Origin of the sequence: Prauserella muralis, from assembly GCF_003202285.1 — a bacterium.
Classification (GTDB): Bacteria; Actinomycetota; Actinomycetes; order Mycobacteriales; family Pseudonocardiaceae; genus Prauserella_B; species Prauserella_B muralis.
In genome coordinates this window covers 611,791-667,523 of the sequence record NZ_MASW01000006.1, presented here as the reverse complement: position 1 = coordinate 667,523, position 55,733 = coordinate 611,791, and the positions used below count along the sequence as shown (strand labels likewise).

General features: G+C 70.9%; 56 protein-coding genes (2 of these 56 only partly in view). 28 read left to right on the top strand and 28 right to left on the bottom strand.

Features of this window, described 5'->3' with window-relative positions; genetic code table 11:
• The 4 genes from BAY60_RS28695 to BAY60_RS28680 all read left to right on the top strand — a co-directional run.
• Window positions 1-340, top strand: the final stretch of a protein-coding gene (locus BAY60_RS28695) for a cystathionine beta-synthase (RefSeq protein ID WP_112284467.1). It extends 1,031 nt beyond the left edge of the window; 340 of the gene's 1,371 nt are visible here — the last part of the coding sequence; its start codon lies off the left edge, out of view; it ends in the stop codon at window positions 338-340.
• A gap of 239 nt (window positions 341-579) precedes the next feature.
• Window positions 580-1,965, top strand: coding sequence for a hypothetical protein (locus tag BAY60_RS37380; RefSeq protein ID WP_112284466.1), 1,386 nt, complete (start codon window positions 580-582; stop codon window positions 1,963-1,965).
• A gap of 66 nt (window positions 1,966-2,031) precedes the next feature.
• Complete coding sequence (locus BAY60_RS28685; protein WP_112284465.1) at window positions 2,032-2,511, top strand: hypothetical protein; 480 nt, start codon at window positions 2,032-2,034, stop codon at window positions 2,509-2,511.
• A 21-nt stretch (window positions 2,512-2,532) separates the two neighbouring features.
• The gene (locus tag BAY60_RS28680) at window positions 2,533-3,690 is read left to right on the top strand and encodes a cystathionine gamma-synthase (protein WP_112284464.1); all 1,158 of its coding nucleotides are present in this window, start codon (window positions 2,533-2,535) and stop codon (window positions 3,688-3,690) included.
• An 8-nt stretch (window positions 3,691-3,698) separates the two neighbouring features.
• Here the strand turns inward: BAY60_RS28680 and BAY60_RS28675 are convergent, their stop codons facing one another.
• A complete protein-coding gene (locus BAY60_RS28675; RefSeq protein ID WP_112284463.1) occupies window positions 3,699-3,965 on the bottom strand; it encodes a hypothetical protein in 267 nt (88 codons plus the stop codon).
• A 110-nt stretch (window positions 3,966-4,075) separates the two neighbouring features.
• On the opposite strand from BAY60_RS28675, the gene ilvA reads away from it, so the two are divergent.
• Entirely contained in the window at window positions 4,076-5,281 is a 1,206-nt protein-coding gene (gene ilvA, locus BAY60_RS28670; protein ID WP_112284675.1) for a threonine ammonia-lyase, read from the top strand.
• Window positions 5,282-5,341: 60 nt separating this feature from the next.
• Here ilvA and hppD read toward each other — a convergent pair whose 3' ends face one another.
• Entirely contained in the window at window positions 5,342-6,526 is a 1,185-nt protein-coding gene (hppD, locus tag BAY60_RS28665; protein WP_112284462.1) for a 4-hydroxyphenylpyruvate dioxygenase, read from the bottom strand.
• A 120-nt stretch (window positions 6,527-6,646) separates the two neighbouring features.
• Between hppD and BAY60_RS28660 the strand changes: the two genes are divergently transcribed.
• Window positions 6,647-7,126, top strand: a complete 480-nt coding sequence (locus tag BAY60_RS28660; protein WP_112284461.1) for an Lrp/AsnC family transcriptional regulator — start codon at window positions 6,647-6,649, stop codon at window positions 7,124-7,126.
• Between the two features lie 74 nt (window positions 7,127-7,200).
• Here the strand turns inward: BAY60_RS28660 and BAY60_RS28655 are convergent, their stop codons facing one another.
• From BAY60_RS28655 to BAY60_RS28640, 4 genes are all read right to left on the bottom strand, one after another.
• Window positions 7,201-8,445 (bottom strand): IS30 family transposase, encoded by a 1,245-nt coding sequence (locus tag BAY60_RS28655; RefSeq protein ID WP_112284674.1) that lies wholly within the window; start codon window positions 8,443-8,445, stop codon window positions 7,201-7,203.
• Window positions 8,446-8,547: 102 nt separating this feature from the next.
• Window positions 8,548-9,360 carry an MBL fold metallo-hydrolase gene (locus BAY60_RS28650; RefSeq protein ID WP_112284460.1) on the bottom strand — a complete coding sequence of 271 codons (813 nt, stop codon included), beginning with the start codon at window positions 9,358-9,360 and terminating at the stop codon, window positions 8,548-8,550.
• A 26-nt stretch (window positions 9,361-9,386) separates the two neighbouring features.
• Window positions 9,387-9,881 carry a transcription elongation factor GreA gene (gene greA / locus BAY60_RS28645; protein WP_112284673.1) on the bottom strand — a complete coding sequence of 165 codons (495 nt, stop codon included), beginning with the start codon at window positions 9,879-9,881 and terminating at the stop codon, window positions 9,387-9,389.
• A gap of 187 nt (window positions 9,882-10,068) precedes the next feature.
• Complete coding sequence (locus BAY60_RS28640) at window positions 10,069-10,587, bottom strand: DUF4307 domain-containing protein (protein ID WP_112284459.1); 519 nt, start codon at window positions 10,585-10,587, stop codon at window positions 10,069-10,071.
• A gap of 96 nt (window positions 10,588-10,683) precedes the next feature.
• Between BAY60_RS28640 and mca the strand changes: the two genes are divergently transcribed.
• Both mca and BAY60_RS28630 read left to right on the top strand, forming a co-directional pair.
• A complete protein-coding gene (gene mca / locus BAY60_RS28635; RefSeq protein ID WP_112284458.1) occupies window positions 10,684-11,595 on the top strand; it encodes a mycothiol conjugate amidase Mca in 912 nt (303 codons plus the stop codon).
• Complete coding sequence (locus BAY60_RS28630; protein WP_245992842.1) at window positions 11,592-11,948, top strand: hypothetical protein; 357 nt, start codon at window positions 11,592-11,594, stop codon at window positions 11,946-11,948. Before mca ends, BAY60_RS28630 begins: the two co-directional genes overlap by 4 nt.
• Here the strand turns inward: BAY60_RS28630 and BAY60_RS28625 are convergent.
• Window positions 11,893-12,720, bottom strand: a complete 828-nt coding sequence (locus tag BAY60_RS28625; RefSeq protein WP_112284457.1) for an ABC transporter permease — start codon at window positions 12,718-12,720, stop codon at window positions 11,893-11,895. The two genes, BAY60_RS28630 and BAY60_RS28625, sit on opposite strands and share 56 nt — an antisense overlap.
• The gene (locus BAY60_RS28620) at window positions 12,717-13,676 is read right to left on the bottom strand and encodes an ATP-binding cassette domain-containing protein (RefSeq protein WP_112284456.1); all 960 of its coding nucleotides are present in this window, start codon (window positions 13,674-13,676) and stop codon (window positions 12,717-12,719) included. The genes BAY60_RS28625 and BAY60_RS28620 overlap by 4 nt, the downstream gene beginning before the upstream one ends.
• A 94-nt stretch (window positions 13,677-13,770) precedes the next feature.
• Between BAY60_RS28620 and BAY60_RS28615 the strand changes: the two genes are divergently transcribed.
• The 9 genes from BAY60_RS28615 (at window position 13,771) to BAY60_RS28575 (ending at window position 24,071) form a co-directional block, all read left to right on the top strand.
• A complete protein-coding gene (locus tag BAY60_RS28615; RefSeq protein WP_245992841.1) occupies window positions 13,771-14,547 on the top strand; it encodes a TetR/AcrR family transcriptional regulator C-terminal domain-containing protein in 777 nt (258 codons plus the stop codon).
• A gap of 27 nt (window positions 14,548-14,574) precedes the next feature.
• Complete coding sequence (locus BAY60_RS28610) at window positions 14,575-16,587, top strand: thioredoxin domain-containing protein (protein ID WP_112284454.1); 2,013 nt, start codon at window positions 14,575-14,577, stop codon at window positions 16,585-16,587.
• Between the two features lie 96 nt (window positions 16,588-16,683).
• The gene (locus BAY60_RS28605) at window positions 16,684-17,241 is read left to right on the top strand and encodes a hypothetical protein (RefSeq protein ID WP_112284672.1); all 558 of its coding nucleotides are present in this window, start codon (window positions 16,684-16,686) and stop codon (window positions 17,239-17,241) included.
• 43 nt (window positions 17,242-17,284) lie between these two features.
• Window positions 17,285-19,174, top strand: a complete 1,890-nt coding sequence (locus tag BAY60_RS28600) for an acyl-CoA dehydrogenase family protein (RefSeq protein WP_112284453.1) — start codon at window positions 17,285-17,287, stop codon at window positions 19,172-19,174.
• Window positions 19,175-19,281: 107 nt separating this feature from the next.
• Window positions 19,282-19,845, top strand: a complete 564-nt coding sequence (locus BAY60_RS28595) for a hypothetical protein (protein WP_112284452.1) — start codon at window positions 19,282-19,284, stop codon at window positions 19,843-19,845.
• A gap of 90 nt (window positions 19,846-19,935) precedes the next feature.
• Window positions 19,936-20,550, top strand: coding sequence for a TetR/AcrR family transcriptional regulator (locus BAY60_RS28590; RefSeq protein ID WP_112284451.1), 615 nt, complete (start codon window positions 19,936-19,938; stop codon window positions 20,548-20,550).
• A gap of 6 nt (window positions 20,551-20,556) precedes the next feature.
• Window positions 20,557-21,729 (top strand): FAD-dependent monooxygenase, encoded by a 1,173-nt coding sequence (locus BAY60_RS28585; protein WP_112284450.1) that lies wholly within the window; start codon window positions 20,557-20,559, stop codon window positions 21,727-21,729.
• A 391-nt stretch (window positions 21,730-22,120) separates the two neighbouring features.
• On the top strand, window positions 22,121-22,360 hold the full coding sequence (locus BAY60_RS28580) for a DUF2188 domain-containing protein (RefSeq protein WP_112284449.1): 240 nt from the start codon (window positions 22,121-22,123) through the stop codon (window positions 22,358-22,360).
• A 784-nt stretch (window positions 22,361-23,144) separates the two neighbouring features.
• Window positions 23,145-24,071 carry a Kiwa anti-phage protein KwaB-like domain-containing protein gene (locus tag BAY60_RS28575; RefSeq protein ID WP_112284448.1) on the top strand — a complete coding sequence of 309 codons (927 nt, stop codon included), beginning with the start codon at window positions 23,145-23,147 and terminating at the stop codon, window positions 24,069-24,071.
• A 246-nt stretch (window positions 24,072-24,317) separates the two neighbouring features.
• On the opposite strand, the gene BAY60_RS28570 is transcribed toward BAY60_RS28575, so the two are convergent.
• The gene (locus BAY60_RS28570; RefSeq protein ID WP_112284447.1) at window positions 24,318-25,499 is read right to left on the bottom strand and encodes a helix-turn-helix domain-containing protein; all 1,182 of its coding nucleotides are present in this window, start codon (window positions 25,497-25,499) and stop codon (window positions 24,318-24,320) included.
• 181 nt (window positions 25,500-25,680) lie between these two features.
• Between BAY60_RS28570 and BAY60_RS28565 the strand changes: the two genes are divergently transcribed.
• Both BAY60_RS28565 and BAY60_RS28560 read left to right on the top strand, forming a co-directional pair.
• Window positions 25,681-25,929, top strand: coding sequence for a hypothetical protein (locus tag BAY60_RS28565; protein WP_112284671.1), 249 nt, complete (start codon window positions 25,681-25,683; stop codon window positions 25,927-25,929).
• A gap of 140 nt (window positions 25,930-26,069) precedes the next feature.
• Window positions 26,070-26,255, top strand: coding sequence for a hypothetical protein (locus BAY60_RS28560; RefSeq protein WP_112284446.1), 186 nt, complete (start codon window positions 26,070-26,072; stop codon window positions 26,253-26,255).
• A 4-nt stretch (window positions 26,256-26,259) separates the two neighbouring features.
• On the opposite strand, the gene trhA is transcribed toward BAY60_RS28560, so the two are convergent.
• Window positions 26,260-26,946 carry a PAQR family membrane homeostasis protein TrhA gene (gene trhA / locus BAY60_RS28555; RefSeq protein ID WP_112284445.1) on the bottom strand — a complete coding sequence of 229 codons (687 nt, stop codon included), beginning with the start codon at window positions 26,944-26,946 and terminating at the stop codon, window positions 26,260-26,262.
• Window positions 26,947-27,040: 94 nt separating this feature from the next.
• On the opposite strand from trhA, the gene BAY60_RS28550 reads away from it, so the two are divergent.
• Window positions 27,041-27,820, top strand: coding sequence for an isoprenyl transferase (locus tag BAY60_RS28550; protein WP_112284444.1), 780 nt, complete (start codon window positions 27,041-27,043; stop codon window positions 27,818-27,820).
• 66 nt (window positions 27,821-27,886) lie between these two features.
• Here the strand turns inward: BAY60_RS28550 and BAY60_RS28545 are convergent, their stop codons facing one another.
• Entirely contained in the window at window positions 27,887-28,117 is a 231-nt protein-coding gene (locus BAY60_RS28545) for a hypothetical protein (RefSeq protein ID WP_245992840.1), read from the bottom strand.
• A 641-nt stretch (window positions 28,118-28,758) separates the two neighbouring features.
• On the opposite strand from BAY60_RS28545, the gene phoH2 reads away from it, so the two are divergent.
• Window positions 28,759-30,150, top strand: a complete 1,392-nt coding sequence (gene phoH2 / locus BAY60_RS28540) for an RNA 5'-3' helicase PhoH2 (RefSeq protein WP_112284442.1) — start codon at window positions 28,759-28,761, stop codon at window positions 30,148-30,150.
• Between the two features lie 70 nt (window positions 30,151-30,220).
• On the opposite strand, the gene guaB1 is transcribed toward phoH2, so the two are convergent.
• From guaB1 to BAY60_RS28520, 4 genes are all read right to left on the bottom strand, one after another.
• A complete protein-coding gene (gene guaB1 / locus BAY60_RS28535) occupies window positions 30,221-31,660 on the bottom strand; it encodes a GMP reductase (RefSeq protein WP_112284441.1) in 1,440 nt (479 codons plus the stop codon).
• A 124-nt stretch (window positions 31,661-31,784) separates the two neighbouring features.
• Window positions 31,785-32,408 (bottom strand): MBL fold metallo-hydrolase, encoded by a 624-nt coding sequence (locus BAY60_RS28530; RefSeq protein WP_112284440.1) that lies wholly within the window; start codon window positions 32,406-32,408, stop codon window positions 31,785-31,787.
• Window positions 32,409-32,448: 40 nt separating this feature from the next.
• Entirely contained in the window at window positions 32,449-33,960 is a 1,512-nt protein-coding gene (locus tag BAY60_RS28525; protein WP_112284439.1) for an ATP-dependent DNA ligase, read from the bottom strand.
• Window positions 33,870-34,847: a DMT family transporter gene (locus BAY60_RS28520; RefSeq protein WP_112284438.1), complete on the bottom strand. Its 978-nt coding sequence runs from the start codon at window positions 34,845-34,847 to the stop codon at window positions 33,870-33,872. Before BAY60_RS28520 ends, BAY60_RS28525 begins: the two co-directional genes overlap by 91 nt.
• Window positions 34,848-34,916: 69 nt before the next feature.
• On the opposite strand from BAY60_RS28520, the gene BAY60_RS28515 reads away from it, so the two are divergent.
• Window positions 34,917-35,492, top strand: coding sequence for a TetR/AcrR family transcriptional regulator (locus BAY60_RS28515; RefSeq protein ID WP_112284437.1), 576 nt, complete (start codon window positions 34,917-34,919; stop codon window positions 35,490-35,492).
• Here BAY60_RS28515 and BAY60_RS28510 read toward each other — a convergent pair.
• A complete protein-coding gene (locus BAY60_RS28510) occupies window positions 35,476-36,021 on the bottom strand; it encodes a sigma-70 family RNA polymerase sigma factor (protein WP_211330487.1) in 546 nt (181 codons plus the stop codon). The two genes, BAY60_RS28515 and BAY60_RS28510, sit on opposite strands and share 17 nt — an antisense overlap.
• A gap of 68 nt (window positions 36,022-36,089) precedes the next feature.
• Here BAY60_RS28510 and BAY60_RS28505 point away from each other — a divergent pair, with 68 nt between their 5' ends.
• Complete coding sequence (locus tag BAY60_RS28505) at window positions 36,090-36,797, top strand: zf-HC2 domain-containing protein (protein WP_112284435.1); 708 nt, start codon at window positions 36,090-36,092, stop codon at window positions 36,795-36,797.
• Window positions 36,798-36,818: 21 nt separating this feature from the next.
• On the opposite strand, the gene BAY60_RS28500 is transcribed toward BAY60_RS28505, so the two are convergent.
• Complete coding sequence (locus BAY60_RS28500; protein WP_112284670.1) at window positions 36,819-38,216, bottom strand: class II fumarate hydratase; 1,398 nt, start codon at window positions 38,214-38,216, stop codon at window positions 36,819-36,821.
• A 101-nt stretch (window positions 38,217-38,317) separates the two neighbouring features.
• Between BAY60_RS28500 and BAY60_RS28495 the strand changes: the two genes are divergently transcribed.
• Window positions 38,318-39,310, top strand: coding sequence for an NAD(P)/FAD-dependent oxidoreductase (locus BAY60_RS28495; RefSeq protein ID WP_112284434.1), 993 nt, complete (start codon window positions 38,318-38,320; stop codon window positions 39,308-39,310).
• 85 nt (window positions 39,311-39,395) lie between these two features.
• Here the strand turns inward: BAY60_RS28495 and BAY60_RS28490 are convergent, their stop codons facing one another.
• Genes BAY60_RS28490 through BAY60_RS28465 form a run of 6 tightly spaced genes read right to left on the bottom strand, consistent with a single transcriptional unit; the run spans window position 39,396 to window position 44,093 of the window.
• Window positions 39,396-40,280 (bottom strand): S1 family peptidase, encoded by an 885-nt coding sequence (locus BAY60_RS28490; RefSeq protein WP_112284433.1) that lies wholly within the window; start codon window positions 40,278-40,280, stop codon window positions 39,396-39,398.
• Entirely contained in the window at window positions 40,280-41,338 is a 1,059-nt protein-coding gene (glpX, locus tag BAY60_RS28485) for a class II fructose-bisphosphatase (RefSeq protein WP_112284432.1), read from the bottom strand. The genes BAY60_RS28490 and glpX overlap by 1 nt, the downstream gene beginning before the upstream one ends.
• A gap of 40 nt (window positions 41,339-41,378) precedes the next feature.
• Complete coding sequence (locus BAY60_RS28480; protein WP_112284669.1) at window positions 41,379-41,651, bottom strand: exodeoxyribonuclease VII small subunit; 273 nt, start codon at window positions 41,649-41,651, stop codon at window positions 41,379-41,381.
• Between the two features lie 5 nt (window positions 41,652-41,656).
• The gene (locus BAY60_RS28475) at window positions 41,657-42,091 is read right to left on the bottom strand and encodes a hypothetical protein (protein WP_112284431.1); all 435 of its coding nucleotides are present in this window, start codon (window positions 42,089-42,091) and stop codon (window positions 41,657-41,659) included.
• Between the two features lie 5 nt (window positions 42,092-42,096).
• Entirely contained in the window at window positions 42,097-43,359 is a 1,263-nt protein-coding gene (xseA, locus tag BAY60_RS28470; protein WP_112284430.1) for an exodeoxyribonuclease VII large subunit, read from the bottom strand.
• Complete coding sequence (locus tag BAY60_RS28465; RefSeq protein WP_112284429.1) at window positions 43,356-44,093, bottom strand: lipid droplet-associated protein; 738 nt, start codon at window positions 44,091-44,093, stop codon at window positions 43,356-43,358. Before BAY60_RS28465 ends, xseA begins: the two co-directional genes overlap by 4 nt.
• A gap of 118 nt (window positions 44,094-44,211) precedes the next feature.
• On the opposite strand from BAY60_RS28465, the gene BAY60_RS28460 reads away from it, so the two are divergent.
• Window positions 44,212-45,249, top strand: a complete 1,038-nt coding sequence (locus tag BAY60_RS28460) for a 4-hydroxy-3-methylbut-2-enyl diphosphate reductase (RefSeq protein WP_211330486.1) — start codon at window positions 44,212-44,214, stop codon at window positions 45,247-45,249.
• A gap of 112 nt (window positions 45,250-45,361) precedes the next feature.
• On the opposite strand, the gene BAY60_RS28455 is transcribed toward BAY60_RS28460, so the two are convergent.
• The gene (locus tag BAY60_RS28455; protein WP_146771099.1) at window positions 45,362-46,444 is read right to left on the bottom strand and encodes a DUF6542 domain-containing protein; all 1,083 of its coding nucleotides are present in this window, start codon (window positions 46,442-46,444) and stop codon (window positions 45,362-45,364) included.
• Window positions 46,445-46,634: 190 nt separating this feature from the next.
• On the bottom strand, window positions 46,635-47,615 hold the full coding sequence (locus BAY60_RS28445) for a DNA recombination protein RmuC (protein WP_112284667.1): 981 nt from the start codon (window positions 47,613-47,615) through the stop codon (window positions 46,635-46,637).
• Between the two features lie 114 nt (window positions 47,616-47,729).
• Between BAY60_RS28445 and BAY60_RS28440 the strand changes: the two genes are divergently transcribed.
• On the top strand, window positions 47,730-48,899 hold the full coding sequence (locus BAY60_RS28440; protein WP_112284426.1) for an exonuclease SbcCD subunit D: 1,170 nt from the start codon (window positions 47,730-47,732) through the stop codon (window positions 48,897-48,899).
• A complete protein-coding gene (locus tag BAY60_RS28435) occupies window positions 48,896-51,871 on the top strand; it encodes an AAA family ATPase (protein ID WP_112284425.1) in 2,976 nt (991 codons plus the stop codon). The genes BAY60_RS28440 and BAY60_RS28435 overlap by 4 nt, the downstream gene beginning before the upstream one ends.
• Window positions 51,872-51,905: 34 nt before the next feature.
• On the opposite strand, the gene BAY60_RS28430 is transcribed toward BAY60_RS28435, so the two are convergent.
• Complete coding sequence (locus tag BAY60_RS28430; protein WP_112284424.1) at window positions 51,906-52,412, bottom strand: methylated-DNA--[protein]-cysteine S-methyltransferase; 507 nt, start codon at window positions 52,410-52,412, stop codon at window positions 51,906-51,908.
• Window positions 52,409-53,947, bottom strand: coding sequence for an AlkA N-terminal domain-containing protein (locus tag BAY60_RS28425; protein WP_112284423.1), 1,539 nt, complete (start codon window positions 53,945-53,947; stop codon window positions 52,409-52,411). The genes BAY60_RS28430 and BAY60_RS28425 overlap by 4 nt, the downstream gene beginning before the upstream one ends.
• 114 nt (window positions 53,948-54,061) lie before the next feature.
• Between BAY60_RS28425 and ychF the strand changes: the two genes are divergently transcribed.
• Window positions 54,062-55,144, top strand: a complete 1,083-nt coding sequence (gene ychF, locus BAY60_RS28420) for a redox-regulated ATPase YchF (RefSeq protein WP_112284422.1) — start codon at window positions 54,062-54,064, stop codon at window positions 55,142-55,144.
• 255 nt (window positions 55,145-55,399) lie between these two features.
• On the opposite strand, the gene BAY60_RS28415 is transcribed toward ychF, so the two are convergent.
• On the bottom strand, window positions 55,400-55,733 hold the 3' portion of the coding sequence (locus BAY60_RS28415) for a hypothetical protein (RefSeq protein WP_211330485.1). The gene runs 53 nt beyond the window's last position; only the last 334 of its 387 coding nucleotides appear in the window; the start codon falls outside the window, past its right edge — the gene reads right to left on this strand; its stop codon occupies window positions 55,400-55,402.

The following is a 55,733-nucleotide window of genomic DNA, read 5'->3' as shown; positions in this document are numbered from 1 at the left end:
CCCCAACGAGACGGTGGCCGAGGCGGTGGCCATCCTCCGCGAGTTCGGCGTGAGCCAGATGCCCGTCGTCAACGCCGAGCCGCCGGTCATGGCCGCCGAGGTGGTGGGCGCCGTCAACGAACGCGCCCTGCTCGAGGCGCTGTTCACCGGCAAGGCCGCGCTGGCCGACCGGCTGGACGCGCACATGTCGCCGCCGCTGCCCACGATCGGCGCCGGTGAGCAGGTGGGTTCCGCGATGAAGGCCCTGACCACGGCCGACGGTGCGCTGGTGCTCGAAGGCGGCAAGCCCGCGGGCGTCGTCACCCGGCAGGACCTGCTGGCCTTCATCTCGGGACACTGAACCCCGAATAGCTCACATCGTGCGGACTGGCTGGGGCGTTACGAGCGATTGCCGCCGCGATCCGATAGCGTGTCCGCCAGCGAACACCAAGGTCCTCGTCAAGGGGGTTCAAGACCCACATGAGCGCTCCGCAGCCACCGAACGAGTCTTGGGGTGGCGGACAGCAGCCGCCCCAGGGCCCGCCGAGTGGTCCTCAACCACAGCAAGACAGCCCGTTCGGTTCCTCGGAGCCGACTCAGGTGGTGCAGCCAGGGCAGTCGTCGCAGCAGGGGGAACAGCAGCAGCAGTTCGGCGACACCCCGGAGCCCACGCAGGTGGTGCAGCCAGGGCAGCCGGGCCAGGCCGGGCAGCAGTCCGGGGAGGGGCAGGGCGCGGAGTCGACGCAGCTCGTGCCCCCTGGCTCGCAGCCGCCGCCCGCCATCCCGTACGCGCCGCCGCCCAGCGCCGCCGACAACCCCGCCGCGATGAACCCCCAGGGCGGCTTCGGCCAGCAGCAGCCCGGCGGCTTCGGCCAGCCGCCGCAGCAGCCGGGCGGCTTCGGCGGACCTCCCCCGGGGCAGCCCGGCGGATTCGGTCAGCCGGGCGGCTACGACCCGTCACAGGGCCAGGGCGGGTTCGGTGGCCCGCCTCCGGGACAGCCGTACGGCGCGCCTCCCGGCTTCGGCGGCCCCGCCGCGGGTGGTGCGGGTGGCAACAACACCTACGGCATGATCGCAGGCGGCGTCGTCGCGCTGCTCGGCCTCATCGCGCTGGTCTTCGCGTTCGTCGACATGGGCGACATCAGCGACCTGTCCGACCTGCTGGACACCGCGCCCAACGCGGACGCGGCGAACCAGTTCCTCGAGCGGGCGGGCATCGCCTCGCCCGGCACGCTGATGTTCTACATCATCATGATGCTGATCGGCGCGCTCGCGGCACTCGCGGGCGGCGTGCTGATCGTGCTCGCCGGGCGCATGGGCGGCATCGTCAAGAAGCTCGCGCCCATCGTCACCGCGGCGGGCGGCGCGGTGATGCTGATCTTCGCGATCCTGCTCATGATCGGCACGAGCGTGAAGGACGACTTCGCCAGGCAGCTGGAGGCATCCGGCGCCAGCGCGTCCGTCGGCACGCCGGTGATGTACCTGATCTTCGGTGTTCTCGTCCTGGCTGTCGGGGTGCTGGCCCTGCTGCCGCAGACCGCCGGTTACGTGGGGCTCGGCGGTGGCCAGGGTGGTCCTGGTGGCGGCTTCGGCGGCCCCGGCGGCCCGGGTGGTTTCGGTCAGCCCGGTGGCTTCGGCCAGCCCGGTCAGCCGGGTCAGTTCGGCCAGCCCGGCCAGTATGGTCAGCCCGGCCAGTACGGCCAGCCCGGCCAGTATGGTCAGCCCGGCCAGTTCGGCCAGCCGCCGCAGCAGCCCGGCGGGTACAGCCCGCCGAGCCAGCCGGGTGGCTTCCAGCAGCCGGGTGGCTTCGGCCAGCCCGGTGGCCCGAACCCGAACAGCGGGGGTTTCCCGCAGCCCGGTCAGCCCGGAGGCTACGGCCAGCCGCCGCAGCAGCCGGGCGGCTTCGGCGGTCCGCCCCCCGGCCAGCCCGGAGGTTACGGCCAGCCGGGACAGCAGCCCGGCCAGCCGCCGCAGCAGCAGTGGTGACCATCCGCCACGCATAGCACCGAGTAATGCCCCCGGCCCCGCGGCCGGGGGCATTACTGTGCCCGGATGACCCATCCGCGCCACCCGCACGACCTGCCGCCGGGCAGACCCGCGAGCGGCGCCTCGGCACTGGCCGCGGCCGCGCTGGCGCTGATCGGCGCGGCCATTCACCTGCTGGGCGCCATCGCGTTGCTGCGCCGCATCGGCACCGTCGCCGGCGAGCCGATCGCGATGGCGGGCCTCGCCGCCAACGTCGTGCTCGTCGCGCTCCTGCTGCCCGGTGGCGTGCTCCTCGTCCGGCGCAGGCCCGCGGGCAGGCTGCTGGTCGCGCTCGGCTCGGGCTTCGCCGTCGCCTACTTCGCCACGATGGTGACGTGGGCGCTGGGCAGCGGCGCGGCCGACCACGAGTTCGGCACCGGCACCGGCGCCCTCATCGGTGCGGGCGGCGCGGCCGTGCTCGTGCTGTGCGTGCCCGCCGCCGTCACGCTGACGCTCGCGCTCGTGCCCGCGACGGGCAGGTGGGTACGGCGGCGGCGCGAAGGGTGAACCGCCCTTAGGGTGGGATCCATGGTTCACGACCCCGCCCACCTCGGTTTCGAGACCCGCGCCATCCACACGGGCCAAAAGCCCGACCCCCGGACCGGCGCGGTCATCGTGCCCATCTACCAGACCTCGACCTACGCCCAGGACGGCGTCGGCGGCACCCGCGAGGGCGACTACGAGTACTCGCGCACCGCCAACCCGACCCGTACCGCGCTGGAGGAGGCGCTCGCCGCGCTGGAGGGCGCCCGGCACGCGCTGGCGTTCGGCTCCGGCATGGCGGCCAGCGACGCGGTGCTGCGCACGACCCTGCGGCCGGGCGACCACCTGGTGCTGGGCAACGACGTCTACGGCGGCACGTTCCGGCTCATCGACAAGGTCCTGACCCACTGGGGCGTCGACTACAGCGTCGCGCACCTGTCCGACCTGGACGAGGTGCGCACGGCGATCCGGCCGGAGACCAAGCTCGTCTGGTGTGAGTCACCGACCAACCCGCTGCTCGGCATCGCCGACATCACGGCGCTCGCCGAACTGGCACACGCGGGCGGCGCCCGCCTCGTCGTGGACAACACGTTCGCCACGCCGTATCTGCAGACACCGCTGGAGCTGGGCGCCGACATCGTCGTGCACTCCACCACCAAGTACCTCGGCGGCCACTCCGACGTCGTGGGCGGCGCGGTGGTCACCGACTCCGACGAGCTGCGCGAGCAGCTGTTCTTCCTCCGCAACGCCTCGGGTGCGGTGCCGGGCGCCTTCGACGCGTGGCTGACCCTGCGCGGGCTGAAGACGCTGGCCGTGCGCATGGAGCGGCACTGCGACAACGCCGAACTGATCGCCGAGGCGCTCGCCGTGCATCCCAAGGTGAGCCGCGTGTACTACCCGGGCCTCGCCGAGCACCCCGGCCACGCGACGGCGGCCAAGCAGATGCGCCGCTTCGGGGGCATGGTGTCGTTCAACCACGCCGACGGCGAGCAGGCCGCGCTGGAGGTGGCGGCAGGAACCAGGCTCTTCGTGCTCGCCGAGTCGCTGGGCGGGGTCGAGTCGCTGATCGAGCATCCCGGTCGCATGACACACGCGAGCGTCGCCGGCTCACTGCTGCAGGTCCCCGCCGAGCTCGTGCGGCTGTCGGTCGGGATCGAGAACGCGCGTGACCTGCTGGCCGATCTCAACGGCGCACTCGGATGAGCGGCGGATCAGGGACGGTAGTTGTCGGGCAGCACCGCGCCCGACACGCCGGTCTTCGGCCCGCCGGTGCCCGTCTGCGGCAGCCGGCTGCCGTCGACACAGCTGCCGACCAGTTCGACGTGGTCGTCGTGGCGGACGTACTGTCCCGGCTCGGCGCAGGAGACCTGGCCGACCGTGTAGACGGCCGCGCCGGTGAGCGCGAGCGCGGACGTGATGCCCGCCAGCAGCGGCAGCACGCCCGCGGATCTCGAACCGCGCGTGATGCCCTGTGCCATGGCGCCGTCTCCTCGTTTCGTGCCGCTCCGGCACCAAGGGTACCCAATCGTGACCGTTCTCATGCACGTGACCACCGCGTTACCCGCCGTATCGGGGGTGATCTGCTGTGATGCGGCTGGTGACTGTGGACCGGATCCAGCAGGCGCGGCGGCTGCTGGAACCCGTGGTCCGGATGACGCCCATGGAGCACGCGCGTGACCTCGAAGCCGCGCACGGCGGGCCGGTGCACCTTAAGTGCGAGAACCTGCAACGCACCGGGTCGTTCAAGATCCGCGGCGCGTACACGCGCATCCACGCCCTGAGCGACGCCGAGAAGGAGCGCGGCGTGGTGGCGGCGAGCGCGGGCAACCACGCGCAGGGGGTCGCGCTCGCGGCGGCCCTGCTCGGCACGCGGGCCACGGTGTTCATGCCGGAGCGCGCGCCGCTGCCGAAACTGGCCGCCACCAAGGCCTACGGCGCGGACGTGCACCTGCACGGCGCCGTGCTGGAGGAGGCGCTCGCCCAGGCGACCGCCTTCGCCGAACGCACCGGGGCGGTGTTCATCCACCCGTTCGACCACGCCGACATCATCGCGGGGCAGGGCACGGTGGGCCTGGAGATCCTCGACCAGGTGCCCGACGTGGCCACCGTGCTCGTCGCCACCGGCGGTGGCGGCCTCGTGGGCGGCGTCGCCAGCGCCGTGAAGGCGCTCAAGCCCGGGGTGCGGATGGTCGGTGTCCAGGCGGAGGCCGCGGCCGCCTATCCGCCGTCGCTGTCGGCGGGTGAGCCGGTGCGGCTGGGCAGCATGCAGACGATGGCCGACGGCATCGCGGTCGGGCAGCCGGGACCGGTCACGTTCGAGCACGTGTCCTCGCTCGTGGACGACGTGCTGACGGTGAGCGAGGAGTCCCTGTCGCGGGCGGTGCTGAACTGCCTGGAGCGGCGCAAGCTCGTCGTCGAACCCGCGGGCGCGGCGGCGGTGGCCGCGCTGCTGGAACATCCCGGTGCCTTCGAGGCGCCGGTGGTGGCGGTGCTTTCCGGTGGCAACGTCGATCCGCTGCTGCTGCTCCAGATCATCCAGCACGGCATGACCGCGGCGGGCCGGTACCTGAACCTGCGGCTGTGCGTTCCCGACCGGCCCGGCTCGCTGGCCGGTGTCCTCAACCGGGTCAGCGAACTCGGCGCCAACGTGCTGGACATCGAGCACTCGCGCATCGCGGGCAGGCTCGCGATCGGTGAGGTGGAGATCGAGCTGAAGCTGGAGACGCGAGGCCCCGAACACTGCACGGAGGTGGCGGCCCAGCTGCAGCGGGCCGGCTACACCGTGATGCCGTGACACGCCGGTTCCCCGGGGCCGGGCGGCCGCCGGGGAACCCGCGCGGCGGAGTTGCCGCGGTCAGAGGTTGCCGCGGCGCTCCTGCTCGCGCTCGATGGCCTCGAACAGCGCCTTGAAGTTGCCCTTGCCGAAGCCGAGCGAGCCGTGGCGCTCGATGAGCTCGTAGAACACGGTCGGCCGGTCGCCGACCGGCTTGGTGAAGATCTGCAGCAGGTAGCCGTCCTCGTCGCGGTCGACGAGGATCCGGTGCTCCTTCAGCGTCTCGATCGGTACCCGAACCTCGCCGATGCGGGCGCGCAGCTCGGGGTCGTCGTAGTAGGAGTCGGGCGTGTCGAGGAACTCCACGCCCGCCGCGCGCATGGCCCGCACCGTGGCGATGATGTCGTTCGTCGCCAGTGCGATGTGCTGGCAGCCCGCGCCGCCGTAGAACTCCAGGTACTCGTCGATCTGGGACTTCTTCTTCGCGACGGCGGGCTCGTTGAGCGGGAACTTGACGCGGTGGTTGCCGTTGGACACCACCTTGCTCATCAGTGCCGAGTACTCCGTGGCGATGTCGTCGCCCACGAACTCGGCCATGTTCACGAAGCCCATCACGCGGTGGTAGAAGTCCACCCAGTAGTCCATCTTGCCGAGCTCGACGTTGCCCACGCAGTGGTCGATGGCCTGGAACAGCCGCTTCGGGGCGCCGTCGGGCCGGGTGATCGTGCTGGTGCGGGCCTGGTAGCCGGGCAGGTACGGGCCCGAGTAGCGCGAGCGGTCGACGAGCGAGTGGCGGGTCTCGCCGTAGGTGGCGATGGCCGCCCTGCGCACGGTGCCGTGCTCGTCGCCGACGTCGTGCGGCTCCTCGAGGATCGTCGCGCCCTGCTCGCGCGCGTGCCGCACGCACTTGTCCACATCGGACACCTCGAGAGCGAGGTCGATGACGCCGTCGCCGTGCCTGCGGTGGTGGTCGAGCAGCGGCGAGTCGGGGCGCACGCCGCCGTTGATCACGAACCGCGCGGAGCCGGACTTGAGCACGAACGACTTGAAGCCGGGCTGGCCGGTCTCGGGGCCCGCGTAGGCGACGAGCTGCATGCCGAAGGCGACCTGGTAGAACCACGCCGTCTGGGTGGCGTTGCCCGCGATGAACACCACCGCGTCCATCGCCCTGACCGGGAACGGGTCGGCGGAGGCGTCGTGGTCCACCAGGCCCACGAGCTGACGGAGCTGGTCGTAGCTGACATCGTCGAGAGCTGGGTTCGTCATACCCGTCAGAATGAGCACCACCAAGCAGCCTGAGCAACAGCTGCCCGACCTGATGGTCAAATTGCTCAGTAGACTTGGCCTGCCGGTGATCAGACCGAACAATCTGTGCAGGAGGCAGCGATGGTGCTCGACGAGCTCGACGCGCGGCTGCTGTTGCTGCTCACCGACGTGCCGCGGCTCGGTGTGCTGGAGTGCGCGCGGCGGCTCGGCGTGGCGCGGGGAACGGTGCAGGCGCGGCTCGACCGCCTCACGGCCAACGGTGTGCTCGGCGGCTTTCCTCCCGAGCTCGATCTGGCCGCGATGGGCTACGGTCTGACGGCCTTCGCTGTGCTGGAGATCGCCCAGGGCAGGCGTGCGGAGGTCTCGGCGGCGCTGGCCGCGATCGACGAGGTGTGCGAGGTGCACGCGACCACGGGCCAGGGTGACCTGTTCGTGCGGATGGTGGCCCGTTCCAACGACGACCTCCAGCGGGTGATCGACGAGGTGGTGGGGGTGCCGGGTGTGCGGAGGACGTCGACCTCGATCGCCCTGTCCACCCCGGTACCGCAGCGCGTCCGCCCACTGCTGGAACGCATTGCCACAGGAGAGTCACCCACCTGACCCGGAGCCGAAAGCTCCCCAATGCCACATTTGTAGCGTTGAACGCCACGAATGCGGGGCGTGGTCTATCGGTGTTAGCAACGCGGTGGTGCTGCTGCCGGGTTGGCGAGCAGCCGGTCCAGCGCTTGGGCTGGGGTTTGTAGGTTCAGGGTAGGGCGTGGCCGGTTGTTGAGGGTGGCGGCGATGCGGTGGAGGTCGTTGCGGGTGTGGGTGGCCAGGTTGGTTCCTCGGTGGAACCAGAACCGCAGGAGCCGGTTGGTGTTTTCGTTGCTGCCGCGTTGCCAGGGGCTGTGTGGGTCGCAGAAGTAGACCGGCATGTTCAGGGCGAGCTGGATGTCGCTGTAGCAGGCGAGTTCCCGGCCGCGGTCCCAGGTCAGGGAGCGGCGGAGGTGCTCGGGCAGGTGCTGCATCTCGCGGATCATCGCGGCGGCGACGGTGGCCGCGTCGTGCCGCTGGGGCAGGTGCAGGAGCAGCGTGAACCGGGTCGTGCGCTCGATGAGGGTGCCGATCGCCGAGCGGTTCCCGGCGCCGAGGATCAGATCGCCCTCCCAGTGTCCGGGCACCGCCCGGTCGGCGACCTCGGCCGGTCGCTGGCTGATCGTGAACGCCTCGGCATACAACCGCGCCGACCCCGCTCGCGGGGTGGTGCGGGGCTTACGGCGGCGGCGTTTGAGGCTCAACTGGGTGTGCAGGTCAGCCCGCAGACGCCCCCGGGCCTGCACGTACAACGCCTGGTAGATCGTCTCGTGACACACGCGGTCCCTACTCCCCACCGGATGATCCTCAGCCAGCACCATCGCGATCAACCTCGGCGACCAGCCCTGATCCATCCACTCCTCGATCTGCCGGCACAGACCCGGATTGTCCTGCAGCTTGAACCGCTTCGGGCGGCGCCGCCGCTCGAACGCGGCCCGATGCGCCACCGGAGCCACATACGAGCCATCCCGGCCCCGGTTACGCTGCACCTCCCGCCAGACCACCGACCGGTCCCGCCCCAGCATCGCACCGATCTCGGCATACGAAAGCCCACACCGCAACCCCACCGCGATCTGACACCGATCCTCACCGGTCAACAACCGCCGCCGCCGACCACCACCCGCATCAGCCCCACCCGACACCACCGGCGGCGGCGACCCCGCCAACCCACCCCGCCGACCAACCTCCATCACTGTCTCCACAAGTCCCGAGCTTCGCCACCACCGCCCCGCCGTGGACGACGCCACGCCCACAGCCCGAGCAGCAGCCCCCAACGACCAGCCCGCACACACCAAAACGAAAAACCTCTCCCGCACCTCCACCGGAATCACCCGCCGAGCCATCCACAACACCCCACATCAATCAGGGCGTTGCTACCACCAATAGAACCCACCCGGCATTGGTAGCGCTCAGCGCTACCAATGCCGCATTGGGGAGCTTGGGGCTCAGGCGGTGGGGGTGACCTGGGTGAGATAGCGGCGGACGGAACGGCGGACGACGTCGTTGCCGCCGCCGAGGATCACGGCGTTCCACCACGCGCCGTAGATGTGGGCGAACCGGAACTGCTCCAGCAGGTCGCCCGCCTCGCGGACGACCTCCGGCCGCTCGGGAATGTAGTTGGGGTAGCTGTACATGAACGCCACGAGTGACCGGTTGGGTACCACCTGGACGATGTCGCCGCTGAAGAGCGCGCCCTCGCCGTCGGCACCGCCCTGCCAGTGCAGGACGGTGCCGCCGGCGAAGTGCACGCCGAGGTTGACGAGCGTGACGTCGTCGGCGAGCGAATGGGTGCGCCCGCTCCACAGCTCGATGCGGGGATCGGGCCTTCCGATCCACTCGCGGTCCTTCTCGTGCAGGTAGATCGGGACGTCGAACACCTCCGCCCACTCCACCATCGTCGTGTAGTAGTGCGGGTGGCTGATCGCGATGGCGCTCAGCCCACCCAGGTCCGTCACCCTGCGCACGAGGTCGTCGTCGAGGTAGGCGATGCAGTCCCACAGGATCGCGCCGGACGACGAGGGCACGAGCAGCGCACGTTGCCCGATGCCGAACGAGGGTTCGCTGCCGATGCCCAGGACACCGGGCGCCTCCTCGTCGATCCGGGCGCGGTAGGCACCGCCTCGGAGTTCCGTGAGCGAGGTCCAGCGCTGGCCGGACGAGGGAACGTACTGTCGCTCGTCCTCGCAGACGGGGCAGTCGGGACGGGGCGCCGCGTACTGCATGGCGCAGGTGGCGCAGATGGGCAGCTCGGCACTCATCGCGTCACCTCGGGATCTCGGCGCCGTCAGCCGCTGTAGGGGACCGCCTTGACGAGCGTGACCTTCTGCGTCTTGCCGTTGGGCAGCAGGTACTCGCAGGACTCGCCTTCCTTGGCGCCCAGCAGGGCCTTGCCGAGCGGGGAGTCGGGGGAGTAGACCTCCATGGGGCCGCTGCCGCCCTCCTCACGGGTGGCGAGCAGGAACTCCTCCTCGTCGTCGTCACCCTCGTACCGGACGGTCAGCACCATGCCCGGCTCGGCGACACCGGACTTCGTGGGAGCCTCGCCGACCTTCGCGGTGCGAAGCAACTCCTGCAGGTGCCGGATGCGGGCTTCCTGCTGGCCCTGCTCCTCGCGGGCGGCGTGGTAGCCACCGTTCTCCTTGAGGTCGCCCTCTTCCCGGCTGTCATTGATCTTCGCAGCGATGACCGGACGATTCTCGATCAGTTCGTCGAGCTCGTGCTTGAGCCTGTCGTAGGCATCCTGGGTCAGCCAGGTCACCTTGCTGTCGCTCACGGTCACCATCTCCTCCTAGGGCCTGCCGAGCTTGGGTATACAAGCCGGCCGCCACGCTGGCGTGGCTGAGATAAAGGAAAAACACGGCCCGTCTGGGCCGTGCCGGTAGATCAGCATAGCACGATCGACCCCCCGAATGCCGCTCAGTTCTACGCTTAGCGGACATTCGGCGCGCTATTCACCCCGTTGGCCGCTACGTCCTTGACAAGTACCTCGGAACATTGTACGAGCAGCCGAAAACGTCCGCCGTCACCGGACGACCGATGCTGCGGACCACCGTCGACATCCGCTCCACGCCGGGTGCGACGTAAATCTCTTTCCGGCCGCTCTCGGCGCCGGAAATGTCGCGCACCCGTACAATGCACACCCCCGGTCGCCGGGGGTCCTCACGGATGATGTCGATCGTGATCTCCATGGCGTTACCCGGGCGCTCCGTGAACCCGACGCGCTGCGCCTCGATGGGCGCATCCCCCAGATTGGTGTACGCGACGTAGGCGGCCGTGCCGCTGGCCGCGAGTGCCAGCACCACGAACAACCACACGCGCCAGCCGCGCCGCGGTGCCCGGGGGCCGGGCCGGGCCGAGCCGTAGCGGTCCGCGAGTGCCGCGCGCCGGGCGGCGTCGCCGGACGAGGTGTCCGGCGCGGCGCTGCCGCTGCCCAAACCGGCCTCCCGCACAGTCTTGTCGTGGTCATTGGGGAAGATGGACGTCATACCCCGCGTTACGAGTATCCGTGGGGGACTGACGGGCGCGGACCAGGGGGGCCGCGAGTGCAGGCAGCGACGGTGACGAGAGGGGCCGAGTCGGTCATGGGATCTGACGGACGGACGGCGACCGGGGACGGTACGGGGCTCCGGTTGATGGCGGTGCACGCCCACCCGGACGACGAGTCGAGCAAGGGCGCGGCCACGATGGCGCGCTACGTCGCCGAGGGGCACGACGTCATGGTCGTCACGTGCACCGGCGGTGAGGCGGGCAGCGTGCTGAACCCGGCCATGGACCGTCCCGAGGTGCACGCCAACATGACCGAACTGCGCCGCGAGGAGATGGCGCGGGCCGCGAAGATCCTCGGTGTGCAGCACCGCTGGCTCGGCTTCGTCGACTCGGGCCTGCCCGAGGGCGAGCCGCTGCCGCCGCTGCCCGAGGGCTCCTTCGCGACGGTCCCGCTCGAGGAACCCACCGAGGCGCTGGTGCAGGTGATCCGCGAGTTCCGCCCGCACGTCATCGTCACCTACGACGAGAACGGCGGCTACCCGCACCCCGACCACATCCGGACCCACGAGATCTCCATCGCCGCCTACGACGCCGCCCCCGACCCCGGCCGGTTCCCGGATGCGGGCGAGCCGTGGCAGCCGCTCAAGCTGTACTACTCGCACGGGTTCTCCCGCGCCAAGATCACCGCGTTCCACGAGACGCTGGTGGCGCACGGGCTCGACTCGCCGTACGAGGAGTGGCTGGGCCGGTGGGACCCGGACAAGGCCGACGTCATGGAGCGGGTCACCACCCGTGTGCACTGCGCCGACTACTTCGAGGTCCGCGACGAGGCGCTCAAGGCGCACGCCACCCAGATCGACCCGAACAGCCGGTGGTTCGCCATGCCGCTGCACCTGCAGCGGGAGGTGTGGCCCACCGAGGAGTACGAGCTGGTGCAGTCGCTCGTCGCCAGCACGCTGCCCGAGGACGACCTCTTCGCGGGGGTGCGTGAGAAGATGGGGGCATGACTCTTCCGGCCTTCGCGGCCGCGCCGGTGCTGACGGGTGCCGTGGTGCTGGCGCAGCAGCCCGGCAATGGCGACAACGGCGGCCAGGGCGAGGACTTCGGCAAGTCCTCGCCGGTGGGCCTGCTGTTGCTGCTGCTGTTCCTGATCGCCGTGGTGTTCCTGGTGCGCTCGATGACCAAGCACCTGAAGCGGCTCCCGGAGAGCTTCGACGATCCCGGTGAGCAGGCCGCCCCGGCGGACGACGAGCGGTCGGCCGCCGAGGCGGACGCGTCGCGGCCGGAGCGCGACGCGGGCGACGTCAGTAGCTCAGCCTCCGGTAGCGACGAATCGACAGCGGGCAGAACACCGCGATGAGCACGGCGGGCCAGGCGACCGCGGCGAGCACCGCGTACTGACTCAGCCACGAGTCGGCCGCCCACGCGGGGTTGCCGAACAGCTCCCTGATGGCGCCCGCCGTGGCCGACAGCGGGTTCCATTCGGTCACCGTGCCGAGCCAGCCCGGCATCGTGCCCGGCGCCACGAAGGCGTTGGACAGGAACCCGATCGGCCACACGAGGATCTGCAGCGCCATCACCGCCTCCGGGCTGCGCATCACGAGCCCGAGGTAGATGCCCAGCCACAGCATCGCCAGTCTCAGCAGCAGGAGCAGCCCGAACGCGGCCAGCGCCGCCGCGAGGCTGCCGTGCCAGCGCCAGCCGATGGCCAGCCCCGCGACGACCATCGCGGTGAGGGTGACCACCGCACCCAGCATGTCGGCCCCGCAGCGGCCGACGACCACCGCCGACGGCGCCATCGGCAGCGACCGGAACCGGTCGGTGATGCCCCTGGCCGCGTCCGTGCTGATGGCCGTGAACGTCGCCTCGACGCCGAACACCATGGTCAGCGCGAGCACCCCGGGGACGAGGAACTCGGTGTAGTCGCCGCCGGGCACCGCCATCGCGCCACCGAAGAGGAACCCGAACATCAGCATGATCATCACGGGGAAGAGCAGGTCCGTGACGGTCATGCCCGGCTGGCGCGCCCGGTGGGCGAGGTCGCGGCGGGTGACGGTCCAGCCGTCGGCGAGTGCCCAGCGCAGGCGCTCGCCGAGGGTGCCGGGCGGCTGGGGCAGGGTCGTGGTGGTCATGCGGCCCTCTCTTTTTCGTGGTTGGTCAGGCGCAGGAAGACCTCGTCGAGAGTCGGCCTGCGCAAGGCCACGTCCTCGGCGGCCAGCCCCTCGTCGGTGAAGGCGCGGACGAGCTCGGTGAGTGCGGCCATGCGGTCGTGCACGGGCGCGCTGACCTGGCGCCGGTCCACATCGGTGGTGGTCTCCGCACCGGCCACCTTCGCCAGCAGGTCGGCGGCGCGGCCCAGGTCGACGGAGTCGTGCACCACCACGTCGATGCGGTCGGCCCCGATGCGCCGCTTCAGCTCGTCCGGTGTGCCCTCGGCGATCACCCGTCCTTCGTCGATCACCGAGATGGCGTCCGCCAGCTGGTCGGCCTCTTCGAGGTACTGGGTGGTGAGCAGCACGGTCGTGCCGGTCGCGGCCAGCCCGCGCACCTCGTCCCACACCTCGTTGCGGGCCCGGGGGTCGAGTCCGGTGGTCGGCTCGTCCAGGAACAGCACCGACGGCGCCAGCACCAGGCTCACGGCCAGGTCGAGCCGTCTGCGCATGCCACCCGAGTACTGCTTCACCGGCTTGTTCCCGGCGTCGGTGAGCCGGAAGCGGTTCAGCAGCTCGTCGGCCTTCCGCTCTGCCGCCCTGGTGCCCAGGTGGTAGAGCCTGCCGAACATCACCAGGTTCTGCCTTCCGCTGAGCACCTCGTCCACGGCGGCGTGCTGGCCGACGAGCCCGATCCGGTACCGCACGTGCTGGTGCGCGCGCACCACGTCGAAGCCGGCGACCCGTGCCGTGCCGGAGTCCGGGCGCAGCAACGTGCTGAGGATGCGCACCGCGGTGGTCTTGCCCGCACCGTTGGGACCGAGCAGGCCGTGCACGGTACCGGCAGGCACGACCAGGTCGAACCCGTCCAGCGCCGCGGTGTCGCCGTAGCGCTTGCGCAGCCCGTTCGCCTCGATGGCGGGTTCTGGGGAGCTCATCGTCCACCTCAAACTTTCTACGCTGTATAGAGTAGCGCTGGCGAATAATAGCCTACGCTGTAAGAAGTTCAAAGCGACAAAGGAGAAGAAGCCTGTGACCAGCGTGTATGGCGGCAGTGGCGATCCCGCGCGGAGCATCGAGCTGCTGTGGGGGCTGCGGGAGCCACCCCGGCGGGGACCGAAGCCGAAGCTGACCGTGGACGGCATCGCCGCGGCGGCCATCGGCATCGCGGACGCCGAGGGGCTCGCCGCGCTGTCGATGCGCCGGGTCGCGGCCGAGCTCGGCGTCACCGCCATGTCGCTCTACAGCTATGTGCCCGGCAAGGCGGAGCTGATCGACGTCATGGTCGACCGCGTGGTCGGGGAGAACGGCGTGCCCGACCACGAGCCCGGCGGCTGGCGGTCCCGGCTGGAACGCGTGGCCAGGCAGGCGTGGGACCGCTACCTGCGGCATCCGTGGCTGCTGCAGGTCGCCACCAGCCGCCCGGTGCTCGGGCCGAACATCATCGCGCGGTACGACTACGAGCTGCGGGCGGTCGCCGGCATCGGGCTGAGCAACATCGAGATGGACCTGGTGGTGAGCATGATCGCCGACTACGTGCACGGCGCGGTGCGCACGGCCGTGGAGCTGGCCCAGGCCGAGCAGCAGACCGGCAAGACCGACATCGCCTGGTGGGAGGAGCGCGCGCCGCTGCTGGCGAAGGTGTTCGACGCCGAGCGTTACCCGGTGGCCGCCGAGGTGGGCGCCGCCGCGGGAGAGGAGTACCAGGCGGCCGTCGACCCTGCCCGCTCCTTCGAGTTCGGCCTCGCCCGGCTGCTCGACGGCGTCGCGGTTCTCGTCGAGCGGGCGGCCCGCGGGGAGACGGCGTAACGCGGCACCGTGTGAGACGCTGGGCCTGTGAATCGCCTAGCCAGCGCCACCTCGCCGTACCTGCTCCAGCACGCCGAGAATCCGGTCGACTGGTGGCCGTGGAGCGCCGAGGCGCTCGCCGAGGCGAAGCGCCGCGACGTCCCCATCCTGCTCTCGGTCGGTTACGCGGCCTGCCACTGGTGCCACGTCATGGCCCACGAGTCCTTCGAGGACGCCGAGACGGCCGCGATGATGAACGAGCACTTCGTCAACATCAAGGTCGACAGGGAGGAGCGGCCGGACATCGACGCCGTCTACATGACGGCGACGCAGGCGATGACCGGGCAGGGCGGCTGGCCCATGACGTGCTTCCTGACGCCCGACGGCGAGCCGTTCCACTGCGGCACCTACTACCCGCCGGTGCCCGCGCACGGGATGCCGTCGTTCAAGCAGTTGCTCTCCGCCGTCGCCGAGGCGTGGCGGGATCGCCGCGCGGAGCTCAAGGACGGTGCGGGCAAGATCGTCAGCCACCTCGCCGAGCAGACCGGTCCCCTTTCGGAGCACCCGGTGGACGAGCAGACGGTCCGCTCCGCGGTGGCCAAGCTGCGCCAGGAGACCGATCCCGGCAACGGCGGGTTCGGTGGCGCGCCGAAGTTTCCGCCGTCGATGGTCCTGGAGTTCCTGCTCCGCCACTACGAGCGCACCGGCGCCCCGGAGGCGTTGTCCATTGTGGAACTCGCTGCCGAGGGCATGGCGCGCGGCGGCATCTACGACCAGCTGGCAGGCGGCTTCGCGCGGTACTCCGTGGACGCCGCATGGGTGGTGCCGCACTTCGAGAAGATGTTGTACGACAACGCGTTGCTGCTGCGCTGTTACGCGCATCTGGCGCGGCGCACCGACTCGGCGCTCGCGCGCAGGGTCGCCGCCGAGACAGCGGACTTCCTGCTGCGGGAACTGCGCACGCCGCAGGGCGGGTTCGCCGCTTCCCTCGACGCCGACACCGACGGCGTCGAGGGCCTCACCTACGTCTGGACGCCCGCCCAGCTGACCGAGGTGCTCGGACGGGAGGACGGCCTGTGGGCCGCCGAACTCTTCCGGGTCACCGACGACGGCACGTTCGAACGGGGCGCGTCGACCCTGCAGTTGCCGCAGGACCCCGCCGACCCGGCGCGCTGGGTGCGGGTACGTGAGGCGCTGCTGGAGGCGCGGGCGCGCAGGCCGCAGCCGGGCCGGGACGACAAGGTGGTGGCGGCGTGGAACGGGCTCGCCATCACCGCCCTGGCCGAGGCGGGCGTGGCGTTCGAGCGGCCGGACTGGGTCGAGGCCGCGGTGGACGCGGCGCGGCTGCTGCTGGACCTGCATCTCGTGGACGGACGGCTGCGCCGCAGTTCGCGCGACGGCACGGTGGGCGACGCGGCCGGGGTGCTGGAGGACTACGCCTGCCTCGCCGAGGCCCTGCTCGCGCTGCATCAGGCGACGGGCGAGTCGCTGTGGCTGGTGGAGGCGACGATGCTGCTGGACGTGGCGCTCGACCGGTTCGCGGTCGCGGACACGCCAGGCGCCTACCACGACACGGCCGACGACGCGGAGACGCTGGTGCACCGGCCGTCCGATCCCACGGACAACGCCACTCCCGCCGGTGCCTCGGCACTGGCCAGCGCGCTGCTCACCGCGTCCGCACTGGTGGGACCGGACCAGGCGAGCCGGTACCGCTCCGCGTGTGAGCAGGCGGTGCGCCGGGCCGGGGCGCTGGTCGCACAGGTGCCGCGCTTCGCGGGCAACTGGCTGACCGTGGCCGAGGCGCTGCTGGCCGGTCCCGTCCAGGTGGCGGTGGTCGGCCAGGACGCGGCCGAGCGGTCCGGCCTGCTGGTGGAGGCCGCCCGTGGCGTGCACGGCGGCGGAGTGGTGCTCGCCGGGCCACCGGAGGCGGACGGGGTGCCGCTGCTGGCCGACCGGCCGCTCGTCGACGGTGGCCCCGCCGCGTACGTGTGCCGCGGCTACGTGTGCGAACGGCCGGTGACCACCCCCGACGATCTGGCCAGGGTGCTCGTGGGCGCGTAACGCCGTCCGCCCCTGGTGAACATTGCTGACCTTGCCCGCGAATCGGCGTAGCTTCAGTAGCGATGTAATCATGTAATCGCGACGGAGGCGATGACGATGGGGCAGGGATGGCGAGGACGCGGCGGCTGGCAGCAGGCCGACGTACCGGACGCGGGTGACGCGGCGGCGTGGCTGAGCGGACGGCTGCCGGACGACTGGTTCACCGGTGAGCCGGAGGTGACGGTGGACCGCGAGGAGATCGTGATCGTCGGCGAGCTGCCGCCGCTGGGCGCCACGTTCTCCGACGACGCCGCCAAGTCGGCGGCGGAGTCCGGCCGGATCAGCCGGTTTCGCGAGGAGACCAGGGACCGGCGCATCGAGATCGCGCGGCAGGCCGAGCAGCGGTACCGCCGCAAGGTGGCGTGGGGCGCGCGTGTCGGCGGCACCACGCAGCTGTTCACGACCCACTCGGCGCCGGTGATGACCCGCCTGCGGCAGCCCGAGCGCAGGGTGCTCGACACGCTGGTCGACGCCGGTGTCGCCCGGTCGAGGTCGGAGGCGCTCGCGTGGGCGGTGAAACTGGTGGGGCAGCACGCCGAGACGTGGCTCGCCGAGCTGCGCGAGGCGATGTCCACAGTGGATGACCTGCGCGCGAAGGGTCCCGACCTGGGGTGACGTCGGCCTGCGAAACGGACCCTGGTCCGGCAGGCTGGGATCCATGACTTCGCTGACCGATCTGCTCGACGGGCGCTGGGGCGCCGTTCGCAGGGACATCCGCGCGCAGGTGGCCGACACCAAGTTCCGCGACCCGTACGGGCTCGGCGTCGAGGAGCACCGCGCGCAGGTGCTGGAGCAGCTGCACGAGCTGGCGGGCACGGGCAGGAACCGGCTCGGCTTTCCGGTCGAGTACGGCGGTGGCGGTGACATCGGCGGCTCGATCGTGTCGTTCGAGATGCTCGGTTTCGGCGACCTGTCGCTGATGGTCAAGGCCGGGGTGCAGTGGGGCCTGTTCGGTGGCGCCGTGCAGTTGCTCGGTACGCGCCCCCACCACGAGCGGTACCTGCGCAACATCATGGACCTGCAGCTGCCCGGCTGTTTCGCGATGACCGAGACCGGGCACGGCTCCGACGTCCAGCATCTGCGCACCACCGCGACCTACGACCCGGCTGCCCGCGAGTTCGTCATCGACACGCCGGACGTGCAGGCGCGCAAGGACTACATCGGCAACGCCGCGCGTGACGGGCGCATGGCGGTGGTGTTCGCGCAACTCGTCACCGGCAGCGAACGGCGGGGCGTGCACGCGTTCGTGGTGCCGAGCCGCGACGAGGACGGCAACGCCCTGCCCGGCGTGCGGATCGAGGACTGTGGCCCGAAAGCAGGGCTTAACGGCGTGGACAACGGCAGGCTCACCTTCGAGCAGGTGCGCGTGCCGAGGGACGCGCTGCTCAACCGGTACGGCGACGTGGCGGAGGACGGCACCTACACCAGCCCGATCGACAGCGACAGCCGCCGGTTCTTCACGATGCTGGGCACCCTGGTGCGGGGCAGGGTCAGCGTGGCAGGCAGTGCGGGCAGCGCCACGAAGCGCGCCCTGACGATCGCCATCCGCTACGCCGAGCGGCGGCGGCAGTTCTTCCGCCCCGGCGACGGCGAGGAGGTCGTCGTCCTCGACTACCTGGCGCACCAGCGCAAGCTGCTGCCCGCGCTGGCCACCACGTACGCGCTGCACTTCGCGCAGGAGGAGCTGGTGACCTCGCTGCACGAGCTGCAGAGCGCCGATGAGGTCGACGAGCAGCGGCAGCGGGAGCTGGAGAGCAGGGCCGCCGGGCTCAAGGCCGTCGCGACGTGGCACGCGACCAACGCGATCCAGACGGCGCGGGAGGCCTGCGGCGGGGCCGGGTACCTCTCGGAGAACATCCTGCCGTCGCTGAAGGCGGACACCGACGTCTTCACCACGTTCGAGGGCGACAACACGGTCCTGCTGCAACTGGTGGCCAAGGGCCTGCTGACCAGCTACAAGGACCACTTCGAGGACCTCAGCCCGCTGGCCACCGCGCGGTTCGTCGCCGAGCAGTTCGTGGGCGCCGTCATCGAGCGCACGGCGGCCCGGCAGGTGGTCGAGCGGATCGTGGACGCAAGCCCCGGCCGCGATGACGACGACGCGCTGTTCGACCGGGCGTGGCAGTGCAAGCTCTTCGAGGACCGCGAGGCACACGTGCTGGACGGCGTCGCGCGCCGCCTGCGGCAGGCCACGGCGGCCAACGCGTTCGAGGTCTTCAACGACGCGCAGGACCACGTGCTGCGGGCGGGCCGCGTGCACGTCGACCGGCTGGTGCTGGAGGCGTTCGTGGCGGCCATCGACCGCTGCGAGGACGGCGAGGCGAAGGACCTGCTGAGCAGGGTGTGCGACCTGTACGTGCTCGCGAACGTCGAGGCGGACCGGGCCTGGTTCCTGGAACACGGCAGGCTGACCAGTTCCAGGGCGAAGGCCGTGACGGCCGCGGTGAACGACCTGTGCCGGGAGTTGCGTCCACACGCGCGCACCCTGGTCGACGCGTTCGCGATCCCGGAGCAGTTCCTCGCGGCGCCCATCCTCGCCGAGGACTGATACGTCAACGGACGTACCGCGAAGTCGCGCTCCTGAGCGGACGAGGAGACACGGCCGGTTCGCCGATGCTGGGTCCACCAAGCACACCGAGGCGAGGGGACCCGGACATGACGACGACAACGGCGAGGGGCGGCTTCCGCCTCAGCGGACGCACCCGCAAGGCGTTCCTCGTGACGCACATCCTCTCGGCCGCCGCCTGGTTCGGCATCGACCTGGCACTGGGCATCCTGGCGGTGACCGCGCTGGTGACCGACAACCCGCAGACGGCGGGCATGGCGCTGCAGAGCGTGGAGATGTTCGCCATCTGGCCGATGTTCACCGCGAGCCTGCTCTGCCTGGCCACGGGCGTCGTGCTCGGCCTCGGCAGCAAGTACGGGCTCGTGCGTTACTGGTGGGTCGCGGTGAAGCTGGTGATCAACATCGTGATGTCGTTGCTGATCGTGTTGTTGCTGCGGCCGGGTGTCGGCGAGGCGGCGAGCATCGGCGAGCGCCTGCTGGCAGGCGACCTGACGGCGGACGTGCCCACCGACCTGCTGGGCCCGGTGATCGTGGCGCCGACACTGCTGCTGACCGCCTACCTGCTGTCGGTGTTCAAGCCCTGGGGCCGCATCCGGCGCGGTGCCAAGCGGGCTCAGGACGAGCAGGCCCGGCAGCGCCTGGTCCGCGCCTGACCGGCGCAGGCTCCGTTTCGACGGAGCCGGGTCTTGAAAACAAAAATACAATCTGGTTTCATAGTCGTACTGGTGAAGGGAGGTGCTGACATGCCACCGGCGTTCTCGGCGCAGGAGCGGGCCAGGATCACCGATCTCCTGCTGGAGACGGGCTACCGGCTGTTCACGGAGCAGGGGCTGCGGAAGACCTCGCTGGACGAGCTGGTCGCCCCGGCGGGGATGGCGAAGAGCAGCTTCTATCAGTTCTTCGACTCGAAGGAGGCCCTGTACCTGGAGCTGATGCTCCAGGAGGCCGGTTCCGTGAAGCAGCGGGTGATCGATGAGGCGCTGCACAGCACGCCCGACACCCGGGAAGCGCTACGCCGGTTCCTGCGCGCCACTCTCGACGAGCTGGACACGAATCCGCTCTGGCGACGGCTGACCACGCATCCGGACGAGATGCAGGCGGTCGCGCGCAAGCTCGACGCGGATCGAGTCGCCGCGATGGCGGACAACCCGGCCACCGCGCTTGCCGCCTACATCGAGGACGGGCAACGCGACGGCGAGCTCGTCGGCGCCGACCCCGCCGTGGTGGTGGGCGTGCTCCAGACGGTGTTGCTCGTGCCGCTGCACGCCGAGCGACTCGGCGACCCGGCCCGCTATCCCCAGATCATCGACCTGCTGATCGACATCGTCACAGCGGGTCTCACCCGGCAGAAGGGCTGACCTGACATGAGCACGGCAACGGGCAACAGGGCCATCATCGTGGGCGCGGGCATCGCCGGGCTGGCCACCGCGCTGCGGTTGCGCCAGATCGGCTGGCAGCCGCTGGTCGTCGAACGCGCACCGCGGCGGCGCGCGGGCGGCTACGCGGTGACGTTCTCCGGTATCGGTTACGACGCGGCGGAGCGGATGGGTGTCCTCCCGGCGCTGGCCGAGCGGCACATCACCCCGGACAAGATGGTCTACGTCAAGCCCGACGGCCGGCCCCGGTTCGCGGTGCCGGGGCCGACCGTGCGCGCGATGCTCGGCGAGCGGGCCCTGAACATCCTGCGCGGCGACATCGAGGACGTGCTGTACGAGGCCATCCGAGAGGACGTCGAGATCCGCTTCGGCACCACGATCGAGGCGGTGGCGCAGGACGACGACGGCGTGGACGTGACGTTGAGCGACGGCACGGTCGAGCGGGCGGCCCTGCTGGTCGGCGCGGACGGGCTGCACTCGGCGACCCGGCGACTCGTGTTCGGGCCGGAGGAGAAGTTCCGGCTCGACCTCGATCACATGACCGGGGTCTTCATGCTCGACCGGCTACCGTCCTCTGTGGAGGAGGGCACGACCTCGACGCTCACCGACACCGGCCGCACTCTGGCGATCATCAGCCTCGGCGAGGGGCGGTCGGCGGCGTTCTTCGGTTACCGCACCGACCGGCCGATGGCGGAGCTGGCCGAAGGCCCGCAGACCGTGCTGCCCCGCGTGTACGCGGACATGGGCTGGGCCGCGCCCGACGTGCTGGCGCAGTTGCCTGCGGCGGAGTCGGTGTACTTCGACACCATCAGCCAGATGGTCGTCGACCGGTGGAGCCGCGGCCGGGTCGTCCTGCTCGGCGATGCTGCCTGGTGCGTCACGCTGTTCGCGGGCTTCGGCTCCTCGCTCGCGGTCGCGGGCGCCGACCGGCTCGGGGATGCGCTGCAACGGCACCCCGGCGACGTGCTCGCGGCGCTGCGGTCCTGGGAGGAGGAGCTGCGCCCGGAGGCGGAGAAGAAGCAGAAGCTCGGCCGCCGGGTCAAGGGGCTGTACGCGCCGTCGGACGTATTCCGGCTGTGGCTGCGCGACCTCCCGCTGCGGTTCGCGTCCTACCGTCCGGTGTCCAGGTTCCTGCAGCGCAGGCTGCAAATCAAAGCCTGACGGGGGCGCGGGTGACCAGCTAGGCGTACATCACCAGCCAGATCGCGATGAACTGATCAAAGGGTCTCTTGACCTGCTTGCCTGGGCCTGATCAGGCCGTTGACCTGCGAGGATGTCTGCCATAGTTTCTGACGGGTTCTCGGTCGTACCCGGCCTCACATGGCATGGAGGCGGCCTGGCGGGACCTTGCCCGGACCTCGCTCTTCCTTTCGACACACAGCCCAGAACGCGTTGGTGGTGCCGTGTCAAGAGCCGCAGATCGCGAAGCGCCCTTGATGCGGTGCCACCGGCCGTTGTCACGATCGGGCGTCGGGTGAAGAGGTTCGGTAACAGCACGTGCACAGCGAGCGACTTCTAGGCAAAGATCGTGACCTTTCGGAGGGTGAAAAGCATGGCTGATCAGGATCGTCACGTGGTGCCCGATGGGGACGGTGGCTGGGACGTGAAGAAGCCTGACGCAAAGCGCGCTAGCGGCAGCTTTGACACTCAGCGTGAGGCCATCGCGAGGGCACGCGAGATCACCTCTCACACTGGTGGTGAGACGGTGATCCACGGCCGTGATGGTCGGATTCGAGACAAGGACACTTCGCGCAAGGGGAACGACCCCAACCCGCCAAAGGATCGGCGTTAGACGCGTCGCGAGTTGCGGCGCAACGTGACGGCTGCGACGGCGGCCGCACCGGCCAGCCGGCGGGCGAAGGGAAGCGGGAGCCCGTCGTGCTGGGATGGTGCGGCCGCAGGTCCGGAAGGGCACGGACGCGACCAGCGCGCGACCGCGTGCCTTGATCCGATAGAGTCAAATTCGGCAGCAAGGTTGGGATGCAAGCCCCGCTGTTCTCGAAGGCGACTGTCGTACCTCCTTGGGAGGATGTCACTGAGGTTCCAGCTCACGACGAGGGGATCCAAGGTGCTCGCTAAGCCGTTACTCTTTCTGTCTTCCTTCGCGCCGCTGTTCACACTCTTGGCGATCCGGTTCGAACGTTGGCCATTGGTGATCGCTTGTGCCGCACTTGCCCTCTTAGGCGTGATTTCGCTCGCTTTGCTGTTCCGTTTAGACCGTCGCGCTTCCGTAGGAGTCCATAGGGTAGTGGAGGCTCGCGATGCTGGCGCGGAGGCTGGCGCATACCTCGGTACATACCTCTTGCCCTTCGTGACAGTCTCAAACCCTTCATTGCGGGATTCTGTAGCGTATATTGGATTTCTGGCTGTCGTGGCGTCCATCTACCTCCGTTCATCCGTGGTGCAGATAAATCCACTTCTTTATGTTCTCGGCTATAAGGTTCAGTCGATAATTGATAGTGGCGGCTTGCGTGGCTATGTGATTACCCGTACGAGAATTTCGGCAGGCGATGACATTTTAGCGACACGATTCGGAAATGACGTCTTGATGAATAGGTCACTGTCGACGTGATGGTATGAAGTTCCGCGGTCGGCGTCTGTATGAAGGGAAAGGAATGCCTGAATTTCCTGAAGTGCCTGCAACTCTGATCGTGGCGTGGCGTACTGGCAAAAACGCGCACGGGCGTGTTGTTAAGGCCGGCGGCGAGGTAATCGCTGCCTTGCGAAAGTATGCAAGCAATGCGCTTCTTCGGGTGGAGGAAGGAGAGGGTCGTGCGTACGACCCGAACGATGAACAAGACGAAGAGACGCCCTTTTTAACGGCTGATCGAGAGGAGCTGCTTGATGCTGCGCTACTGGAGCAGGTTCAGCGTGGCCCCTCGTTGCCTGTTATATCGCCGGAAGATTTGCGCGGTCGTTCGCTAACGCTCTATGCGTTGGTACTTGGGGCGGATCCCGAAAAGCTTACAATCTATATTCGTAAAAAGAACCCAATTCAGCTAGCAAAGAAAGGGCTTGTCACAGTATTCGATCAGACTCTGACGAAAATGGAAAAACCTATCCTTGCATTTGATTCAAGCTTCGACGTTATTATCAAACCAGACGGGGTCACTGTACTTCATCAGAAGAATTTTGAGCTACTATTCAAGGAGAGCGAGGCCGTTCTTGCTAGTACGCAGCAATGGGCTGAAGACATTGACGAGGAACTTCCGATCGAGCTCGACGGTGTCGATTTTCTAGCGCAGAGGCTCCGTGAAAGCTCGGTCGTCAGACGTCGTGTGCAGAGCATTCTAAAGAGTGGGTACCTCGACATGTTGACGCCGGACCTTCTTGAGCGGAAGATGCGCGACAGGGGTCTCAATTCGAAAGAGTTGATCAAAGATGGTCGACTACTTTTTAGTAAGTCGACTGAAAGAGATATCCTCTTGCTTCTGAATGAAGATTTGTGGACGGGTGACTTTTCGGGTGAGCAGTACTCCGCGACTCGAAAGACGAAGCGATAGTACCGCCGTCACACGTCATGTGCTGCGCGGGTTGCCGATCGTTAGGGCCCTTCGTGTGACGCGGGAATTGGCGGCAACCCTTTCGTGCGGTCTTATCTTAATGTTCGGCTTCGGTTGCATCGACCAGCGTGGGCCCGATTCTGTGACCAGGACGGCCCGCTGCGCCTCGCGTCGATATCGGCCGCGCCGCAAGCAGTTCACTCAGGTCCTTCATCCGGGGCTACCTCACCCGCGCCGTGGAAGCAACTACAGCTGGATACCGGCCCAGCGGGCGAACCCGGCCAGAGTGTCGCTCCGGCGACGTTGTTGGGCGGCGAGGGTCACGACGGTCTCACCGACCTGCGGGTGCTGCCGGGTACGTCTCGGCGACACCCGGCGTGCTTCGTTGAGGTTGACGAGCGCCTGCTCACGGTCGCCGTGCAGCATCCATGCCCGTGCCAGGTCGATGTGGTGGTGCGCGACCCGCTCGGGGCGTGTCCGATCGGCCACGGTCACCGTGCTCGCGCGGCGGACGGATTCGCTGCCGTTGTAGGTCTCGACCGGCAGGGCGCACCAGTGCACCACCGCGTTCAGTTTGCTCGCGTCGACGTTGAAGTAGGGACGCTCCGGCGGCGCGAACTCGTCAACGATCGCGCGCGCCTCGCCGATCCATTCATCACCTTCGCCCATGTCTCCCGCGCGGGCGGCGAGCATGGCGGAGCGGAGGTCGAGTTGCACGGCCATGGCCCGCCCTGCGGGGCTGTCATCGAGGTGTTCGCGGGCGCGGTCGAGCATGCGCAGACCGGCCCGGTAGTCGGCGTGCTTGAGATGTGTCGTGGAGCGGTGATAGGCGCTCAGTGCAATCCGTAGCGGGTCGCCTGTCGTGGGCGCCAGCCGGATGTGCCGTTCGGAGGCGATTGCCGCGAGGTCGGCTTGCCGGAGTTGCCCGGCGATGCTGGCGGCCATGCGATAGGCGTCGTGCAGCACGGCGCGGGCCTGTTCGCCGTCGTGTCCGGCCTGTTCGGTGAGCGGGAACAGGTGATGCAGTAGCGGCGGCAGCGACGCCGCTGTCTCCAGGTAGCGGTCGGCGTGCAACGCCCGCGCGACGCCGTTGAGCCGGTCAACGATCACGGCGAGAGTCAGCGGGCCACCCTCGGGGCGGGGGTCGTCGTAGGCGTCGAGCGCCGCGCGCAATTCGGCGACCACGGCGGACTCGGCGCTGGGCTGCTCGACAACCTCGTCCGGGCGGCTGTCGTACAGGTACGCGGGGGCGACCTGGAGAGCCCTGGCAATGGATGCGACGAACGACGGTGACGCGGGCTTGGTACCGCGCTCGACCTGGCTCACCAGACTGGCCGAAATGTGCGCGCGGTCGGCGAGTTGCTGCTGGGTAAGTCCCGCGAGTTTCCGGGCGGCCGCGACCCGCCGTCCGATCGACTCGGTGGCCATGCGCTGCTCCCAGCTCCCGGGGACGCGTCCAAGCGCCAGTGTATCGGTGCGAATCCGGTGCGAGTCCAGACTCGTGATGGCTCCTAGCGTCTGGATGTGACGGACAGCAATGTTCAGGGTCGCAGCACGAGGGGATGATGAGGATGGCGGCGATTGGTCGATCAACAGTGCGGGGCCCGCGATGATCGCTCGCGACCGCGAGTTGCTGGCCCGGCTCAGCCAGGTCAACTCTCACCTTGGCGAGGCCGTCGTTGGGCTCATGCAGGACCAGGACGGCGGTGAGTTGCCCGCCGACGGTGTACGGGTGCTGGCCGAGTTGCTGGGCAGCATGTCCGCCGCCTTGTATGCCCGCGCAGCCGAGTTGACAGGCCGGGTTGTCGAACCACCCACACGCGTGATCATCGACGCCGAGGCGACGGAAATCGCGTAATCCCACTCGACCACCGGCCTGGCGCTGCGCAGTTCGACACCCTTCCGCCGCCGGGCCGGTCCGAGGCCCGGCTGGGTGCACCGTTGGAACCCGGCCGGGCCTCATCCACGCCGTCGCCGGCTACACCAATGAGGACACCGATGCCCACCCAGCATGAGCTTTCGATTGCCTACGACAAGTTGCGCTTCGAGGTCGCGAGACTGATCGGCCGATACGAACAGGTCGCCGAGCACCTCGAGGCAGCCCAGGCCGACGCCACGCACATCCGTGCCGTGGTGGGTGACCTGGCCGCGTTGAACGTCCACCGGTACCCACGCAGGTATTGACCCGCTAGGCGTACATGACCAGCCAGATCGCGATGTAGTGCGAGATCGCGGCCAGCACGGTGCAGGCGTGGAAGAACTCGTGATAGCCGAAGGTCCTCGGCCAGTAGTCCGGCCAGCGGGTCGCGTAGAAGACCGAGCCGAGGGTGTAGAAGAACCCGCCGACGAGCAACAGCACGAGGGCGGCCACCCCGCCGTTGGTCGCCAGTTCGGGCAGCACGAAGATCGCCACCCAGCCCAGCGCGATGTAGATCGGCACCCCCAGCCAGCGAGGCGCGCGCGGCCACAGCATCTTCAGCGCGACGCCGGCGACGGCACCGCCCCAGACGGTGCCGAGCACGACGTAGCCGGTCGGCTGCGACATCGCCAGCAGCGTGAACGGCGTGTACGTGCCCGCGATGAACAGAAAGATCATCGAGTGGTCTGCGCGCTTCATCCACGCGTAGGCGCGCGGGCTCCAGATGCGCCGGTGGTAGAGGGCGCTGACGCCGAACACGCCGAGCACGGTGGCCCCGTAGACGGAGGTGGCGAGTGCGGCGAGGCCGGACACCGTCGTGGCCGCCAGCACGATCAGCGTGGCGCCCGCGGCGACAGCCCCGAAGAAGCTCCAGAAGTGGATGTGCCCCCTCAGCCGGGGACGGTTCGCTGCGGCCAAGGGGTCCGGCGTGGGAATGGTGTCGGTCGCTGCGCTCACACACCCCAGGTTACGGAAGCGTAGGTTTCCGTGCATCCAGATGTGGTGGAGCACAGGCAAAGTCACTTTCCGGCCAGGCGTACGCTGCCGTGACGTGAGCATTCGGTCGTTCCTCTCGGACGTCGTCTACAGCGTGTACGCCTGGCGCCTCATCCAGCAGGCAGGCGGGCGCCACCCCCGGCACATCGGGGTGATCCTCGACGGCAACAGGCGCTGGGCGCGCGAGGCGGGCTTCACCGACGTCAACGGTGGGCACCGCATGGGCGCCAAGAAGATCGCCGACTTCCTCGGCTGGTGCCGCGAGGCCGACGTCGAGGTGGTGACGCTGTGGCTGCTGTCGACCGACAACGTGCGCAGCCGCTCGAACGAGGAGGTCGCGGCGCTCCTCGAGATCATTCCCGACGTCGTGGACGAACTGGCCCGGCCGGGCAACACGTGGCGGTTGTCGATCGTCGGCGCCCTCGACATGCTGCCCACCGAGATCGCCGCCCGGCTCACCGCCGCCGCGCAGCGCACCGACGGTCGCGACGGCATGGTCGTCAACGTCGCCGTCGGTTACGGCGGCAGGCAGGAGATCGCGGACGCCGTCCGCAAGCTGCTCAAACAGCACGCCGACGAGGGCACCACGATCCATGAGCTCGCGAAGATCCTCGACGTGGATCACATTTCCGAGCATTTGTACACATCAGGGCAGCCGGATCCGGATTTGATTATCCGCACGTCCGGAGAGCAACGATTGTCCGGTTTTCTGCTGTGGCAATCGGCGCATTCGGAATTCTGGTTCACCGAAGCCTACTGGCCCGCATTCCGGCGGGTCGACTTCCTGCGCGCCATCCGCGACTACGCGGTGCGCCACCGCCGCTACGGCGCCTGACCGGCGAACGCGGCTGTGGCCCGCGGGCGAACCCGCGGGCCACAGCCCACACCGCTCGTGGCGTGCTCAGTCGCCGGTCGGGCTCAGGATGAGCGCCGGCGTGCGGGCGATGCCGGTGTAGGCACCCGCGACCAGGGAGGCCGCACCGTAGCCCGCGGCGGCTCCGCCGTCGATGAACTGGTAGTACGCGTCGGAGAACGTGATGCCTTCGGTGTCCGGCACCGGAGCCGGAGTCTCGGCGGGGGCAGCGAACGCGGTGCCGCCGACCATCAGCAGCGCCGCGGTGGCGGCGGTCACGAAACCAGCCTTCTTGAGCACTTCGCACACACTCCTCATTCGGTTTCCGAATCCGGGACCCGCCGAGAGTCCCGGCGTGTCCCGAGAGAGAAGTTACGGCAAATGGCCCAATCATGTTGCTCCATTTACCCTATTGTGTGAATCCTTAACATCCGGCTTCCCCTGTTGGGATCGGGAAACCGCGGAGGGCTTGGCGGCGTCCCCATTGTTTGCTATTGGGGCACACATTCGTTTTCCGTGAATGGTCCTTGACCTGGGCTGGTGAACGAGAATCGGACGGGTGGCCGATGTGCCGAATCGCAGTCACTGGCCGTGATGATCTCGGGGCGTTCGGTGGCTACGCACTAACCGTGAGATGACGAAACGGCGAATCACCTGCCTGGCTGCCTGCACGAAACGGCGCACGCAGGTAGCTTCCGTGGTGACGGCTCGCGAACCCATGCGGGTCGTCGCGGGAGGCCCTGGTCGTGGCAGCTGTGGAGCGAACGGCGAAGCCGTTCAGGAAACGCACGAGGGGGCCGGCACCGGGCCCTCGTGGCCGCACGCCCTGACCTTCGGGTCGGGGAGAGCGACCAGCCAGGGCAGTGCCCGGCCCAGCGAGTGCGGGCGTTGGTGCCAACGCCCACGAGGGAGATGCCGTCGTGACTGCGCAGCGTTTGCCCCGCAAGGCCTCCGGCCGCTCTTCGACCAGTGCCGATGGCACTGAAGGATCCCCAGGTCAACCAGCTTCCGAGCGGTACACCTATGTGCTCGACACCTCGGTGCTGCTTTCCGACCCCTGGGCGATCACCCGGTTCGCCGAGCACGCGGTGGTCCTGCCGCTCGTCGTGATCAGCGAACTGGAGGCGAAGCGGCACCACCCGGAGCTCGGCTGGTTCGCCAGGGAGGCCCTCCGCCTGCTCGACGACCTGCGCCGCACGCACGGCCGCCTCGACGCCCCCGTGCCGATCGGGGAGGAGGGCGGCACCGTGCACGTCGAGTTGAACCACTCCGATCCCACGGTGTTGCCGCCCGGCTTCCGCACGGACTCCAACGACCACCGGATCCTGGCCTGCGCGCTCAACCTGGCCACGGAGCTGTCGAATGTGACATTGGTCACCAAGGACATCCCGCTCCGGGTCAAGGCCGGCGCCGTCGGGCTCACGGCCGACGAGTACCGGGCCGAGGAGGTCACGCCGTCCGGCTGGACCGGCATGGCCGACCTCGACGTGCCGCAGGAGGCGATCGACGCGCTGTTCTCCGGCTCCACGGTGGATCTCGCCGATTTCGGCAGGCCCGAGGCGGCCGAACTGCCCTGCCACACCGGGCTCCGCCTGCTCGCAGGCACCACCAGCGCGCTGGCCAGGGTGACGCCGGACAAGACGGTCCGGCTCGTCCGCGGCGACCGCGAGGCGTTCGGCCTGCACGGCCGCTCCGCGGAGCAGCGCGTCGCGCTCGACCTGCTGCTCGACCCCGAGGTCGGCATCGTGTCGCTCGGCGGCCGCGCGGGCACCGGCAAGTCGGCGCTGGCCCTGTGCGCGGGGCTGGAGGCCGTCATGGAACGGCAGATGCACCGCAAGGTCGTCGTCTTCCGGCCGGTCTACGCGGTCGGCGGGCAGGATCTCGGCTACCTGCCCGGCTCGGAGAGCGAGAAGATGCAGCCCTGGGCGCAGGCCGTCTTCGACACCCTCGGTGCGCTGGTCAGCCAGGAGGTGCTCGACGAGGTGTTCGACCGCGGCATGCTGGAGGTGCTGCCGCTCACGCACATCAGGGGCCGCTCACTGCACGACTCGTTCGTGATCGTCGACGAGGCCCAGTCGCTGGAGCGCAACGTGCTGCTCACCGTCCTGTCGCGGCTCGGCGCCGCGTCGCGGGTGGTGCTCACCCACGACGTCGCCCAGCGGGACAACCTGCGGGTCGGCAGGCACGACGGCGTCTCCGCGGTGATCGAGAAGCTCAAGGGTCACCCACTGTTCGCACACGTGACGCTCACCCGCTCGGAGCGTTCGCCGATCGCGGCACTCGTCACCGAGATGCTGGAGCACCACGGGTAGGCACAGCACCGGTAGGCAAGAGCGGTGACGGCCCGTTCACGGCGGACGGGCCGTCACCGGCCGCCGCGGGTCACCAGCCCGCGGGCAGGGGACGACCCTCGGCGAAACCCGCGGCCGACTGCACGCCCAGCACGGCGCGCCGGTGGAACTCCTCCAGGGTCGCGGCGCCGGCGTAGGTGCAGGCCGAGCGCACGCCGGCCGTGATCGAGTCGAGCAGGTCCTCCACGCCAGGCCGCGCCGGGTCCAGCGCCATGCGCGAGGAGGAGATGCCCTCCTCGAACAGGGCCTTGCGCGAGCGCTCGTAGACGTTGTCGGTGCGCGTCCGGGCGCCCACGGCACGCTTCGACGCCATGCCGAACGACTCCTTGTAGGGCCTGCCGTGCTCGTCGTAGCGCAGGTCGCCGGGCGACTCGTGCGTTCCGGCGAACCACGAGCCGACCATGACCGCCGACGCGCCCGCGGCCAGTGCCAGTGCGACGTCGCGGGGATGGCGCACGCCACCGTCGGCCCAGACGTGCTTGCCGAGGTCGCGGGCGGCCGCCGCGCAGTCCAGTACCGCGGACAGCTGCGGCCTGCCGACACCGGTCATCATCCGCGTTGTGCACATCGCACCCGGCCCGACACCGACCTTCACCACGTCGGCGCCCGCCTCGATGAGGTCGCGCGTGCCCTGGGCCGTCACGACGTTGCCCGCCACCACCGGCACCGACGGCGACACCGAGCGCACCGCCTTCAGCGCGGCGAGCATCTTCTCCTGGTGCCCGTGGGCGGTGTCCACCACCAGCACGTCCACGCCCGCCCCGAGCACCGCTTCGGCCTTGGCGGCGACATCGCCGTTGACGCCGATGGCCGCGCCCACCCGCAGCCTGCCCTCGGAGTCGGCGGCAGGGCGGTAGATGCCCGCCCGCAGTGCGCCGACCTGGGTCAGCACCCCGGCGAGCCGCCCGTCGCCGTCCACGCCGAGTGCCAGCGTGCCGCCGTGCTCGTGCAGCCGCTCGAACACCTCCCGCGGCGGGGTGGCCAGCGGCAGCGTCAGCACGGCGGTGTCGGCGACGTCGGCCAGCCGCGCGAAGCGGTCGACGCCCGCGCACGCCGCCTCGTCGACGACGCCGACGGGCCTGCCGCCCTCGTCAGCCACGACCACGGCGCCGTGCGCACGCTTGCCCACCAGGTTCAGCGCGTCGGCGACAGCGTCGCCGGGGGTGAGCACCAGCGGGGTGTCCCACACCAGGTCGCGGCTCTTCACCCACGTCGTGATGTCGGCGACCGCGGCCGGGTCCACGTCCTGTGGCAGCACCACCAGGCCCCCGCGCCGCGCGACCGTCTCGGCCATGCGCCTGCCCGCGACCGCGGTCATGTTGGCCACGACGACCGGGATCGTGGTGCCGGTGCCGTCCACGGTGGAGAGGTCCACGTCGAAGCGGGACTCCACGGCCGAGCGGTTCGGCAGCAGGAAGACGTCGTCGTAGGTCAGGTCGTGAGCGGGCCGGTGGCCATCCAGAAACTGCACGAGACTCCAGCGTACGTGGTCACGGCGGCGACCGCGGACCCGGGCTGTCGCCGAGCCCACGGTCACCGTGGGTACCTGGGGCGTACCCACGGTGACCTTCGGCTCGCTGCCGGGCCGGCGGCCATCACGGCTGGGCCCAGTCCTTGGACTTCTCCTGCTCCTCGCCGATGGTCGTGTGGTCGCCGTGCCCGGTGTGCACGACGGTGTCACTCGGCAGCGTGAACAGCCGGTGCCGGATCGAGTTCACGATGGTCGAGTAGTCGGAGTACGACCGGCCGGTGGCGCCGGGGCCGCCCTGGAACAGCGTGTCGCCGGTGAACACCACGCCCAGCTCCGCGGAGTACAGGCACACCGCCCCCGGCGCGTGACCCGGCGTGTGCAGCACGGTCAGCTCGGTGCCCGCGACCGTGACGGTCTGCCCGTCGGCCAGCTCGCCGTCGGGTGCCCGGTCCGGGTGGGTCAGGTCCCAGAGCACCCGGTCGTCGGGATGGAGCAGGATCGGCGCGCCGCACCGCTTCGCCAGCTCGGGCGCGGCGTTGACGTGGTCGTTGTGCGCGTGGGTGCACACGATCGCGCGCAGGGCACGGCTGCCGACCACCTCGGCGATCCGCTCCGCGTCGTGGGCCGCGTCGATGACGATCACCTCGGTGTCGTCGCCGACGATCCATACGTTGTTGTCGACGTCCCAGCTGCCGCCGTCGAGTCGGAACACTCCCGAGGTCACCAGGTTCTGCACAGTCGCTGCCATGCGCCGCACCCTATCCGTGCCCAGGAAGGACGTGCGAACCTCAGCCGCGCAACAGGCCCCGGACGGTGTCGATGGTGTCGGCGTCGCGCGCCTCCTTGTCCGGCCGGTACCGCAGCACCCGGGCGAAGCGCAGCGCCACCCCGCCGGGGTAGCGGGTGCTGGCCTGCACGCCGTCCAGCTCGATCTCCACCACCAGCTCCGGCCGCAGGTACACGGTCCAGTCGTCGCGGCGGCTCTCGAAGCGGGGGAACTGCTCGGTCTGCCAGGCCAGCAGCTCGTCGGTGAGGCCCTTGAACGTCTTGCCGACCATCACCGGCGGGCCGCCGTCCGGGTCGCGGGCGCCCAGGTGCAGGTTGGACAGGTATCCGGTGCGCCTTCCGTGCCCCCACTCGGCGGCGAGCACCACCAGGTCCAGGGTGTGCACCGGCTTGACCTTCAGCCACGCGCGGCCCCGCCTGCCCGCCGCGTACGGCGCGTCGAGCGACTTGACCAGCACGCCCTCGTGCCCCGCATCGAGCGCGCCCGCGAGGATCGCGTCCGGATCGGCGGGCTCGCTCTCGCCCGGGATCGTGTGCTCGCCCGCCACCCTGCGCAGCGCCGCGTTGCGGTCGCGCAGTGGCGCGTCGAGCAGGTCGGCGCCGTCGAGGTGCAGGCAGTCGAAGAAGTAGGGCCGCAGCAGCAGGGCACGCACCTGCTCCTCGCGGGTGCTGCCGAAGCGGGACATCGTCTCCTGGAACGGCAAGGGCCGCCCGTCGTCGGTGAGCGCGAGCGTCTCTCCGTCGAGCACCACCGACTCGCACGGCAGCGAGCGCACCAGCTCGGCCAGCTCCCCGACGTGCGCGGTGACCTCCCGCAGCGTGCGGGTGTAGACGTGGACCTCGTCGCCGTCGCGGTGCACCTGGATGCGGGCGCCGTCCAGCTTGTACTCCACGACCGCGGGGCCCGCCTCGGCGACGGCGTCGGCGAGCGACTCGGCAGGCGCGGCGAGCATCGGCCGGACCGGCCTGCCCAGCTCCAGCCGGAACTCGGCCAGCTCGGCGCTGCCGCCGTTCAGCGCGGCCCTCGCCGTGGCGGGCAACCTGCCGGAGAGCATGAACGCCCGGCGCACCGCCTCGCCGGGCACGTCCGCGGCGGCCGCGATGGCGTCCACCATGACGCCCTCCAGCGCGCCCTGGCGCAGCTCCCCGGTGAGCAGGCGGAACAGGAACTCCTGCTCGGCCTCGGTGGCACGGGCGAACAGTGCGCCGAGCGCGTCCGCGCGGCGCTGCACGGAGCCACTGCCGCCCGCGGCACCCGCCTCGCTGAACGCGGCGTCGACCTCGGAGACCGTCAGCGACGGCTCGGCCGCCGGTTCGGTGCGCAGGGCCGCGAGGGTGCGCCAGCCCGCGCCGATGCGGCCCTGCAGCGGCTGGCCGGTGAGGAACCCGACGGCGGCGGCGAGCTCACCGGCCGGTGCGGCCGCTAGGAGCCCGGCCAGTTCGGCGATCTTCTCCTTGCGGGAGCGAGTGGCCGCGAGCCGGGCGGAGGCGCTGACGACGTCGTGGAGGAGCATGCCGCCATCATCTCCCGGGGCGCCGACATTTCGCGGGGTGAGCGCAGCGCGAGCAGCACGCCGGCGACGCAGACGGCGAGCCCGGCGAGACCGCGCAGGGTGACCCCCTCGCCGAACATCAGGTAGGCCAGCAGCATCGTCGTCGGCGGTGTCAGGTACAGCAGCACCGAAGCGCGGTTGACCGACCCGCGCCGCACGTTGAGCCAGTAGAACCCGTAGCCGCCGAACGTCGAGAACACCACGACCCAGATCACCGCCACCCAGAACTGGCCCTGCGCGGGGACGACCGCCTGACCGGTGGCCGCGGCGAGGGCGGTGAACACGACGGCGCTGGTCACGCACTGGACGAGCATCGAGTCGGCCAGCGGCAGCGGGGTCGCCTTCCGCTCCACGAAGGTGCCGGCCACCAGGCCGGCCATCGACAGGAACGGCAGCGCGTAGGCGGCCGCGGGGGCGGCGCCGGGCGCGGCGAGATCGTCGCCGACGACGAGCGCCACACCGGCGAGGCCCAGGACGAGGCCGACCCACTGGGTGAGTGCGGTCCGCTCGCCGAGCAGCGGGCCGGACAGCGCGGCCGCCGCGATGGGCTGCAGGGCGGCGACCAGCGCGGCGATCCCGGCGGGCACGCCGAGCTCGGCCGAGTAGACGACGCCGAACAGGAACACGCCCTGGGAGAGCAGTCCGATGACGGCGTGCCAGCCGATGTCGCGTGCGGACAGCCTGCGCCACCGCGTGAGCCACCACGCGCCGAGCAGCAGCACCACGACGAGGAAGCGCCACATGAGGAGGGTGAAGGCGCTCGCGTCCTCGGTGCCGAGCACGGCTCCGACGAAGCCGGAGCTCCACATCAGCACGAACCCCGCGGCGAGCAGCGCGTCCGTCCGCATGCGACCTCCTGAGTAAACCGACCGGTATGGTTACTAGACATACTAAACCGGTCGGTATACCGTCAAGGGGTGGCTGAGGAACTCACGCTGACCCCGGCTGCCGAGCGGGTGCTCGACGTGGCGGGAAGGCTCTTCTACGACAACGGCATTCACGCCGTCGGCGTCGAGTCGATCGCCAGCGAGGCCGGGGTCACCAAGAAGACGCTGTACGACCGGTTCGGCTCGAAGGACGCGCTCATCGGGCACTACCTGCGACGCCGCGACGAGCGCTGGCGCGAGCACGTGGTGAGCGTCGTCGAGCAGCGGGGCCGCATCCCGCCCGCACGGCGGCTGCTACTGGTGTTCGATGCGCTGGAGCAGTGGATCGCCACGGAGAACCCGCGTGGCTGCGCGTTCATCAACGCACAGGCCGAACTGCCCGACGCGACCCATCCCGGGCGCGAGGTGATCCGCGAGCAGAAGCAGTGGATGCTCGACTACCTGCGTGCGCTGGCGCGGCAGACGGGTGCGCGCAACCCGCGCAAGCTGGCCACGTCGCTGCTGCTCCTGCTGGAGGGTGCCACCGTGACGGCCTCGCTCGGCGTGGTGCCCGGCGCGATCGGCAACGCCAAGGACGTGGCCCGGCAGCTCATCGAGACGAGCTAGCCTGCTGGCTGTCGCCCTCGCCCAGTGCACGGGCGAGTTCGTCGCGCGCGCGGAACACCCGCGAGCGGATGGTGCCCACCGCGCAGTCACACACCTGCGCGGCCTCCGCATAGGACAGTCCGAGCACCTGGGTCAGCACGAACGCCTCCCGCCGCTCGGACTCCAGCGCGGCGATGAGGCTGTGCAGCACGACGACCCTGCCGTGGTCGGGGCTGCTGCCGCCGGTCTCCTCGGCCACCGGAACACCGGTGGTGACCGGCCTGCGCCCGCGCGTGCGCAGGTGGTCGGCGGCGACGTGCCGGGCGATCGCGAACAGCCAGGTCCGGGCGGGCGAGCGCCCCTCGTAGCCGCGCAGCGCGCCGAACGCGCGGAGGTAGGTTTCCTGCACCAGGTCCTCGGCGACCCGGGGGTCGGACAGGTAGGTCAGCAGGCGGTGCAGCTGCGCACGGGTGGCGGCGACGAATCGTTCGGCGGCGGCGCGGTCGCCGTCGGCGGCCCGCAGCGCGTGCTCGGTGATCTCGTCGTCCACGGGCAGTGACCCTAGAGCAACCCAGGGGTGATGGGAACTTTCCGGGGTCGGGTGGCAACCTGCACGGTATGGACTGTGTGAGTGCGCGCGAGGCGATCTCGGCCACGCTGGACGGCGAGGACCCGGGCGTGGCCGCCGAGGCGATCGAGCAGCACCTCGCGGGCTGCCGCTCCTGCGTGTCCTGGCAGCAGAGCGCCGCCGAGGTCACCAGGATGGCCCGGCTCGCACCCGCCATGCCCGTCCCGGACCTCGGTGAACGCGCGCTCGCCGGGTTCCGGCCCGCCCGCAGGGCCGCCTGGCGGGGCTGGCTGCGCCTCGCTGTCGGCATCACCGCCGTGGGCCAGCTCGCGGTGGTGGCGGGCCAGTTCGTGCTCGGTGCCCCCGCACACGCGATGAGTCACCTGCTGCACGAGACGGCCGCGTTCAACCTCGCGCTCGCCGTGGCGCTGCTGTGGGTGGCGGCGCGGCCGGGCAGGGCGCGCAGCCAGTGGCCGGTGCTGCTCAGCGTGTGCGCCGCCCTCGCGGCGCTGTCCGTGCTGGACCTCGTCCGCGGTGACGTCGGCTGGGGCAGGCTCGGTACCCACCTGCCGCTGCTGGCAGGCGCCCTGCTGACCGTGCTGCTGGGCACGCTGGAACGCCGCGTCCCCGGGCCGGGCGGCCGGGCGGGCACCCGGGGCGAGGAGTTCGTGCCCGCCTCGGCGCCCGGCGACCCGGCGGTGCCCGCGACCCCGCGGCGAGGCCAGCACCAGCCGCCCGCCGCCGAGCGCGCGGCGTAGCGGCCGAGAACGGACCTGGGATCACCTGCCGCCGCGGGCCATGCGCAGCACGTCGAGAGCCTCGTCCAGCTGGGCCTCGGTGAGCTTGCCGTCGGCGACGTGGCCGCGTTCCAGCACGACCTCGCGGATCGGCTTGAGGTCCGCCAGCGCCTGCTTGGCCACCGACGCCGCCTCCTCGTAGCCCAGGTACTTGTTCAGCGGCGTCACGATCGACGGCGAACCCTCGGCGTAGGCGCGCATCCGCTCGGCGTTGACCTCCAGCCCCGCGAACACCTTGTCCGCCAGCAGCCGGGACACCGCCGCCAGCAGCCGCGCCGACTCCAGCACGTTGCGCGCGATCACCGGCAGGTTGACGTTGAGCTGGAAGTTGCCCTGCGAGCCCGCGAACGCCACGGCCGCGTCATTGCCGATCACCTGTGCCACCACCTGCAGCGTGGCCTCCGGAATCACCGGGTTCACCTTGCCCGGCATGATCGACGAGCCGGGCTGCAGGTCCGGCAGCGCCAGCTCGGCAAGGCCGGTGCGCGGGCCCGACCCGAGCCAGCGCAGGTCGTTGGCGATCTTGTTCAGCGACACCGCCACCGTGCGCAGGTGCCCCGACGTCTCCACCACGCCGTCCTGCGAGGCCTGGGCCTCGAAGTGGTCGCGCGCCTCGGTGAGCGGCAGCCCCGTCACCTGCGCCAGCTCCGCGGCGACGGCGCCGCCGAACCCGTCCGGCGCGTTCAGGCCGCTGCCCACCGCCGTGCCGCCGATGGGCAGCTCGCCGAGCCGGGGCAGGCCGCTGCGCAGCCGCTCGATGCCGAAGCGCACCTGCGCGGCCCACGCCCCCGCCTCCTGGCCGAGCGTGATCGGCACCGCGTCCATCAGGTGCGTGCGGCCCGACTTCACCACCTCATCCCACTCGCCTGCGCGCCGCTCGATGATGCTCGCCAGGTGGTCCAGTGCCGGGATGACGTCGGTGAGCACCGCTTCGGTGGCCGCGACGTGGATCGTCGTCGGGAAAGTGTCGTTGGACGACTGTGACGCGTTGACGTGGTCGTTCGGGTGCACGTCGCGGCCGAGCGCCCGGGAGGCGAGCGTCGCGATGACCTCGTTGGCGTTCATGTTCGACGACGTGCCCGACCCGGTCTGGAACACGTCGATGGGGAAGTGCGCGTCGTGTGCGCCCTCGGCGACCTCGTCGGCCGCCTTCGCGATGGCCGCGGCCAGGTCGCCGTCGAGCACCCCCAGCCGGGCGTTGACGCGGGCGGCGGCAGCCTTCAGCAGTCCGAGCGCGCGGATCTGCGCGCGTTCCAGGCCACGCCCGGAGATCGGGAAGTTCTCGACGGCACGCTGCGTCTGCGCACGGTAGAGGGCATCGGCGGGAACCCGCACCTCACCCATGGTGTCGTGCTCGATCCGGAATTCCTGTTCTGCCATGACGCCAGTCTGGCGCAGCGCGACGCGCACCGCCCGGTGTCCTTCGGCACTAAGATCGGCGGCGAGACTGCCACCCACCACTGGCGGAAGGGCGGTGAGCCATGGGCTCGCCCGAGACGCTGTCGGTCGACGTCCTCATCGTGGGCGCCGGGCCGACCGGACTGTTCGCTGCCTACTACGCGGGGTTCCGCGGCCTGTCGATGGCCGTCGTCGACTCCCTGCCCGAGACCGGCGGCCAGGTCACGGCGATGTACCCGGAGAAGCTGATCTACGACGTGGGCGGTTTTCCCGCCGTGCGCGGCCGGGACCTGATCAAGGGCCTCGTGGAGCAGGCGGGGCAGTGGAACCCGACCTATCTGCTCGGCCGCAAGGCCGAGGCACTCACTTCCACACCGGACGGTCTGGAGATGACGCTCGACGGCGGCGACGTCGTGCGCGCGGGCGCTGTGCTGATCACCGCGGGCATCGGCGAGTTCACCCCGCGCCCGCTGCCCGCGGGCGACGGCTGGCTCGGCAGAGGTCTCGTCCACTTCGTGCCCGCGCTGGAGGCGCACCGTGGCCAGGACGTGGTGGTGGTCGGCGGTGGCGACTCGGCGTTCGACTGGGTGCTGGCGCTGCGTTCGATCGCCTCGAGCGTGACCCTCGTGCACCGCAGGTCGCGGTTCCGCGCCGCCGAGTCCATCGTGCGCGAGGCCAGGGAGGCCGGCGTGCGGATCATCACCGACGCCGAGGTCACCGCTCTGCGGGGCAACGGCACCGACGGCGCGCTCGCCGAGATCGAGGTGGAGCCCAAGGGCGGCGAACGGCTCGTGCTGCCCGCGCAGACGGTGGTGGCCGCCCTCGGGTTCACCGCCGACCTCGGTCCGATCGAGAACTGGGGCCTCAAGATCGACCATCGCTCCATCGAGGTCGACTCGACGATGGCCACGGCGCGCGAGCGGGTCTACGCCGCGGGCGACGTGGCCGCCTATCCGGGCAAGGTCAAGCTCATCGCCACCGGCTTCGGCGAGGCGGCCACGGCCATCAACAACATCGCCGTACTGCTCGACCCGGACGCGCACCTGTTCCCGGGCCACTCCAGCAACGCAGAGTGACTCCGGCCCCGCCCGGCGGCGAGCCCAAGGTGACCTTGGGTACACGACGCGTGCCCAAGGTCACCTTGGGCACGCGGGCACGACTCTAGGACGGTGTGGGCGTGGTCGCCGGCGGGGTGCCGGACGGTGACGGCGTGCCCGAGGTCGGTGGGGCGCCCGACGTGGACTGACTGCTCGAGGTCGGTTGCGGACTCGGCGGCGGAGGCGCCACGTGCTCGGTGATCCACGGCGTGTAGGCCACCACCGAGGTGTAGATCGACGGGCCCGTGCCGCAGGTCGCGTCGTGGACACCCGGACGGCTGGACACGCCCGCCAGCAGCCACCGCTCGCCTGCCCGGATGATCTCCGGCCCGCCGGAGTCGCCGTAGCACGCGCCCTTGCGGCCCTCCGGGTTGCCGGTGCACAGCTCCACGGCGGGGTCGAACACGGCCGTGCATCCCGCACCGTCCACAACGGACGTGTCGAGCTGCTGCAGCGTCACCGGGCTCGTGCCACACCCTTCCGTGGGACACGTCTGGCCCCAGCCGAGAATGCGGGTCGGCACGCCGACCTCGGCACCGGTCGCGAGCGCGATCGGCTCCGCCTGCGCCGGGCTCGCCAGCCGCACCAGCGCGACGTCGCCGCCTGCCCCGTCCGGGTCGTAGTCCGGATGCGGCAGCACCTGCGCGGGTTCGATGACCTCACCGCCCTGCGTGCGGTCGAGACTGCCGATGCGTGCGGAGAACTCGGCGGGCTCGCGGCCCTGCACGCAGTGGGCGGCCGTCACCACCCACTCCGCCGCGACCAGAGCACCGCCGCAGAAGTGCTCACCGGAGTTCTGCTGCAGCGAGACCGCGAACGGGTAGGGCTGGTCGGCCGGCACACCGCCCACGATGGACGGCTGCACCGCCGAGGCGATCGGCACGCCCACCAGGGCCAGCACCGACACCGCGGCGAGCGCACCGGCCAGGCGTGACCTGACCCTGCCCATCAGGGAAGCGGCGGGACGACGTCGTCACCCAGGCTGCCGTCGAAGTCCACCGACGAGTACGAGCGCAGTTTGGTGAGCCGGTGGTAGCCGTCGATCAGCCGCACCGTGCCCGACTTGGACCGCATCACGATGGACTGCGTGGTGGCGCCGCCCGCGCGGTAGTGCACACCCCGCAGCAGGTCGCCGTCGGTGACGCCGGTGGCGCAGAAGAAGACGTTGTCGCCGCGCACGAGGTCGTCGGTGGTGAGGACCCGGTCGAGGTCGTGGCCCGCGTCGCGGGCCTTCTCGCGCTCGGCGTCGTCCTTCGGCCACAGCCTGCCCTGCAGCTCACCGCCGAGGCACTTCATCGCGCACGCGGCGATGATCCCCTCGGGGGTGCCTCCGATGCCCAGCAACATGTCCACGCCGGTGGTGGGCCTGGCCGCGGCGATCGCCCCGGCCACGTCGCCGTCGCTGATGAACCGGATCCGCGCGCCCGCGTCCCGGACCTCCTTGACGAGGGTCTCGTGCCGGGGCCGGTCGAGAATGCACACCGTCACGTCCGACACGCCACTGTGCTTGGCCTTCGCGACCCGCCGGATGTTCTCCGCGATCGGCGCCGCCAGATCCACCGCCCCCGCGGCCTCCGGGCCCACGGCGAGCTTCTCCATGTAGAACACGGCGGACGGGTCGAACATGGCGCCCCGCTCGGCCACGGCGAGCACCGCGAGCGCGTTGGGCATGCCCTTGGCCATCAGGGTGGTGCCGTCGATCGGGTCCACGGCGACATCGCAGTCGGGCCCGTCGCCGTTGCCGACCTCCTCGCCGTTGAACAGCATGGGCGCCTCGTCCTTCTCGCCCTCGCCGATCACGACGACCCCGCGCATCGAGACGGTGCCGATGAGCTGGCGCATGGCGTCGACCGCCGCGCCGTCGCCGCCGTTCTTGTCCCCCTTGCCGACCCAGCGGCCCGCGGCCATGGCGGCCGCCTCGGTGACCCTGACCAGCTCCATCGCCAGGTTGCGGTCCGGGGCCTCTCCGCGTCTCGGGCTGCTGCTGGCGTGGCTGGCGGCGGTCATCTCGGCCTCCCGGATGGCGTAGTCGACAACATCCCGGACATCATGAAGAGCGACCACCGGAGGAGCCGTCAGCCTCCTCGGTGGACTCGGTGTCCGGCGCGTCCTCTACCGTAGCCAGCGCGGCCTCGATCCGCTCCCGGGCACCTTCGAGATGTTGCTCGCACAACTTGGCGAGCCGCTCGCCCTTCTCCCACAGCGCCAGCGACTCCTCCAGGGACAGACCACCGGCCTCCAGGTCACGGACGACCTCGATCAGCTGGTCACGGGCCTGTTCGTAGCCGAGGACGGTCTCCTCGCCTTCCGGTTCGCTCACGGTCCTCATTCCACGCTCGTCGGCGGCCGCACCCCGGGGGTGACGCTCTGTGCGCACACTACCGCGCTGGCCATGGCGTGGTCGTAGCCGACGAAGGCGGCGGCGAACTCCTGGCCGTCACCGTCGGCGATGGCGTCCTCGATGCGCGACTGCGCGCTGGCGACCCGGCGGCGATGGACCGCGCCCTCCCGGAACCACCACCGCGTCCCCGCGTACTGGGAGGTGGCCTCGGAGAGCCTGCGCAGCCGGGGTCCCAGCTCCCACCGGCCGCCCGCCTCGCACCCGGCGAGCAGCGCGGTCCAGCACAGGGCAGCGGCGGCCTCGACCTCCTCGGCCCTGTGCCGCACGACGGTGGCCCGGCCACGGGCCTCGCCCTGCGCCGCATCCTGGCAGACGCGGGCGGCGTCCCTGGTCAGCGGAAGGAAAGCGCACTCGCGCACGGCATTCACTCCTCGTGTCCCTGGACGGTCGCTCGGACGGCGCCGTCGGCGACCCGCACCCGCAGCGTGGCGCCGTCGGCAATATCAGAGACCGATCGGAGCACCTTGAGGTTGCCTTCGGCGTCCGAGAACTGCACCACCGCGTAACCGCGTTCCAGCGTCGCCGAGGGTCCGAGCGCGGCCAGCCGGGCCCGCGCCGACGCCAGGGCCGCCTGCTCCCGGCTGAGGGTGGTGAGCACGGCCCGGCGCCCTCGCTCGCGCTGCGTCTCCACCTCCGTGGCGCGGCGCTCGATCGGGCCGAGCGGGTCGGCCAGTGACGGGCGGCTGCGCAGCTGGTCGAGCAGGCGGCACTGGGTGTCCACCCAGCCGTGCAGGGCGCGGCGAGCGCGGTCGCGCAGCTGGTGCACCCGGGCCGTCTCCTCCCGCACGTCCGGCACCACCCGCTTGCCCGCGTCGGTCGGGGTGGAGCAGCGCAGGTCGGCGACGTGGTCGAGCAGCGGAGAGTCCGGCTCGTGGCCGATGGCGCTCACCACCGGTGTGCCCGCGGCGGCGACGGCCCTGCACAGCGCCTCGTCGGAGAAGGGCAGCAGATCCTCGACGCTGCCACCACCCCGGGCGATGACGATCACGTCGACGTCCGGGTCGGCGTCGAGGCGCGACAGCGCGCGGATGATCTGTGGCACGGCGTTGACGCCCTGCACGGCGGTGTTCACGACGTGGAAGGCGACGGCGGGCCAGCGGGCCTGCGCGTTGACCAGCACGTCGTGCTCGGCCGCCGACGCACGGCCGGTGATCAGCCCGATGCCCCTGGGCAGGAACGGCAGCCTGCGCTTGCGTTCGGCGGCGAACAGGCCCTCGGCGGCCAGCAGCCTGCGCAGCCGTTCGATGCGGGCGAGCAGCTCGCCGATGCCCACCGGGCGGATCTCGTTGGCGCGCAGGCTCAGCGTGCCGCGGCCGAGGAAGAACGTCGGCTTGGCGTGCACCACGACGCTCGCCCCGTCGCGCAACGGCGGCTCGATCTCGCGCAGCAGGCGAGCCGGACAGGTCACGGTCATGGAGACGTCCGCGGCCGGGTCGCGCAGTGTCAGGAAGGCCGTCGACGTGCCGGGCCGGGCGTTGACCTGGGTGACCTGGCCCTCGACCCACACGGCCCCGAGACGGTGGATCCAGTCGGCGATCTTGCGGGCGACGGTGCGGACCGGCCAGGGGTTCTCCGCGGACGACGCCTGGCCCGCGGCGCGGGTGGCCGGCTCGGTGCCGCTGCTCACCGCGGGTTCTGGTCCTCGGAGCCGCCCTCGTCGGCGGTCGCCTGCCGGACGTTGCCGATGCGGCGCGTGAGCATGCCGGTGAAGGCCGGGCGGTTGGCGTGCTCGCGCTCGTAGGCGAGCAACTCCTCCAGCTGGGTCAGCGTCAGCCTGCGCAGGCGGGCCCGCACCTGGGGCAGGGTCAGCTCGTCGTAGCCGGTGATGCCACCCGGAGCGGAGCCGTCGGCGGGGCTACCGGGGCTGTCGAACTCGCCCTCGGAGTGCTCCTCGGCGAGCGCGCGTTCCTCGGCGACCCAGGGGTCGTCGGAGTCGTCGGCCAACGGCTCGGCAGGTTCCTTGGTCGCGGCAGGCTCGGGCAGCGCGGACGGTTCCGCCTGCGCGGGGGGCTCGGGCGGAGCGGGCGGCTCGGGCGCGAGCGGCCGCGGTGCCGCCGCCTGCGCGGCCGCGCCGGGGTGGCTGCCGTTGACGCCTGCCGGGGCCGCGAGATCCGGCTCGATGTCCTCGTCGAAGGTGGCCCAGCTCGGCTCCTCCTCGGCGGGGCGCAGTGCCGAGAGAGCGTCGTCGCCCTTGATGGCCAGTTCGGTGACCTGCTGCTGAACCCGCATCGAGGCCTGCAGGACCTGGCTGGCCACCGTCACCGGCAGCTCGGTGAGCTGCTTGGGCAGGTCCCGCACCCGCTCGGCGGTGGTGACGGCGATGCCCGCGGCGACCCGGAGTGGGAACGGGAGATGCTTCATGCCCCTAAGCGTGCCGCAGATGGCGCGTCCTGCCCACTCGAATGGGGCTGTACGTGTCATGCATCCCATGGGGTCGTCTCACATCTTCCGCCTCGGTGCTCACCCGTACCCTGGTGGCATGAGTGCAGCGAGCCCAGGAACAGAGCCTGCCACCAGCGTATCGATCGAGGGCGGCGACGACGCTGTCGTCTCCGGTGGTAAGCGCGTTCTGCTGGCCAAGCCGCGCGGGTACTGCGCCGGGGTCGACCGGGCCGTGATCACGGTCGAGAAGGTGCTCGAGATGTACGGCCCGCCGGTGTACGTCCGCAAGGAGATCGTGCACAACCGTCACGTCGTGGACACGTTGCGTGAGCGCGGCGTGATCTTCGTGGACGAGGCGTCCGAGGTGCCCGAGGGCGGCCTCGTGGTGTTCTCGGCGCACGGCGTGTCGCCCGCGGTGAGGGCCGAGGCGGAGCAGCGCAACCTCCGCACCATCGACGCGACGTGCCCGCTGGTGACCAAGGTCCACAAGGAAGTCAACCGGTTCGCCCGCGACGACTACGACATCATGCTCATCGGCCACGCCGGGCACGAGGAGGTCGAGGGCACCTCGGGTGAGGCCCCTGACCGCGTTCAGCTCGTGGACACCCCGGAGGACGTCGACAAGGTCGCCGTGCGCGACCCGTCGAAGGTCGTGTGGCTGTCGCAGACCACCCTGAGCGTGGACGAGACGATGGAGCGCGTGGACCAGCTCCGGGAGCGCTTCCCGGAGATCTCGGATCCGCCGAGCGACGACATCTGCTACGCCACCTCCAACCGGCAGGTCGCCGTCAAGGCCATGGCGGCGGAGTGCGACCTGGTGCTGGTGGTCGGCTCGGGCAACTCGTCGAACTCGCAGCGGCTCGTGGAGGTGGCGCTGCAGGCGGGCGCACGCGACTCGCACCTCGTCGACTTCGCACACGAGGTGGACGAGGCGTGGCTCGACGGCGTCGAGACCGTGGGCGTCACCAGTGGCGCCTCGGTGCCGGACGTGCTCGTGATGGAACTGCTGGAGTGGCTCGCCGAGCGTGGCTGGACCGACGTCCAGGAGGTCACCACCGCCAACGAGAAGATCTCGTTCGCGTTGCCGCGCGAGCTGCGTTCCTCCGGCGAGTCCGCCCGCAGCAGCGTGCGGTAGCCCGGGCCGTGCGGTTCGTTCGGCGCTGACCGGCCGGCCACAGCCGGCGCGTGGCTGACGGTCGTGCCCGGCGAGCCGCTGCCCGCCGGATACGGCCGCGGTCGCCGTGCGGTCAGTCCTGCTCGTCGTCCCACGGCCGGTTGCGCCGGGGCGGGCGCTCGCCCCGGCCGGGGTCGCGCCTCGGCCCGGACGGCCTGCGCGGCGGTGGTGGTTCGTCACCGCTCGCCGGGCGCCGCCGTGGGCGTTTCGGCCCGGGAATCGAGTCCGGCCACTCCTCAGCCCGCCGCCGGCGTTCGGCGGCATCCGGAGGCGCCTGCGGGCGCTGCCGCGGTGGACGCCCGCCCTGCTCCCGCGGGGTCCTGCCCCCCGCCTCGCGAGGACCGCCTTCACGCGGACCGCCTTCGCGAGGCGCGGCTTCCGGGCCGGGCCGCCGCTGCCTGCCCCGCTTCGCGTCCTCGGCAGGAGGCCGCGAACGCTTGCCAGCGGCACCGGCCGCCCCGGCAGCGTCGCCGCGACGAGGTTCGCCCCGCGCCTCGGCGGGCTTGCCCTTGCCGGGCCGCTTCGCCGCGGGACGCACGGACTTCGTCGGCTCGTCCGGGTCGACATCGCCGTCAGCGGCGCCTGCTCGCCGCCCCAGCCCCTTGCGCTTGCCCGCGGCCCGCGCACCATCGTCGGAGCGGTCGCGGTCGTCGGCCCGCCTGCCCTTCTCGCGAACCTTCTGCGGCGCATCCGGGTCCCGCTCGCGGAACATGCGGTAGATGCCGATCGCCACCGTGAGGGCCGTGGTGATGGCCATCATCGGGAACCCGTTGATCAGCGGTGTGCTGATCGCGAGCACCTTCGCGAGCGTGTCGCTGCTCGACGGCAGACCTGACGCCACCAGGACCATGGTCGGCACCGTGGCCGCCTGGATCAGCGGAGGCTGCACCATCGGCCCGAAGAGGTTGCGTCGCTGGACGGCTCCGACGGCCACGACCGAGCCGGCCAGGAAGAAGCCCTGGAAGAGGCCGCCGAGTGCATCGGAGACCTGGAGGTCCACGACCGCGCCCAGCACCGCCGTGCCGAGGGCCAGCAGGACCGACCCCCACCACGGCAGACCGCGCCGGGCGCCGACGATGGAACGCTCGTCCCACGGAATCGGGGCGTCGTCATCAGCGGCGTCAGGATCGCTCTGGCGATCGCGTATGGCGGTCACGAGGGAACACCGTATCCGGTAATCCCCGCAAACTTGCTACCCATCTGGAACCGCGGTACTGGCAACACCCACCAGCGTGAGATCACGCACAGCCCATGGCCACTCGCCGTGATGGTCCAGACAAGGCGGGCCGGCGTGCATTCGGATGGCTTTGTCCCGATCGTCCCGATCTTCAGTTGTGGCGGTGCCGTCAGTTCGCGGGCAGTTCATCCCCCTTCCGGATCGCGGGGACGGCAGACGGGCTCGCGGCCGCCTCGGTGAGCGGTGACACGCTGGAGCGGAAGGACTCCAGTGCCTCCAGCTCCCGTCGCCGTGCCGACAGGAACCGCTGGAGGTGCGTGCTCGACAGGTTCACCGCGTCGACGGCGTTGCCCGCGGCGCGATGGGCCGACGCGGCCTGTGCGCGCACCTGCTCCACGTCCTCGAGCAGGGTGCGCTCCGTGGCCGCGAACAGCGCCGCCGACGCCACGACCGCGAACCCGGTCGGACCACACAGGAACACCCGGCGGTCCAGCATCCAGCGCAGCAGCTCCGGATCGGTGTCCAGCGCGGCGACCACCGCCGCGTCGGACGGCACGAACATCACCGTCCCGTAGATGGCGTCGGCCCAGCGCTGGTAGCCCTTGCCCGCGAGCTCGGCCGCCCGTGAGCGCAGATTGCGGACGTGAACCCGCAGCGCGTCCAACCGCTCGTCCGGGTTGTCGGTCTCCACGGCCTCCGCCCAGCACGCCATGGAGGCCTTGGCGTCCACCGGCACGCTCCGTCCGCCGCCCACCCGCAGCACCATGTCCGGCTTGACCGCGCCGCCGCCCGCCAGATCGGTCTGCGAGGTGAAGTGCAGCCCTTCGCGCAGGCCGAGCGCCCGCGCGGTCTCGATGAGCACCTGCTCGCCGAGCTCGCCGCGGCCGCTGATCGACGCGAACGCGACCTCGTACCGGCGCAGCGCCAGCTGCTGCTCCCGGAGGGCCACCTGCTGTTCGTCGATGCGCGCGCGTTCGGCCTCGACCTGCCGGGCGGCCGCGTCAGCCCTGCGCATGCCGTCCTGGTACAGCCGCCACAGCATGGCGACCACCGCCGCCAGCAGTACCGCGACCACCACGGCCGCTGTGGCGAGCACTGTCGAACCCACCGCGCGCTCCCTTCCGTTCTCGGTGTGACCGGTTGATCGCATCATCGCGCACGGCACCGACAAACCCGGCCGCCCGGCACCGTCGAACACACGTTCGAGTGACACGCCGGTCGTTTGTCCCCGGTTCTGTCGGGTTGCGGTCCTAGCTTTGATCGCGTGCGGTTGCTGCATACCTCGGACTGGCACATCGGGCGGACATTCCACGGTGCCGACCTGCTCGCCGAGCAGGAGACAGTCCTGCATCACCTCGCCGACCTCGTGGCCGGCGAGGCGGTCGACGTCGTCCTCGTCGCGGGCGACATCTACGACCGGGCCGTGCCCTCCGCCGAGGCCGTGCGCGTCGCGAGCACCGGCCTGCGGCGGCTCAGGGAAGCCGGAGCCGAGCTGGTCATCACCTCCGGCAACCACGACTCCGCGGCACGGCTCGGCAGTTTCGCCGAGTTCGCCGCCGCGGGCGGGCTGCACCTGCGCACCACCGTCGCCGGGATCGACAAGCCGGTGCTGCTCCGCGACGAGCACGGGGAGGTCGCCCTCTACGGCATTCCCTACCTGGAGCCCGAGCTCGCGCGGCACGCGCTCGGCGTGCCCGATGCGCGCGGTCACACGGGCGTGCTCACCGAGGCCATGCGCCGCATCACCGGCGACCTCGCGCGACGCCCCGAGGTGCACAGGTCCGTCGTGCTCGCGCACGCGTTCGTCACGGGCGGCGTCGGCTGCGACTCCGAGCGCACCATCGCCGTCGGCGGGGTGGAGCAGGTGCCCGGCTCCGTGTTCGACGGGGTGGACTACGTCGCGCTTGGCCACCTGCACGGCGCGCAGACGCTCGGCGAGGGGCTGCGCTACTCCGGCAGCCCGCTGGCGTACTCGTTCTCCGAGGCGGCACAACGCAAATCCGTGTGGCTGGTGGATCTCGACGCGGGCGGGCTCGCGGACGTGCGCAGGCACGAGCTGCCCGTCCCGAGGCGGCTGGCGACGGTGACCGGCACGCTCGACGAACTGCTGGAGGCACCGGAGCTCGCCGACCTGGCCGACTGCTTCCTCTCGGTCACGCTCACCGACCGCGTCCGGCCGGTGGACGCCATGCGCAGGCTGCGTGAGCGCTTCCCCCACGCCGTGCACCTCGACTGGGAGCCGGAAGGGGGGTGCGCGACGGTGCTGCGCTACGCGGAGGCCGTGCGCGGGCGCTCGGACAGCGAGATCGCGGCGGGCTTCCTCGCCGACTGCCGGGGCGCTCCGCCGAGCGAGCGGGAGCACGCACTGCTGGCCACGGCGCTGGAAACCGCGGGCAAACGGGACCCCGACGGGCAGGACGGTGATCTGCGATGAGGTTGCATCGGCTGGAGGTCGCGGCGTTCGGCCCCTACGCACAACGCGAGACCGTCGACTTCGACGCGCTCGGTGCCGACGGGCTTTTCCTGCTGCACGGCGACACCGGCGCGGGCAAGACGACGCTGCTCGACGCGGTGGCCTTCGCGTTGTTTGGTGCGGTGCCCGGCGCCCGAGGCCAGGTGAAGCGCCTCCGGTGCGATCTTGCCGACGCCGACACGGTCACCGAGGTGGCCCTGGAGCTGACCGTGCAGGGCCATCGCCTGCGGATCGTGCGCAGCCCCGAGTACCAGCGGCCGAAGCGGCGCGGCGACGGCTACACCACCCAGCAGGCCAAGGCGTCGCTGCGCTGGCTCGGGGAGGTGCCCGAGGGGCAGCCCGCCGAAGGACTGACCCGCATCGACGAGGTGTCCAGGACCGTGCAGCGGCTGCTCGGCATGAACGCCGAGCAGTTCTTCCAGGTGGTGCTGCTGCCGCAGGGCGAGTTCGCCCGTTTCCTGCGGGCCGACACCACCGAGCGCGAGCAGTTGCTGGAGCGGCTGTTCGGCACGCAGCGCTTCGCCGACGTGGAGCGCTGGTTCCGTGAGCTGCGCACGAAGCGGGGCCGCGAGCTGGAGAGCCGCCGCCAGTCCGTGCGGGAGTGGCTGGCCCGGTTCGCCCAGGTGGCGCACGAGGAGCCGCCCGAGGACGCGGGCCGCGACTGGGTGGCCGACGTGCGAAGGAGAGCGGCCGGGGACGTGGCCGTCGCCGAGCGGGAGCAGCGAGAGGCGACGGCCGCACGCGAGCAGGCCGAGGCCGTGCTGGAGCAGCGCCGCACGGCGTCCGAGCGCGTCCGCAGGGTCCGGGCCGCACACGAGAGCCTCGCGGCGCTGGAGCGCACGGCCGTCGAACGCAAGGAGCAGGCGGGCGAGCTGGCCGCCGCCCGGCGGGCCGTGCCGGTCACCGGCCTCGCCGCGGAGGCGGACCGCCAGCGGCAGCGCTTCGAGCGCGTGCGGCAGGCGGAGGAGACCGCACGGCAGGCACTGACGGCCACCGGGTTCACCGAGGTCGAGGCCCCGGTGACGGTGCTGCGCGAGCGCGCGGGGATGCTGCGCGAGGAGGCCGGAGCGCTCGCCGGGCTCGTGGCCGAAGCCGAACAGCAACGCCACGACCGCATCCGGCTGCGCGACCTGGCGGAAACCGTCACCTACGCCGCGGCGCAGGCCACCGCCATCGGCGAGAAGCTCGAAGGTCTTCCTGAGCGCATCCGTGAGCTGCACGAGCAGCGGGAACGCGCCGTCGAGGCCGAGGCGAGGACCGACGGGGTCACAGCGCGCAGGTCGGAACTCGCGGACACGCTGGCCGATGCGCGGGAGCTGCCTGCGCTGGAGCGAGCCGTCACGCGGGCGGTGCGGGCGGAGAACGAGGCGACCGAGGCGCACCTGAGCGCCAAGGCCACCGTGCTCGACCTGCGCGAGCGGCGGCTCGCCGGCATGGCCGCCGAGCTGGCCGGGCAACTCGGCGAGGGCGAGCCGTGCCCGGTGTGCGGGTCCGCCGAGCACCCCGCGCCGGCGAGTGCGGCGGGAGGAGTCGTCGGTGAGCACGAGGAGCGCGCCGCCGCCGAACGCGAGCAGGAGGCCGAGCGGCACCGGCTCGCGATGGCGACGGCCCGGCAGGAAGCCGAGGGCGCGCTCGCCACGGTGCGCGAGCGGGTCCGGGGCCAGTCCGCCGAGGAGCTGGCCGAACGGCTCGCCACGGTGGAGGCCGAGCTGGCGGAGCTCACCGCGCTCGCGCGGCGCAGGCCGAAGCTGGACGAGTCGGTGCGCGCGGCCGAGACCGAGTACGAGGAACTGACCGCCGAGCGAGCCAGGGCCGAGCGGGCCGCCGCCAAGGCGGAGGCGGAGCGGCACGCGCTGGACGAGCGCGTGCAGGAGCGGCAGCAGCGGCTGGACGACGCCCGTGGGACGTTCACCGGCGTGGCCGAGCGCCGCGAGCACCTGGTCGCGGTGGTGCGTGCACTGGACGAGCTGGCTGAGGCCTGTTCCGCGCGGGCCGCCGCCGAGGACCGGCTCGCCGAGCAAGAGGCCGCCGTCCTGGCCGCCGCCGAGCAGGCCGGGTTCGACTCCGTGGCCGCCGCACTGGCGGCCGCCAGGGACGACCAGCGCATCACCGAGCTGGAGCGTGCCCTCGCCGAGGCGGAGGCCGCCGAGGCCGCGGCCAAGGCCACGCTCGCGGAGCCGGAGCTGGCAGGGGTCGCGCCCGACGATGAGGTCGACGTCGGCTCCGCCAAGACGGCCGCCGAGGACGCCCGCGCGCGGGCGGAGACGGCCGTGGCGACCCTGCGGTCGGCGAGCAGGCGGGCCGACGAGCTGGCCGAACTGGCGCAGCGGTTCGACGCCGCGCTCGCCGCGCTCGCCCCGGCCGAGGAGGAGTTCGCGGAGCTGGACGCCCTCACCGACGTGGTGAACGGCCGGGGCCAGAACGCGCGCCGCATGTCCCTGCGGTCGTACGTGCTTGCCGCGCGGCTGGAGGAGGTCGCGGTGGCCGCCACGGCACGCCTGCGATCGATGAGCCAGGGCCGCTACTCGTTCGTGCACTCCGACGCCGCGGGCTCGCGCGGCACGCGCGGCGGCCTCGGCCTCGACGTGCTGGACGACTACTCGGGGATGATCCGGCCCGCCAAGACCCTGTCCGGTGGCGAGTCGTTCCTCGCCTCGTTGTCGCTGGCTCTCGGGCTGGCGGACGTGGTGGCGGCGGAGACCGGAGGCGCGCTGCTCGACACGCTCTTCGTCGACGAGGGATTCGGCACGCTCGACGGACAGACCCTCGACGTCGTGATGGACGTGCTGGATGAGCTGCGCGCGGGTGGCCGCGTCGTCGGGCTCGTCTCCCACGTCGAGGAACTGCGGCAGCGCATCCCGGTCCGGCTCCGGGTGCGCAAGTCCCGCACCGGATCGACCCTCGAGCTGGAGGGAGGGATGCTCGCTGCCTGAACGCGACGAACCCCCGCTGGCCCGGCGCAGGAGGCTAGACCGCCGGGGTCTCGTGGTCGAGTAGCCAGCGCTTGACGTCGAGCCCCCAGCGGAATCCGCCGAGTGCACCACCGATGCGCAGCACGCGGTGACATGGCACGAACAGCGCCACGGCGTTACGGGCGCAGGCGGACGCGGCGGCCCGGATGGCCTGGGGCCGTCCGGCGAGCGCGGCGAAATCGCTGTACGTCACCGGCTTGCCCGCGGGAACCGTGCGCAGGACCTCCCAGGCGTGTTCCAGGAACTCGCCCGAGCGCTGCCGTACGGGGATGAGGTCGATGGCGTCGTGCTCACCCTGGTGGTATCGCCGGACGGCCTTGCTGACCTCGCCCAGGTCGCGCTTGTGGCGGAGCTCGGCCGGGGCGAGTGCCGCCGACATCACGGTGGTCAGGTCGGCCGGGTCGGCCGTCCAGCCCGAGGCCAGTACGGCGCCGTCGGCGGCGACCACGGTGGTGAACGGCCCGATCGGGGTGTCCTGAGTGGACCAGTGTGCGGTGCTCATGCGGTCTCTCCCATGTCGGTGGTGGTGACGGTGCCGGCACTGGTGGCCCGCCAGAGGTACATGCCCGCGTACGACCGCCACGGCCGCCAGGCCTGGGCGTGGCCGGTCAGGTCGCCGATGCCGAACGCGGCGGCGCCTTTGCGCAACGCGAGGTCGCCGTCGAGCAGGATGTCCGGGTGGCCGAGGACGCGCATCAGCACGTAGTCGGCGGTCCACGGCCCGATCCCGGGTGCCGCGAGCAGGTCGGCGCGCAGTTCGGCGGGTTCGCGGCCGACGTGCACGTCGAGCTCGCCGCCGGCGAGCGCGGCGGCCACGGCCAGGATCGCCTCGACCCGTCGCCGCGGGCCGCGCAGCACCTCGGCGCCGTGCTCGGCGACGGCCGCCGGGGAGGGGAACAACAGCCCGGGTTCTCCGGCGCCTGCGGCGGCCGTGGGCTCCCCGAGCGCGGCGGCCAGCCTCCCGGCGGCGGTCCGCGCTGCGGCGACCGAGACCTGCTGGCCGAGCATGGCGCGCAGCACGAGTTCCGGGCCGTCGACGGCGCCCGGTACCCGGATGCCCGGCGTGGCCGCCACCATCGGTGCCAGCGCACGGTCGGCGGCGAGCACCTGCCGGGCGGCCTCGGGATCGGCGTCGAGGTCGGCCAGCCTGCGGACCCGCGCGACGGCGTTGCCGAGGTCGCGCACGTCGGTGAGCCGCAGATCGCAGCGGACGTGCGTGTCCGAGGGCTCCAGCCGGACGACGCCGCTGCCGTGGGGCAGCCGCAGCGTGCGGACGTACCCGGACGTCGCGTCCTCCACGCCGGGCACCGCGCGGGCGGCCAGGAACTCCAACAACCCGGCGGCGTCGAACGGCGGGCGGAACGGGAGCCGCAGGTGCAGCCGCACCCCTGCGGTGGTCGTCGTCTCGGCAGGTGCCTCGGCCTTCCTGCGCTTGCCCGCCGCGGTCGCCCGCAGCTGGGACGGCGTGGCGGCGAACACCTCGCGGATCGTGTTGTTGAACTGCCGGACGCTGGAGAACCCGGCGGCGAAGGCGATGTCGGACAACGGCATCGTGGACAGCTCGATGAGCAGCCGCGCCGAGTGTGCCCGGTGCGCCCTGGCCAGGGCCAGCGGCCCGGCTCCCAGTTCGGCGGTGAGGACCCGGCCGAGCTGCCGCTCCGAGTAGCCGAGCCTGCGCGCCAGGCCGGGAACGCCTTCGCGCTCGACCGTGCCGTCGGCGATCAGTCGCATGGCGCGCGCGGCGAGGTCGGCCCGCACGTTCCACTCCGGCGAGCCGGGCACGGCGTCGGGCAGGCACCGGCGGCACGCGCGGTAGCCGTTCGATTGGGCTGCCGCCGACGTGGGGAAGAACTCGACGTTGCGGGCCTTGGGGGTCATGGCCGGGCACGAGGGCCTGCAGTAGATACCCGTGGTGCGCACGGCCACGATGAACTGCCCGTCGAAGCGGGCGTCGCGGGACATCACCGCGCGGTAGCACCGTTCGGTGTCGCGCCAGACGCCGCCGTGGGCTGCTGGGGCCGTGGTGAGCTGTGCCATGACGTCGATACTGCCACCTGGTCAGCGGCCTGACTGGCAGAAATCGGACACGGCGGCTCCGCGCTCGCCGAGGCCGGGACGGCCGGCGAGGCCCGGCACGTAGACTGGGAGCCCGTGAGTCTCACCCTCGGTATCGTCGGCTTGCCCAACGTGGGCAAGTCCACCCTGTTCAACGCCCTGACGCGCAACGACGTGCTCGCCGCGAACTACCCGTTCGCCACGATCGAACCCAACGTCGGCGTCGTCCCGCTCCCGGACCCCCGGCTGGACAAGCTGGCCGAGATGTTCTCGTCGGCGAAGACCGTGCCCGCCACGGTGTCCTTTGTGGATATCGCGGGCATCGTGAAGGGCGCGTCCGAGGGTGCCGGGCTCGGCAACAAGTTCCTCGCCAACATCCGCGAGGCCAACGCGATCTGCCAGGTCATCAGGGTGTTCGACGACCCGGACGTCACGCACGTCGACGGCCGGATCGACCCGATGTCCGACATCGAGACGATCAACACCGAGCTGATCCTCGCCGACCTGCAGACGCTGGACAAGGCGCTGCCGAGGATGGAGAAGGAGGCGCGCACCAAGAAGGAGCTGCGTCCCGCCTTCGAGAACGCCCAGCGGGCCAAGGAGGTTCTGGACGCCGGGCGCACGCTGTTCTCGGCGCAGAAGGAGGTCGATCTTCCCGGCCTTCGCGAGCTGAGCCTGCTGACGGCCAAGCCGTTCCTGTACGTGTTCAACGCTGACGAGGGTGTGCTCACCGACGAGGCCAAACGCGCCGAGCTGACCAAACTGGTCGCGCCCGCCGACGCGGTGTTCCTCGATGCGAAGGTCGAGGCCGAGCTGCTCGAGCTGGACGACGAGGAGTCGGTACGCGAGCTGCTGGAGTCGGTCGGCCAGCCGGAGCCGGGCCTGTACGCGCTCGCGCGTGCCGGGTTCCACACGCTGGGCCTGCAGACGTACCTCACCGCGGGCCCGAAGGAGGCACGCGCCTGGACGATCCCGCAGGGCGCCACCGCACCGCAGGCGGCGGGCGTGATCCACACGGACTTCGAGCGGGGCTTCATCAAGGCCGAGGTGGTCTCGTACGACGACCTGGTGGAGGCGGGCTCGATGGCCGCCGCCCGGTCGGCGGGCAAGGTCCGCATGGAGGGCAAGGACTACGTGATGTCCGACGGTGACGTCGTGGAGTTCCGCTTCAACGTCTGAAACGTCTGGTCTCACCAAGAAGCTGACCCCATCGGAAGCTCGCGGGGTGTCCGCAGCACGGCAGCGGTACGCGGCCCCGCCCGGCGTGCACGGCCACCTACCCGCCCTCGTCGGCGCGGATGCTCCCGCCGACCGGCTCGCCGAACTAACCGCCTGGTAGTCCGCGTGCAGCCCGGCAAAGGCATCCGCTCCCAGTCGTCGACGAATTGCCCGAGACCGACGATCGGCAGAGCGCAATGGCTCCGCTGTTCTGATTCAGGCTGATTCTGCCGTGAATGTAATCTCCGGCTGCCTCCGTGTGTGTATGCGGGCCTCGCCCCAATCGCCGCCGACATGCCAGCTACCGTTTTCACCGGTGAGAAAGTCGACGTTGCCCATATCTTCCTCGTTTGCCGCGTCGGTGAATTTCCGGAGGGTCTGTGTCAGCCATTCAACCTTGCTGACATCCGTGAAGGTCAAATACCCATCCCGGTAGCAATACTGCTCACCTTCCCGGGGTGCACTGTAAGAATCGTGGTTTTCCGTGAGCACGAACTCCATAGTGAACACTATCTTGTTCGGCTCCTCGGAGATGTTGAGCACGTAGCTG

Bases quoted from the DNA above. Each gene is read 5' to 3' on its own strand.
- BAY60_RS28520 (WP_112284438.1), bottom strand. From the start codon at position 34,847: ATGCGGACGGACGCGCTGCTCGCCGCGGGGTTCGTGCTGATGTGGAGC.
- BAY60_RS28620 (WP_112284456.1), bottom strand. From the start codon at position 13,676: ATGAGCTCCCCAGAACCCGCCATCGAGGCGAACGGGCTGCGCAAGCGC.
- BAY60_RS28565 (WP_112284671.1), top strand. From the start codon at position 25,681: ATGATCGCTCGCGACCGCGAGTTGCTGGCCCGGCTCAGCCAGGTCAAC.
- BAY60_RS28685 (WP_112284465.1), top strand. From the start codon at position 2,032: ATGACCCATCCGCGCCACCCGCACGACCTGCCGCCGGGCAGACCCGCG.
- BAY60_RS28570 (WP_112284447.1), bottom strand. From the start codon at position 25,499: ATGGCCACCGAGTCGATCGGACGGCGGGTCGCGGCCGCCCGGAAACTC.
- BAY60_RS28435 (WP_112284425.1), top strand. From the start codon at position 48,896: ATGAGGTTGCATCGGCTGGAGGTCGCGGCGTTCGGCCCCTACGCACAA.
- BAY60_RS28505 (WP_112284435.1), top strand. From the start codon at position 36,090: ATGGACTGTGTGAGTGCGCGCGAGGCGATCTCGGCCACGCTGGACGGC.
- BAY60_RS28605 (WP_112284672.1), top strand. From the start codon at position 16,684: ATGGGGCAGGGATGGCGAGGACGCGGCGGCTGGCAGCAGGCCGACGTA.
- glpX (WP_112284432.1), bottom strand. From the start codon at position 41,338: ATGACCGCCGCCAGCCACGCCAGCAGCAGCCCGAGACGCGGAGAGGCC.
- BAY60_RS28630 (WP_245992842.1), top strand. From the start codon at position 11,592: ATGACTCTTCCGGCCTTCGCGGCCGCGCCGGTGCTGACGGGTGCCGTG.
- ilvA (WP_112284675.1), top strand. From the start codon at position 4,076: ATGCGGCTGGTGACTGTGGACCGGATCCAGCAGGCGCGGCGGCTGCTG.
- BAY60_RS28460 (WP_211330486.1), top strand. From the start codon at position 44,212: ATGAGTGCAGCGAGCCCAGGAACAGAGCCTGCCACCAGCGTATCGATC.
- BAY60_RS28495 (WP_112284434.1), top strand. From the start codon at position 38,318: ATGGGCTCGCCCGAGACGCTGTCGGTCGACGTCCTCATCGTGGGCGCC.
- BAY60_RS28560 (WP_112284446.1), top strand. From the start codon at position 26,070: ATGCCCACCCAGCATGAGCTTTCGATTGCCTACGACAAGTTGCGCTTC.
- BAY60_RS28500 (WP_112284670.1), bottom strand. From the start codon at position 38,216: ATGGCAGAACAGGAATTCCGGATCGAGCACGACACCATGGGTGAGGTG.
- BAY60_RS28680 (WP_112284464.1), top strand. From the start codon at position 2,533: ATGGTTCACGACCCCGCCCACCTCGGTTTCGAGACCCGCGCCATCCAC.
- BAY60_RS28650 (WP_112284460.1), bottom strand. From the start codon at position 9,360: ATGAGTGCCGAGCTGCCCATCTGCGCCACCTGCGCCATGCAGTACGCG.
- BAY60_RS28530 (WP_112284440.1), bottom strand. From the start codon at position 32,408: ATGGCAGCGACTGTGCAGAACCTGGTGACCTCGGGAGTGTTCCGACTC.
- BAY60_RS28575 (WP_112284448.1), top strand. From the start codon at position 23,145: ATGAAGTTCCGCGGTCGGCGTCTGTATGAAGGGAAAGGAATGCCTGAA.
- BAY60_RS28595 (WP_112284452.1), top strand. From the start codon at position 19,282: ATGACGACGACAACGGCGAGGGGCGGCTTCCGCCTCAGCGGACGCACC.
- BAY60_RS28425 (WP_112284423.1), bottom strand. From the start codon at position 53,947: ATGGCACAGCTCACCACGGCCCCAGCAGCCCACGGCGGCGTCTGGCGC.
- BAY60_RS28660 (WP_112284461.1), top strand. From the start codon at position 6,647: ATGGTGCTCGACGAGCTCGACGCGCGGCTGCTGTTGCTGCTCACCGAC.
- BAY60_RS28600 (WP_112284453.1), top strand. From the start codon at position 17,285: ATGACTTCGCTGACCGATCTGCTCGACGGGCGCTGGGGCGCCGTTCGC.
- BAY60_RS28590 (WP_112284451.1), top strand. From the start codon at position 19,936: ATGCCACCGGCGTTCTCGGCGCAGGAGCGGGCCAGGATCACCGATCTC.
- hppD (WP_112284462.1), bottom strand. From the start codon at position 6,526: ATGACGAACCCAGCTCTCGACGATGTCAGCTACGACCAGCTCCGTCAG.
- BAY60_RS28585 (WP_112284450.1), top strand. From the start codon at position 20,557: ATGAGCACGGCAACGGGCAACAGGGCCATCATCGTGGGCGCGGGCATC.
- BAY60_RS28465 (WP_112284429.1), bottom strand. From the start codon at position 44,093: ATGAAGCATCTCCCGTTCCCACTCCGGGTCGCCGCGGGCATCGCCGTC.
- BAY60_RS28490 (WP_112284433.1), bottom strand. From the start codon at position 40,280: ATGGGCAGGGTCAGGTCACGCCTGGCCGGTGCGCTCGCCGCGGTGTCG.
- mca (WP_112284458.1), top strand. From the start codon at position 10,684: ATGGGATCTGACGGACGGACGGCGACCGGGGACGGTACGGGGCTCCGG.
- BAY60_RS28625 (WP_112284457.1), bottom strand. From the start codon at position 12,720: ATGACCACCACGACCCTGCCCCAGCCGCCCGGCACCCTCGGCGAGCGC.
- BAY60_RS28675 (WP_112284463.1), bottom strand. From the start codon at position 3,965: ATGGCACAGGGCATCACGCGCGGTTCGAGATCCGCGGGCGTGCTGCCG.
- BAY60_RS28525 (WP_112284439.1), bottom strand. From the start codon at position 33,960: ATGCTCCTCCACGACGTCGTCAGCGCCTCCGCCCGGCTCGCGGCCACT.
- BAY60_RS28445 (WP_112284667.1), bottom strand. From the start codon at position 47,615: ATGCGATCAACCGGTCACACCGAGAACGGAAGGGAGCGCGCGGTGGGT.
- BAY60_RS28430 (WP_112284424.1), bottom strand. From the start codon at position 52,412: ATGAGCACCGCACACTGGTCCACTCAGGACACCCCGATCGGGCCGTTC.
- BAY60_RS28655 (WP_112284674.1), bottom strand. From the start codon at position 8,445: ATGGCTCGGCGGGTGATTCCGGTGGAGGTGCGGGAGAGGTTTTTCGTT.
- BAY60_RS28640 (WP_112284459.1), bottom strand. From the start codon at position 10,587: ATGACGTCCATCTTCCCCAATGACCACGACAAGACTGTGCGGGAGGCC.
- BAY60_RS28580 (WP_112284449.1), top strand. From the start codon at position 22,121: ATGGCTGATCAGGATCGTCACGTGGTGCCCGATGGGGACGGTGGCTGG.